Annotated in this window: 49 protein-coding genes and 4 pseudogenes (2 of these 53 only partly in view); 19 read left to right on the top strand and 34 right to left on the bottom strand. The window is 58.4% G+C overall.

What is annotated here, in order from left to right; all coding sequences use genetic code 11:
- The 3 genes from M5G20_RS14750 to M5G20_RS14740 all read left to right on the top strand — a co-directional run.
- A protein-coding gene (locus M5G20_RS14750; protein WP_273919663.1) for an Ig-like domain-containing protein crosses the window boundary here: on the top strand, nucleotides 1–204 show its final stretch. Its footprint begins 2,046 nt before the window's first position; the window shows 204 of its 2,250 coding nt (coding positions 2,047–2,250); its start codon lies beyond the left edge, outside the window; its stop codon occupies nucleotides 202–204.
- A gap of 61 nt (nucleotides 205–265) precedes the next feature.
- On the top strand, nucleotides 266–727 hold the full coding sequence (locus M5G20_RS14745; RefSeq protein ID WP_273919662.1) for a curlin: 462 nt from the start codon (nucleotides 266–268) through the stop codon (nucleotides 725–727).
- A 27-nt stretch (nucleotides 728–754) separates the two neighbouring features.
- Nucleotides 755–2,203, top strand: a complete 1,449-nt coding sequence (locus M5G20_RS14740; RefSeq protein WP_273919661.1) for a curlin — start codon at nucleotides 755–757, stop codon at nucleotides 2,201–2,203.
- Between the two features lie 65 nt (nucleotides 2,204–2,268).
- Here M5G20_RS14740 and M5G20_RS14735 read toward each other — a convergent pair whose 3' ends face one another.
- Nucleotides 2,269–3,195, bottom strand: coding sequence for a LysR family transcriptional regulator (locus M5G20_RS14735; RefSeq protein WP_273919660.1), 927 nt, complete (start codon nucleotides 3,193–3,195; stop codon nucleotides 2,269–2,271).
- 162 nt (nucleotides 3,196–3,357) lie between these two features.
- On the opposite strand from M5G20_RS14735, the pseudogene M5G20_RS14730 reads away from it, so the two are divergent.
- Nucleotides 3,358–3,762: pseudogene (locus M5G20_RS14730) on the top strand (helix-turn-helix domain-containing protein); the annotation flags it as partial.
- Between the two features lie 329 nt (nucleotides 3,763–4,091).
- Here M5G20_RS14730 and M5G20_RS14725 read toward each other — a convergent pair.
- From M5G20_RS14725 to M5G20_RS14710, 4 genes are read right to left on the bottom strand one after another with little or no spacing between them, the layout of a single operon-like run.
- Nucleotides 4,092–5,123, bottom strand: a complete 1,032-nt coding sequence (locus M5G20_RS14725; RefSeq protein ID WP_273919659.1) for an NAD(P)H-dependent flavin oxidoreductase — start codon at nucleotides 5,121–5,123, stop codon at nucleotides 4,092–4,094.
- Between the two features lie 3 nt (nucleotides 5,124–5,126).
- Nucleotides 5,127–5,681 carry a cytochrome b gene (locus M5G20_RS14720; protein WP_273919658.1) on the bottom strand — a complete coding sequence of 185 codons (555 nt, stop codon included), beginning with the start codon at nucleotides 5,679–5,681 and terminating at the stop codon, nucleotides 5,127–5,129.
- A 54-nt stretch (nucleotides 5,682–5,735) separates the two neighbouring features.
- Nucleotides 5,736–7,409, bottom strand: coding sequence for a cation acetate symporter (locus tag M5G20_RS14715; RefSeq protein ID WP_273919656.1), 1,674 nt, complete (start codon nucleotides 7,407–7,409; stop codon nucleotides 5,736–5,738).
- Nucleotides 7,406–7,720, bottom strand: a complete 315-nt coding sequence (locus M5G20_RS14710) for a DUF485 domain-containing protein (RefSeq protein ID WP_075949463.1) — start codon at nucleotides 7,718–7,720, stop codon at nucleotides 7,406–7,408. Before M5G20_RS14710 ends, M5G20_RS14715 begins: the two co-directional genes overlap by 4 nt.
- 260 nt (nucleotides 7,721–7,980) lie before the next feature.
- Here M5G20_RS14710 and M5G20_RS14705 point away from each other — a divergent pair, with 260 nt between their 5' ends.
- Nucleotides 7,981–8,862, top strand: a complete 882-nt coding sequence (locus tag M5G20_RS14705; protein ID WP_273919655.1) for a LysR substrate-binding domain-containing protein — start codon at nucleotides 7,981–7,983, stop codon at nucleotides 8,860–8,862.
- Between the two features lie 26 nt (nucleotides 8,863–8,888).
- On the opposite strand, the gene M5G20_RS14700 is transcribed toward M5G20_RS14705, so the two are convergent.
- On the bottom strand, nucleotides 8,889–10,109 hold the full coding sequence (locus M5G20_RS14700) for a YbfB/YjiJ family MFS transporter (protein WP_273919654.1): 1,221 nt from the start codon (nucleotides 10,107–10,109) through the stop codon (nucleotides 8,889–8,891).
- Nucleotides 10,110–10,355: 246 nt separating this feature from the next.
- Here M5G20_RS14700 and M5G20_RS14695 point away from each other — a divergent pair, with 246 nt between their 5' ends.
- On the top strand, nucleotides 10,356–11,384 hold the full coding sequence (locus M5G20_RS14695; protein ID WP_273919653.1) for a D-cysteine desulfhydrase family protein: 1,029 nt from the start codon (nucleotides 10,356–10,358) through the stop codon (nucleotides 11,382–11,384).
- Nucleotides 11,385–11,461: 77 nt separating this feature from the next.
- Here M5G20_RS14695 and M5G20_RS14690 read toward each other — a convergent pair whose 3' ends face one another.
- Both M5G20_RS14690 and M5G20_RS14685 read right to left on the bottom strand, forming a co-directional pair.
- A complete protein-coding gene (locus M5G20_RS14690; RefSeq protein ID WP_273919652.1) occupies nucleotides 11,462–11,923 on the bottom strand; it encodes an HvfA family oxazolone/thioamide-modified RiPP metallophore in 462 nt (153 codons plus the stop codon).
- Nucleotides 11,924–12,135: 212 nt separating this feature from the next.
- Nucleotides 12,136–13,092, bottom strand: a complete 957-nt coding sequence (locus M5G20_RS14685) for a threonine dehydratase (RefSeq protein WP_273919650.1) — start codon at nucleotides 13,090–13,092, stop codon at nucleotides 12,136–12,138.
- 95 nt (nucleotides 13,093–13,187) lie between these two features.
- Between M5G20_RS14685 and M5G20_RS14680 the strand changes: the two genes are divergently transcribed.
- Together M5G20_RS14680 and M5G20_RS14675 are read left to right on the top strand one after the other, a co-directional pair.
- Entirely contained in the window at nucleotides 13,188–14,015 is an 828-nt protein-coding gene (locus tag M5G20_RS14680) for a helix-turn-helix transcriptional regulator (protein WP_273919694.1), read from the top strand.
- Nucleotides 14,016–14,182: 167 nt separating this feature from the next.
- A complete protein-coding gene (locus M5G20_RS14675) occupies nucleotides 14,183–14,623 on the top strand; it encodes a DUF6130 family protein (RefSeq protein WP_273919649.1) in 441 nt (146 codons plus the stop codon).
- A gap of 29 nt (nucleotides 14,624–14,652) precedes the next feature.
- Here M5G20_RS14675 and M5G20_RS14670 read toward each other — a convergent pair whose 3' ends face one another.
- From M5G20_RS14670 to M5G20_RS14650, 5 genes are all read right to left on the bottom strand, one after another.
- A complete protein-coding gene (locus tag M5G20_RS14670; protein WP_273919648.1) occupies nucleotides 14,653–15,651 on the bottom strand; it encodes a 3-hydroxybutyryl-CoA dehydrogenase in 999 nt (332 codons plus the stop codon).
- The gene (locus M5G20_RS14665; RefSeq protein WP_273919647.1) at nucleotides 15,651–16,757 is read right to left on the bottom strand and encodes an NAD/NADP-dependent octopine/nopaline dehydrogenase family protein; all 1,107 of its coding nucleotides are present in this window, start codon (nucleotides 16,755–16,757) and stop codon (nucleotides 15,651–15,653) included. Before M5G20_RS14665 ends, M5G20_RS14670 begins: the two co-directional genes overlap by 1 nt.
- A 95-nt stretch (nucleotides 16,758–16,852) precedes the next feature.
- Nucleotides 16,853–17,827 (bottom strand): AraC family transcriptional regulator, encoded by a 975-nt coding sequence (locus M5G20_RS14660; protein WP_273919646.1) that lies wholly within the window; start codon nucleotides 17,825–17,827, stop codon nucleotides 16,853–16,855.
- 85 nt (nucleotides 17,828–17,912) lie between these two features.
- The gene (locus tag M5G20_RS14655) at nucleotides 17,913–19,271 is read right to left on the bottom strand and encodes a spinster family MFS transporter (protein ID WP_273919645.1); all 1,359 of its coding nucleotides are present in this window, start codon (nucleotides 19,269–19,271) and stop codon (nucleotides 17,913–17,915) included.
- Between the two features lie 147 nt (nucleotides 19,272–19,418).
- Nucleotides 19,419–20,669, bottom strand: a complete 1,251-nt coding sequence (locus M5G20_RS14650) for an OprD family outer membrane porin (protein WP_273919644.1) — start codon at nucleotides 20,667–20,669, stop codon at nucleotides 19,419–19,421.
- A 397-nt stretch (nucleotides 20,670–21,066) separates the two neighbouring features.
- On the opposite strand from M5G20_RS14650, the gene M5G20_RS14645 reads away from it, so the two are divergent.
- Together M5G20_RS14645 and M5G20_RS14640 are read left to right on the top strand one after the other, a co-directional pair.
- Complete coding sequence (locus M5G20_RS14645; protein WP_273919643.1) at nucleotides 21,067–22,788, top strand: response regulator; 1,722 nt, start codon at nucleotides 21,067–21,069, stop codon at nucleotides 22,786–22,788.
- Nucleotides 22,789–23,045: 257 nt separating this feature from the next.
- Nucleotides 23,046–23,270 (top strand): hypothetical protein, encoded by a 225-nt coding sequence (locus M5G20_RS14640; RefSeq protein WP_273919642.1) that lies wholly within the window; start codon nucleotides 23,046–23,048, stop codon nucleotides 23,268–23,270.
- A 144-nt stretch (nucleotides 23,271–23,414) separates the two neighbouring features.
- Here the strand turns inward: M5G20_RS14640 and M5G20_RS14635 are convergent, their stop codons facing one another.
- The 4 genes from M5G20_RS14635 to M5G20_RS14620 form a co-directional block, all read right to left on the bottom strand.
- Nucleotides 23,415–25,619, bottom strand: a complete 2,205-nt coding sequence (locus M5G20_RS14635; protein WP_273919641.1) for an OsmC domain/YcaO domain-containing protein — start codon at nucleotides 25,617–25,619, stop codon at nucleotides 23,415–23,417.
- 119 nt (nucleotides 25,620–25,738) lie between these two features.
- Nucleotides 25,739–26,974 (bottom strand): nucleoside permease, encoded by a 1,236-nt coding sequence (locus M5G20_RS14630; protein WP_273919640.1) that lies wholly within the window; start codon nucleotides 26,972–26,974, stop codon nucleotides 25,739–25,741.
- Nucleotides 26,975–27,020: 46 nt separating this feature from the next.
- On the bottom strand, nucleotides 27,021–28,121 hold the full coding sequence (locus tag M5G20_RS14625; protein WP_273919639.1) for a sugar phosphate isomerase/epimerase family protein: 1,101 nt from the start codon (nucleotides 28,119–28,121) through the stop codon (nucleotides 27,021–27,023).
- Nucleotides 28,118–29,284, bottom strand: a complete 1,167-nt coding sequence (locus M5G20_RS14620; RefSeq protein WP_273919638.1) for a Gfo/Idh/MocA family protein — start codon at nucleotides 29,282–29,284, stop codon at nucleotides 28,118–28,120. The genes M5G20_RS14625 and M5G20_RS14620 overlap by 4 nt, the downstream gene beginning before the upstream one ends.
- A 189-nt stretch (nucleotides 29,285–29,473) precedes the next feature.
- Here M5G20_RS14620 and M5G20_RS14615 point away from each other — a divergent pair, with 189 nt between their 5' ends.
- On the top strand, nucleotides 29,474–30,484 hold the full coding sequence (locus tag M5G20_RS14615) for a LacI family DNA-binding transcriptional regulator (protein WP_273919637.1): 1,011 nt from the start codon (nucleotides 29,474–29,476) through the stop codon (nucleotides 30,482–30,484).
- A 99-nt stretch (nucleotides 30,485–30,583) separates the two neighbouring features.
- On the opposite strand, the pseudogene M5G20_RS30300 reads toward M5G20_RS14615, so the two are convergent.
- The 4 genes and pseudogenes from M5G20_RS30300 to M5G20_RS14600 form a co-directional block, all read right to left on the bottom strand.
- A pseudogene (locus M5G20_RS30300) lies at nucleotides 30,584–31,120 on the bottom strand (methyl-accepting chemotaxis protein); the annotation flags it as partial.
- A 324-nt stretch (nucleotides 31,121–31,444) separates the two neighbouring features.
- Nucleotides 31,445–32,299, bottom strand: a pseudogene (locus M5G20_RS30295) (PDC sensor domain-containing protein); the annotation flags it as partial.
- A gap of 520 nt (nucleotides 32,300–32,819) precedes the next feature.
- On the bottom strand, nucleotides 32,820–33,146 hold the full coding sequence (locus M5G20_RS14605; protein ID WP_150736328.1) for a hypothetical protein: 327 nt from the start codon (nucleotides 33,144–33,146) through the stop codon (nucleotides 32,820–32,822).
- Between the two features lie 147 nt (nucleotides 33,147–33,293).
- A complete protein-coding gene (locus M5G20_RS14600; RefSeq protein WP_273919635.1) occupies nucleotides 33,294–33,821 on the bottom strand; it encodes a winged helix-turn-helix transcriptional regulator in 528 nt (175 codons plus the stop codon).
- A gap of 99 nt (nucleotides 33,822–33,920) precedes the next feature.
- On the opposite strand from M5G20_RS14600, the gene M5G20_RS14595 reads away from it, so the two are divergent.
- Together M5G20_RS14595 and M5G20_RS14590 are read left to right on the top strand one after the other, a co-directional pair.
- On the top strand, nucleotides 33,921–34,544 hold the full coding sequence (locus M5G20_RS14595; RefSeq protein WP_273919634.1) for an isochorismatase family cysteine hydrolase: 624 nt from the start codon (nucleotides 33,921–33,923) through the stop codon (nucleotides 34,542–34,544).
- A 7-nt stretch (nucleotides 34,545–34,551) separates the two neighbouring features.
- The gene (locus M5G20_RS14590; protein ID WP_273919633.1) at nucleotides 34,552–36,117 is read left to right on the top strand and encodes an aldehyde dehydrogenase (NADP(+)); all 1,566 of its coding nucleotides are present in this window, start codon (nucleotides 34,552–34,554) and stop codon (nucleotides 36,115–36,117) included.
- A 36-nt stretch (nucleotides 36,118–36,153) separates the two neighbouring features.
- Here M5G20_RS14590 and M5G20_RS14585 read toward each other — a convergent pair whose 3' ends face one another.
- On the bottom strand, nucleotides 36,154–37,212 hold the full coding sequence (locus tag M5G20_RS14585; protein WP_273919632.1) for a GGDEF domain-containing protein: 1,059 nt from the start codon (nucleotides 37,210–37,212) through the stop codon (nucleotides 36,154–36,156).
- 242 nt (nucleotides 37,213–37,454) lie between these two features.
- On the opposite strand from M5G20_RS14585, the gene M5G20_RS14580 reads away from it, so the two are divergent.
- Nucleotides 37,455–37,652 carry a hypothetical protein gene (locus M5G20_RS14580; protein ID WP_273919631.1) on the top strand — a complete coding sequence of 66 codons (198 nt, stop codon included), beginning with the start codon at nucleotides 37,455–37,457 and terminating at the stop codon, nucleotides 37,650–37,652.
- Between the two features lie 65 nt (nucleotides 37,653–37,717).
- On the opposite strand, the gene M5G20_RS14575 is transcribed toward M5G20_RS14580, so the two are convergent.
- Both M5G20_RS14575 and M5G20_RS14570 read right to left on the bottom strand, forming a co-directional pair.
- Nucleotides 37,718–37,915 (bottom strand): YbdD/YjiX family protein, encoded by a 198-nt coding sequence (locus tag M5G20_RS14575; protein ID WP_034150399.1) that lies wholly within the window; start codon nucleotides 37,913–37,915, stop codon nucleotides 37,718–37,720.
- Between the two features lie 2 nt (nucleotides 37,916–37,917).
- Nucleotides 37,918–39,975, bottom strand: coding sequence for a carbon starvation CstA family protein (locus M5G20_RS14570; protein WP_075949493.1), 2,058 nt, complete (start codon nucleotides 39,973–39,975; stop codon nucleotides 37,918–37,920).
- A gap of 275 nt (nucleotides 39,976–40,250) precedes the next feature.
- Between M5G20_RS14570 and M5G20_RS14565 the strand changes: the two genes are divergently transcribed.
- Nucleotides 40,251–41,618 (top strand): cache domain-containing protein, encoded by a 1,368-nt coding sequence (locus M5G20_RS14565; protein ID WP_273919630.1) that lies wholly within the window; start codon nucleotides 40,251–40,253, stop codon nucleotides 41,616–41,618.
- Nucleotides 41,619–41,647: 29 nt separating this feature from the next.
- Complete coding sequence (locus M5G20_RS14560) at nucleotides 41,648–42,280, top strand: response regulator (RefSeq protein WP_075949495.1); 633 nt, start codon at nucleotides 41,648–41,650, stop codon at nucleotides 42,278–42,280.
- Between the two features lie 50 nt (nucleotides 42,281–42,330).
- On the opposite strand, the pseudogene M5G20_RS14555 reads toward M5G20_RS14560, so the two are convergent.
- From M5G20_RS14555 to M5G20_RS14520, 8 genes and pseudogenes are all read right to left on the bottom strand, one after another.
- A pseudogene (locus M5G20_RS14555) lies at nucleotides 42,331–42,975 on the bottom strand (RHS repeat domain-containing protein); the annotation flags it as partial.
- Between the two features lie 118 nt (nucleotides 42,976–43,093).
- A complete protein-coding gene (locus M5G20_RS14550; RefSeq protein WP_150736163.1) occupies nucleotides 43,094–43,564 on the bottom strand; it encodes an SMI1/KNR4 family protein in 471 nt (156 codons plus the stop codon).
- A gap of 3 nt (nucleotides 43,565–43,567) precedes the next feature.
- Complete coding sequence (locus tag M5G20_RS14545; RefSeq protein WP_273919629.1) at nucleotides 43,568–47,779, bottom strand: RHS repeat-associated core domain-containing protein; 4,212 nt, start codon at nucleotides 47,777–47,779, stop codon at nucleotides 43,568–43,570.
- A gap of 5 nt (nucleotides 47,780–47,784) precedes the next feature.
- On the bottom strand, nucleotides 47,785–48,252 hold the full coding sequence (locus M5G20_RS14540; RefSeq protein ID WP_273919628.1) for a DUF1795 domain-containing protein: 468 nt from the start codon (nucleotides 48,250–48,252) through the stop codon (nucleotides 47,785–47,787).
- A 35-nt stretch (nucleotides 48,253–48,287) separates the two neighbouring features.
- Nucleotides 48,288–48,869 (bottom strand): hypothetical protein, encoded by a 582-nt coding sequence (locus tag M5G20_RS14535; protein WP_273919627.1) that lies wholly within the window; start codon nucleotides 48,867–48,869, stop codon nucleotides 48,288–48,290.
- A gap of 12 nt (nucleotides 48,870–48,881) precedes the next feature.
- On the bottom strand, nucleotides 48,882–50,738 hold the full coding sequence (locus M5G20_RS14530; RefSeq protein ID WP_273919626.1) for a type VI secretion system Vgr family protein: 1,857 nt from the start codon (nucleotides 50,736–50,738) through the stop codon (nucleotides 48,882–48,884).
- Nucleotides 50,739–50,771: 33 nt separating this feature from the next.
- Nucleotides 50,772–51,476, bottom strand: coding sequence for a hypothetical protein (locus tag M5G20_RS14525; protein WP_150705102.1), 705 nt, complete (start codon nucleotides 51,474–51,476; stop codon nucleotides 50,772–50,774).
- Nucleotides 51,477–51,478: 2 nt separating this feature from the next.
- Complete coding sequence (locus M5G20_RS14520; RefSeq protein WP_273919625.1) at nucleotides 51,479–52,498, bottom strand: hypothetical protein; 1,020 nt, start codon at nucleotides 52,496–52,498, stop codon at nucleotides 51,479–51,481.
- A 426-nt stretch (nucleotides 52,499–52,924) separates the two neighbouring features.
- Between M5G20_RS14520 and M5G20_RS14515 the strand changes: the two genes are divergently transcribed.
- Nucleotides 52,925–53,710, top strand: a complete 786-nt coding sequence (locus tag M5G20_RS14515; protein ID WP_273919624.1) for a hypothetical protein — start codon at nucleotides 52,925–52,927, stop codon at nucleotides 53,708–53,710.
- Here the strand turns inward: M5G20_RS14515 and M5G20_RS14510 are convergent.
- On the bottom strand, nucleotides 53,670–54,392 hold the full coding sequence (locus tag M5G20_RS14510) for a hypothetical protein (RefSeq protein ID WP_273919623.1): 723 nt from the start codon (nucleotides 54,390–54,392) through the stop codon (nucleotides 53,670–53,672). The genes M5G20_RS14515 and M5G20_RS14510 overlap by 41 nt on opposite strands.
- Nucleotides 54,393–54,401: 9 nt before the next feature.
- Entirely contained in the window at nucleotides 54,402–55,433 is a 1,032-nt protein-coding gene (locus tag M5G20_RS14505; RefSeq protein ID WP_273919622.1) for a hypothetical protein, read from the bottom strand.
- Between the two features lie 786 nt (nucleotides 55,434–56,219).
- Here M5G20_RS14505 and M5G20_RS14500 point away from each other — a divergent pair.
- Nucleotides 56,220–56,972, top strand: a complete 753-nt coding sequence (locus M5G20_RS14500) for a hypothetical protein (protein WP_075949407.1) — start codon at nucleotides 56,220–56,222, stop codon at nucleotides 56,970–56,972.
- A gap of 68 nt (nucleotides 56,973–57,040) precedes the next feature.
- A protein-coding gene (gene tssB / locus M5G20_RS14495; protein WP_273919621.1) for a type VI secretion system contractile sheath small subunit crosses the window boundary here: on the top strand, nucleotides 57,041–57,257 show its 5' portion. The gene runs 317 nt beyond the window's last position; only the first 217 of its 534 coding nucleotides appear in the window; it begins with the start codon at nucleotides 57,041–57,043; its stop codon lies beyond the right edge, outside the window.

Genomic DNA, 57,257 nt, shown 5'->3' with positions numbered 1-57,257 from the left:
TCGGTAACCACCGGCAACACCATCACCGTCCAGGTGACCACGCCGACCGGGCTGGTAACGCTCGGTAGCACCACGGTGCCGCTGACCGGACGCTGGAGGCTGACCGTGAGCAACAGCACAACGGTGATTCCGTCGACGAACCCGACAGCCACCATCACTTCGTCCCAAGGCACCGTGCGTACCGTCAACGTCAACGTGCAGTAAACGCTCGCCCCACCGGCCGACCCGGCTGGTGGGGCAAGCCCTCAACCAAAGGACCACGTCCATGAATACGCCGACCGCCGCCCTGCTCTGCCTGCTTCTGCTTTGCAGCAGTGCCGGGGTGCGCGCCGACGACTTGATGGAGAACGACGACCTGGCACCCGGTGCCGATCTCGGCGAGCTGCCACCCCCTGTGGGCCAGCAAGCCTTGATCGACCAGAACGGCCAGGCCAACGTCGCGCTGTTGCAACAGAACGGCCAGTCGCTGCTCGGCCAGATCGTGCAGTCAGGCAGTAATCAGGAAGCTTTCATCCTGCAACAAGGCAGCGACCTGATGGCCTTGATCAACCAGCAAGGTTCCGGCAACGCCGCGTCGATTACCCAGACCGGCAGCCACAACCGTGCGCAGATTTCCCAGAACGGCAATAACAACGACGCCAACATCGTCCAGGCCGGCACGGGGCAGCAAAGTGCTGTAACCCAGGCAGGCAATGGCATGAGCGTATCGGTCACTCAATATCGCTAAAGCACTACACCACCTGGAGGTTTCATCATGTTCAAACTGACGCCCCTCACAGCCGCCATCCTGGTCATAGTCAGTGCCCAGGCAATGGCCGATGACAGCGTGTCCACCCAAAACCAGTTCGGTACCGCCAACATCGCCGATGTGAAACAGAGCAGTGCTCCGTTCAGTACCGCCACCCAACAGCAACTCGGCGAGGGCAACGACGCGGCCGCCGTGCAAGACACGGCCACCAGTGTCATTACCCAGACCCAGACCGGGGACTTCAACGCCGGCTATGCCGAGCAACTGTTCGAGGACAACAGCACCATCACCCAGACCCAGACCGGCAGCTTCAACGTCGCCCACGCCAGCCAGTCGATTGGTCTTGGCAATAGCGAAGCATTGCAACAACAGGAAGGCACCGGCAACTTCTCGTTCGTCTATCAGGACAGTCAGGAAAACACGTCCGGGCAGACCTTCCAGTTCGGCGACGGCAACGAAGCCAACATCGAACAGATACAACCGGGCATGGCCAACAATGCCGTCATCATCCAGTACGGCACCACCAACTACGCGACCGCCGAACAGATCGGCCACATGAACGGCCAGATCAACATCAACCAGGCCGGCAGCACCAACTACGCCTATGGTGATCAGCGCTATGGTGAAGGTGGCACCCTGACTATCAATCAATATGGCGACGGTAACGGCACTGAAGTCTGGCAGGACACCCAGGTCAACGCCCAGGCCACCATCAACCAATACGGCGGTGCCAACGAAACCATCGTCGATCAGAGCTTTGGCCAGGACAACGTCGCCACCGTGCTGCAAGTCGGTGACCTCAACGCCATCTACGCTGACCAGTTCGAATCGCTCGGCTCCACCGTCGCGCTGTATCAACAGGGCACCGGCAACGTGCACTTCACCTACCAGACCGGCGACAGCCATGTGCTCAATGCCACGTCGGTGGGTGACGACAACAAGGTCTACGCCAGCAACTGGAAAGGCCCGCAAGCGGGCGGCCAGTTCGGCAGCAACCAGCGCGCCACCGTCAACCAGGCCGGCACCGGCAACGTCGCCAACTTCACCCAGGACGGCGTCGGCCACATCATGACCACCAACCAGACCGGTACCGGCAACAAAACCACGGTCAGCCAGAGCAACTCGTACAACGAGCTGTACTTCGACCAGAATGGCAGCGACAACATCCTGATCTCCGATCAGCGCGGCGTCGCCAACCTGGCCCAGGGCAGCACCTCCGGCAGCGGCAACAGCACCGAGTTCAACCAGGACGGCCTCGGCAACCAGGCCTACACCGCTCAGCTGTACGGCGACGACAACATGATCACCATCAAACAGGCTGACACCATGAACGTGGCGTACGTCACCCAGGGCGGCACCGGCAACATCGCCAGTGTCGACCAGAGTGGCATGACTCAAACCGCCAACGTGCAGCAGTTTGGTTCGGCCAACCAGGCAACAGTGTTGCAGCAATAATCGCGCAGCGTAAAAAACCGCGGCCCTCGGGGGAGGGTCGCGGTTTTTTTATTGGGCGGGGCGAGTCAGGCAGGTTCCGGAATGTCCAGTGACACCGACATGAACTGGTTGATGCGCGAGCGCAGCCAGCGTTCCGCCGGGTCGTTGTCGTGTACCCCGCTCCAGGCCATCGACAACTGTGCCGCTTCGATCTCGAACGGTGGGTCCTCGGCGCGCAAGCCGCAGCCTTCGACCAGCGCACAGGCTGCGTAATCCGGCACCGTGGCAATCATCTCGGTGCCCGCGAGCAACGCCCGCAACCCACTGAACTGCGGCACGCCGAGCACCACTTTGCGGCAGCGTCCGACCTTGGCCAGGTCCAGATCGATATTGCCGCTCAGGTCACCGGAAAACGACACCATCGCATGGGGCCGTGCGCAGTACTCGTCCAGCGTCAACGGGCCGGGCCGGTCGTCTCCGCGCAGCACCTTGCAAGGAATATCACGCAATTTCTTGCGCTTGGCATTGGCCGGCAGGTCGGTGGTGTAACTGACCCCGACGGAAATTTCCCCGGACGCCAGCAACGCCGGCATCAACAGATAATTGGCGCGCCGCACCACCACGACGATACCCGGCGCCTCTTCCTGCAACTGGCGCAACAACGGTGGAAACAGGCCGAACTCGGCATCGTCCGAGAGCCCGATGCGGAACACATCGCAACTGGTCGTCGGGTCGAACTCCTTGGCCCGGCTGACCGCTCCGGAAATCACGTCCATCGCCGGCTGCAACTCCTTGAGAATCGCCAGCGCCCGCCCTGTCGGCTCCATGCCGCGACCATTGCGCAACAGCAACGGATCGTCGAACAGATCGCGCAACCGACCGAGCGCCGCACTCACCGCGGGTTGGCCCATGAACAGCTTTTCTGCAACGCGGGTCAGGTTCTTTTCGAACATCAGCGCTTCGAAAATCACCAACAGGTTCATGTCGACGCGGCGCAGATCGTTTCGGTTCATAGACACGGGTTCCTTGTGAGTGAATTCAGACAGGTGCGAGTGTGCCGATTGTGTCTGACTTTACTCAAGACTTCCCGTTGCGCAGAAGGAATTAACAACGTTTAACTCGCAAGCCAGAGCGCCTGGATCAAAGAATGAAGCCTACTGACACGGACATTCGCCATGGCTCACTTCCAGCAAACCGCCGCCCGCGCGACCGTCACAGAGGCGCCAAAGAAAAGCGCAGGCGGTCTCAGCCCCCAGCGCGAACGGTTGGTGAAACAACTGATCCTCGAACGCCTCGGTGAAACCCTCGAGGTCACCGAACTGGCCCAGGCCTGTGCCTTGTCACGCAGCCATTTCTCCCGTGCCTTCAAAACCAGCACCGGCTGCTCGCCTCAAGAGTGGATTCGCCAGCAACGCATCGCCCGCGCCAAGCTGCTGATCCAGCACACTGACCTGAGCCTGACGCAAATCAGCCTGGAGTGCGGCTTCTGCGATCAGGCGCACTTCTGCCACATGTTCACCCGCAGTGAGGGGATCAATCCGTTTGCCTGGCGCTGCCGGGTCATGCGCGACATCAGAAGCTCGTGTGGGAGCGAGCCTGCTCGCGAAGGCGGCCGGGCCGGCGACATCCATGTTGGAAGTGCCGGCCCCCTCGCGAGCAGGCTCGCCCACAGGGGATCTGCAGTGAACACAAGATCTGTGCCTGGCAAACATTCATTGTAGGAGCCGGCTTGCTGGCGATAGCGGTGCAGCAGTCAACGGTGATGTTGAATGCGCCACCGTCATCGCGAGCAAGCTGGCTCCTACCGTTGATTGGTGTCGTATACGAGATTGACGTACGCCGCCGATCCCTTGTGGGAGCGAGCCTGCTCGCGATGGCTTTGCGTCAGGCAGCGTAGATATTGAATCTGCTATTGCCAGCCAAGCGTCCGTCTCTGTTCCCGCAAGAACCGTCCTGTCGCGGTATAGTCGCCGACGGTCGTCTCTGCGACCGACAGCCGATCCGGCACAGCGGCCAAACCACTGGCCAACTCCGCGACTCGCTCTGCCGCCGGAATAACGCTATGGATCTTGCCGACGCCCTGCCCCGCATACAGCGATAATTTCTCGGCCATCCGCGGTTTGTCGATCGCCCGGGCGCCGCCGCCAATGAAGCGCAGCAGGTTCCATTTATCCCGATTGGGAATCACGCGATGCGGCGTGCCGTAGGTCCAGCCAAACGAATAGCCGGTGCGGTACTCGGTGTCGTCCGTGGTCGCTTCGACGATCTTCTGTTTGTACAACGGATGGGCATTGGACTCATCAGTGGCGATGAACGCCGTGCCCACCACCACCCCGCAAGCACCCAGTGACATAAGCGCCCGCACATCGTCGCCCTGGGTGATGCCGCCCGCCGCCAGTACCGGCCGGCCTTCGGCGATCGCAAGGATCGACGTCAGTAGCGGCATGATGCCGATCGTGCCTCGATTGAGATGCCCGCCGCTCTCACTGCCTTGGGCGATGATGATGTCGGCGCCCTGGGCAATGGCGATGTTGGCCAGTTCCACCGACCCCGCTTGCACCATCACGATCAGCCCGGCGTCCTTGGCCCGGGGGATCATGTCGGCGGCATATTTTTCGGCGTAAAACAGCGACAGCAGCTTGGGCTTTTCCTTGAGAATCACCTGAAACTGCGCCTCGAACACATCCGGGCCACCGAACTGCGGCACCAGGTTCACACCGAACGGCTGATCCGTCAGTGCGCGGGTTTCCTGTAGCCAGCGGCGCAAGGCCAAGGGCGGCAGTCGCAAGCCACCGAGGACGCCCATGCCCCCGGCATTGGCCACAGCGCCGACCAATTGCGGCCCGGAAATCGCCGCCATGCCGCCGAGAAAAATCGGATATTTCACGCCGCAGAGCCGGGTAACGGCGTTACCGGCAAAATCAAATCTGTCCTGGTTCATGACTCACAGCTCCACATGTTTGCCCAGCATCCGCTTGAGCGTGTTGTTCTTCAGGAGAAAGTGATTTTTGACCGCGCCGAAAATGTGCAGCGCCAGGCCCGCGAGGAACGCCGAAGCGCCGATATTGAACAGCACGTCGACCACATGCCGCAGTGACTCATTGACCGGCAGGAGGCTCGGAATCCACCACCCTCCCGGCAACTCCACCACTTGCCCGGCGGCGCAGCGTGAAGCCCACACCGCGATCGGCAATAGCACCATCGCCAAGGCGAGCGACACCGCCACCGAGCGGCTGATGATCACTTCGATCGGGTTCGGCGTGCCCACCGGCAGCGGATGATAGGAGGTGATCCGCGCCCAGAACCGATAGCTCGAAACGAGAAACAGAATCAGGCCCAGCAGGTTTTGCAGCCTGCCGAGCGCCAGTTGCAGTGCGTCGCTGGAGGCATGGTCGATCAACAGTTGCAGGCCGAAAATCGCCAGCAGGGAGAACGCCACGACCCAGTGCAGGGCAACTGTGATGGGGGAAAATCTCAAGCCATTGTCTCTAAGTTGCATGGCTGACTCCTTTTGCAGTGGTCGCAAATCAGGAAAGGATTGACCGCGAAAGTCTTAGTGGTTGACCGCCTGCGCGGCGCCGAGCCCGGTCTGGGCACGGATCAACTGATCATCGAAACGCTCGCGCTCAAGCACTGCGCCATGGCTACGATCGGTGACCGAGCCCAACCAGGTGAAGAGAAACGCCACGTTCATCGAAATGATCGCCGGATAGTCATACGGGAAGATCGCCTCGGCATTGCCCAGCACCTTGACCCACACTGCCGGCGAGAGAATCACCAGCCCCACCGCACTCACCAGACCCGCGACACCGCCGATCAACGCACCGCGCGTGGTCAAGCCTTTCCAGTACATCGAGAGCACCAGAATCGGGAAGTTGACCGACGCGGCCACGCCAAAGGTCAGCGCCACCAGGAAAGCGATGTTCTGGTCCTTGAACAGAATGCCCAGCACCACCGCGACGATGCCGATGCCCACCGACGCGATGCGCGATACGCGACGCTCGTCCCTGGCATCGGCTTTGCCCTTGCGGACCACCATCACATACAGGTCATGGGAAATCGCCGACGTGCCCGCCATGGTCAGCCCGGACACCACCGCCAGAATCGTCGCGAACGCCACGGCGGAAATGAAGCCGAGCAGCAGATCGCCGCCCACGGCTTTGGCCAGGTGCATCACCGGCATGTTGCCGCCGCCGATCAACTTGCCCGCCAGATTGCCGCCCTCGAAGAAGGCCGGGTCCTGCCCGACGATCACGATGGCGGCCAGCCCCAGCACCGCCACGATCAGGTAGAAAAAGCCAATGAAACCCGTGGCGACGAACACCGATTTGCGCGCCTGTTTGGCGTCCGGCACGGTAAAGAAGCGCATGAGAATGTGCGGCAGCCCCGCCGTGCCGAACACCAGCCCCAGCGACAACGAGATCAGCGACAGCGGGTCGGCCACCAATTTGCTCGGCAGCAGAATCCGCTCGCCGTCACGGTGCGCGGCCACGGCTTTTTCGAACAACAGATCGAAGGAAAAACCGAACTTGCTCAGCGCCAGGAACGCCAGCAGCGTCCCGCCCACCAGCAACAACCCGGCCTTGATGATCTGCACCCACGTGGTCGCGACCATGCCGCCGAAGGTCACGTAGACTGCCATCAACAGGCCCACGGCAATCACCGCATAGTTGTAAGGCAGGCCGAACAGCAGCTGAATCAACTGCCCCGCCCCCACCATCTGCACCACCAGATAAAAGCACACCACCGTCAGCGAACCGAACGCCGTCAGCGTGCGGATGCGGTTTTGGTCGAGGCGAAAAGAGGCGATGTCCGAGATGGTAATGCGCCCCAGATTGCGGATGCGCTCGGCGAACAGAAACAACAGCAGCGGCCAGGCAACGAAGAAGCTGATCGAGTACAGCACGCCGTCGAAGCCGTTGAAGAAGATCATGCTGGTGACCCCCAGCAGCGCCGCCGCCGACATGTAGTCACCGGCCAGTGCCAGACCGTTCTGAAAGCCGCTGATGCCACCGCCTGCCGTGTAGAAATCGTCCATGGATCTGGTCTTGGAGGCAGCCCAGTAGGTGATGCCCAAGGTGGTCACGACGAAGACCAGGAACATGCTGATCGCGGTGATGTTGATCGGCTGTTTTTCGACGTTCTGGATGACATCGCCGGCCATGGCGTGCGCCGCGAATACACACAGCAGAACGGGAAGGATGAGGTTGCCGAGGATGCGTTTCATACGATGGCCCCCGCGCGGATTTCTGCGGTCAGGTCATCGAACTCACCATTGGCGCGATGGATGTAGAGACCGGTAAACAACCAGGCCCCGACAATGAACACCGCCCCTAAAGGCCACCCGATGCTGATGACGCTGGTGGCGGAAATCTTCGTCGCTAAAAGGTGGGGCGCGAAGGCGGCGACGAGGATGAACGCGAAGTAAGGGACAAGGGTGGCGGCGGTAAGACTGGCGACGAAACGTCGTTGCCGTGAGACCAAGTCCTTGTACCGGGGATGATTACGGATTCTGGCTGACTCAGTTGCATGATTCACGTTGACTCCGTGTAGCAGTGGTTGCGTTATTGTTGTTCCACAGCCTCAGATTCAGACTCGATCCGCCACTGGCTGCGGTATCTGTGCCCCTTCAACCTATGCCTGCCACATGATCATGTAAAATGATCAATAATGATTCCGTTGATCGTTTTTGGTGAATCGAAACCGCCGTGCTACTTGTCATCTCCGCGACGCGAATCTAATCTCCATCAAGCTTTAGCCATGGCAATGGCTATTACTTTTTGAGATAGGTGATTGTGATGGATGTAGCGGATCTCAAGGTGGTGGACGCCGTGGCGCGCCACGGCAGCATGAACAAGGCCGCCAGCGAGCTGAACACCGTGCAGTCGAACGTTTCGGCGCGGATTCGCTCGCTTGAGGATGAGCTCGGCGTTGCGTTGTTTCAGCGCAGCGCCAAAGGGGTGCAAGTGACGCCCGCCGGTCGCCGTATCCTGCCCTTCGCCGCCCGCTTATCGAAACTGCTGCTCGATGCTTCAAGCGCTGCCCGCGATGACGGCCACCCCAAAGGCGTGATGGAAATCGGCACGCTGGAAACCACCCTCGCCCTGCGCCTGCCCCAGCTGATTGCCCGGTTTGCCAAGGCTTATCCCGAGGTTCGTCCGGTGGTGCGCACCGGCACCACGTGCAGCCTGATCCAGGATGTCATCGACTGTAAGCTGGAGGGTGCATTCGTGGTCGGTCCGGTCAATCATCCGGAGCTGCATACGCAAGCCGCGTTTCGCGAGGAGCTGGTGTTGATCACCTCACCGGCGGTGCTGCGGTTGGACGATATCGCCGGTATCGAGAATCTCAAGACCGTGGTGTTTCGCCTCGGCTGCTCCTATCGCCAACGCCTGGATACGCTGATGACCCAACTCGGCGTCCTGGCTCCCGAGCCGCTGGAATTCGGCTCGATCGAAGCCATCATCGCCTGCGTGTCCGCCGGCGTCGGCATCACGCTTTTGCCCAGAGGCGTCATCGCCGATGCGGCACGTGCGGGGTTGGTGACGGTGCATGAACTGCCCCCGGAACTGGCCCACGTGGAAACCGTGTTCGTGCGCCGCATTGACGGTTACTTTTCCAGTGCGCTGGCGACCTTTCTGCACAGCGTGCGTGTGGAGGGTGTCACTGCCCCGCTGTAACAAACGGCATCGGCGATCAGCGTAATTCACTTCAACAGATGCTCCGGTGTCGAACGTTGAACCACCGCCACTACATCGATCACGAAGGCGAGCAACATGGCCGATGTGCCGATGAGAAACAGCAGACTGTAATTGCCACCGCTATAGGAAAACAGGAACGACAGGCCATAGGCGGCGACCGCCTGGAACAGCGCAAATCCGACCGTGGCGGTCTGCCAGGCCGACGTCTGTCGAGCCGGATGATGGGCGAGGATTTCATGAACCCGGCCCAGTACCAGCGGCACGGTGCCGGTGACAAACGCACCGACGATCACACTGGAGATCATCAGCCAGACACTGCCAAGCCCGAACGCCGGCACTGCAACGCAAATGGCCTCGATGATGAACGACACCCGCAATGCACGACCGAAGCCGATACGGTCCGCCAGCAGCCCGGCCAACAACGGCCCGACGGTGGCGCCAATGCCGAACAGCACCCAATATTGCGCCCCGGTTTGCAGCCCCTGCCCCAAGCCGCGGGCGACGAAATCCACCAGGAAAATCATGTGTGGCACCCAACCGGCCGCGTTGAGTGCGTATTCGACATACAGCGCCTTGAGGGTGCCGCTGGGAGCAGCGTGACGGTGATGAGAGGGGGTGGCTACCGGGGCATCCGCTGTGGGCCAGCCCCACCAGGCAAGTAGCGTCAACGCCAGGGAGATCAGGCCGAGGCCAAGCCAGGTTTGTTCAAGCCCCTGTTGCAACAGCATCGGTACCAGTGTCCCCGACGCAGCGATCCCGACGCCCACCCCCATGAAAATCAAACCGCCGACCAAGCCCCGGCGGGAGGGCGGAACGTGCGCCAGCACCGTTGGCGCGGCCAGGACCATCAAGGCGCCACCGGCAACGCCCGAGAGGAATCGCCAGGCAAAAAACCAGGCAAAAGACACCGGCCACGCACAGGCGAAAAACGCGATGCTCGCCAGCAGCATCATCGCCCGCAGGGTAAACCGGGTTGAGGTTTTCGACGCCAGTGAGCGGCCGAAAAGGGCTCCGGCCAGATACCCGGCAAGGTTTGCCGCCCCCAGGTAGGCCGACCTGGAAGCATCGAACCAATGCGCCCCGACAAGGGCCGGCAGCAACGGCGTATAGGCAAACCGCGCCAGACCAATCCCCACAAGACTCGCCGAAAACCCGGCCACGGTCCCTCGCCAGGGGCTGGCCGTTTGTAGCGCAGTACCGGCTGTTGTTGGCTTCACAGTGTTCATTGTCTGCCCTTTCATTCATCAGTCGGGGTCGACTGTACGCGCGAGCAAGGTATCTCAAGAAGCGAATTTAATAGACAGCTGTTATCTGGATTAATGATATGCAGCTCGGCTCCTGCACGGGATTGGCCGGGAGCGTTAGTTACACGGTGTATCAACAGTAATTCCGAAACGACCGTATACCTTCACCCCAGGGCTTTTTTACAGTGACCGATGCACTGCGTTCTATCACTCCACGAGCGAACCTCCATGCCCCACAACGTGAATCATCTTGATGCTGCACTGACTGCCTATCCACGGGCGGCCCTGCTTGAAGGCCCGACACCGATCCAGAAACTGACCCGCCTGAGCCAGTTGCCAGAACTCAATGGTTGCAACCTCTATGTCAAACGCGATGACCTCACCGGGCTCGGTGGTGGTGGCAACAAGTTGCGCAAACTGGAGTTTCTGCTGGGTGAAGCACTGGCCGAAGGCGCCGACACGCTGGTGACCTGGGGTGGTTTTCAATCCAATCATGCGCGGCTGACCGCAGCGGTGGCCGCGCGCCAAGGCCTGGCGTGCGAACTGATTCTGACGCCATCAGCCGTGCGTACCGATAACGATTTTTGCCACAACGGCAATGTCCTGCTGGACGATCTGTTCGGCGCGAAGGTACACCGGCTACCGCGGGGCGTGACACCGAACACTTACGCTGACGAATTAGTCGCGAAGCTCAAAGATCAGGGCAAAAAACCTTTCGTCATGCCCTTGGGCGGCTCCAGTCCCCGGGGCAGCCTCGGTTACGCCGCCTGCGCCGCTGAAATCCTGCACCAGGCTGACGCGCTGGGCCTGCAGTTCGATCAGATCATCGTGCCCAACGGCAGTGCCGGCACCCACTCGGGATTGCTCGCCGGTGTGACCCTCGCCCGCTCGGCAACGCAGATTCTCGGCTACTCGGTATTGGCAGACGAAGACCAGGCACAGGCCACCACCCAGGAAAAAACCCGGCAGACACTGCACCTGCTTAATCCCCAAGCAGCGGTGGGCGAAAGCGCAATCAACGTCGACGGCATTCAACGCGGTGAGGCCTACGGCGCACCCACCGAAGCGATGCTTGAAGCCGTGCGCCTGCTGGCTTCCCAAGAAGGCTTGCTGATCGATCCCGTCTACGGCGGCAAAGCGTTCGCCGGAATGCTCGCCGCCGTGCGCCGAGGCGATTTCCCGGCCGGCAGCAATCTGCTGTTTGTCATGACCGGTGGCTTGCCCGGCCTGTTTGCCTACCGCAGCGCTTTTGCCTGACAGGCCACTCCAACCACAATAAAAAAACCTCCCCGGGCGCGAACCCGGGGAGGTTTTTTTACATCGGCATCAAGCGATCAGTTTTGCGCTTTGCTCATCTTGGTAAACAGTTCGGTTGGCACTTTCTTGCCGTTGGAAGTGAACTGGTTGGTGCGGAATTTGTACACCTCGCCTTCGGAGAGGAAACCATCGCCGTTGGTGTCCATCGCTTTGAATTCTTCACCGCCTTGCGGGGCTACGGTCAGCAGTTCCTTGAGCGAAACGCGGCCGTCGTGGTCAGTGTCGGTACGAGCGAACGAAGCATCACCGCATTTACCTTCACCGCACTTGCCTTCGCCGGCCTTGGTCACCTTGGCGCCGGCTTCGTCAGCACCGCACTTGCCTTCACCACATTTGCCTTCGCTGGTTTTTTCCGCGGCGGCAAGTTGGTAGCCCTGAGGCAGAGCGTCTGCAGCAAAAGCGGTCGAAGCGAGGTTCATGCTGCCGGCCAGTGCAACAGCGATCAGGCCAATACGGGATTTGTTCGACATACGGGACATGGTGATTCTCCGGATACGGTGTGCGGCCAGGCCGCTAAGGTCATTGCCACTAAGGGCGATAAGCCGTGGTGCGAGGCGCATCTGCTTTCTCGCTAAGGCAGGGCTATTTGACTGCAACCGTGTATCCCGGATGTATCCGGTTCGAGGGCATTTGTAAGCCAGTCTCCGTACAGCGGGTTCGGATACACAGCGATACACACGCCCCTCTGCCTTCACGCAATCACTTTCGCAAACACCGATTTGTCGACGTTGGCACCGGATAGAATCACGCCCACCTTTTTCCCCCGCATGGCCTCACGCTCCTGCATGAGCGCCGCCAGGGCAGAGGCGCCCGCACCTTCGGCGAGGTTGTGGGTGTCGGTGTAATACACGTCCATGGCCTCGGCAATCTGCTCGTCGCTGACCGATACGATCCGCGCTGCACCCTGCGCGTAAACGGCAAAGGCTTCAGCAATGGGTTTGCGCACCGCCAGGCCATCGGCAAAGGTATTGGCCGTGGCGGTTTCGCAGATGACTCCGGCTTCGAACGACAACTTTGCGGCGGCCGCTTCGCTGGAAACCACGCCCACCACTTGAGTCTTCAGGCCCAGCGCGTCGCGGGCGGCGATCACCCCGCAAATCCCCGATCCACAGCCAATCGGCACATACACCGTATCCAGGTCCGGCGCTGCTTTGAAAAGCTCCAGCGCGTAAGTGGCCACGCCTTTGACCAGCTCGGGATGGAACGGCGGAACCAGAAAGAGGCCATGGGCTTGTGCCAGGCGTGCGGCCTCTTCCCGGGCCTCGTCGAAATCGCGGCCGTATTCCACCACTTCACCGCCGAAGCCGCGCATGGCGTTGTTCTTTTCCAGCGAATTGCCTTGCGGCACAACAATCAAGGCCCGCAAACCCACCGCGCCTGCCGCCAGCGCCAGACTCTGTCCATGATTGCCACGGGTGGCACTGACGATGCCCTTCACTTCGGGGTGCGCACGTTTGAGCCAATGCATGAAGGTAATGCCACCGCGCACCTTGAAAGCACCCGTCGGCGTGTGGTTCTCGTGTTTGACCCACACCGTGCAACCCAGCCGTTGCGCCAGCAACGGCCAAGCGTATTGGGCGGTCGCAGGCATGACCTGATAAACACGTTGGGCTGCTTGTTCGATGTCGTCGCGTGTCAGTCTTTGCATGAGCTGTTCCCCTTAGGTTTTGCCCAGTCTAGACACGGCCCCCGCTGCCGGCTTTCAGAAAACTGACCTGACTTTTGCGCCCGCTCTTGTTTAGTATGGTTTTCATGAGCCATCGAACCCGACTGCCGTCACCCCCCCCGTCTGAACCGGTCCGCCGGGTCGAAGCCGGGCCTTGGCTGATCGAATTGCTGCCTGGCTGCGCCTACGCTACCCGTTATGTGGCGGCGCAATCGGCGATTGGTTTCGCCTTCGACAGCCAGCGCGGCCTGCACGCCATCGGCAGCGACCGGGTACTGCCCTTCGATGCGATACCTGACGGCCTGGCGTTTGTGCCGGTCGGCTGCGACGTCTTGTCCGAATCGCCCAAGGGCGGTGAATACCTGCGCGTGCTGCGCACTGACGGTATTGCCTTGGCGGGAGACCGTGCCTTCAACAACCGCATCGACCCACACGCCACGATCCTTGCCCGGCGGATGCGCAGCGCCTTGTTGCGGGGGTCCGTTGAGGACGACTGGGAGGCCTGGGCACTGGCCCTGGCTGAACGAACGACGCAAACCGCTACGAGCTTATCGCCGCATCCAGGCTCGATAACCGGCAGCCGGATGCGCTTGCTCGATGAGTTTATCGACGCAGGCCTGGAGGGCCCGCTGGCTGTACCGGCAATGGCGCAGTTACTGGGATTGTCCGAAGGTTACTTCATGCGGGCATTCAAAAGCGCCACCGGCAAAAGCCCCCATAGTTACCTGATCGACCGACGCCTCGCCAAAGCCCGCGCCCTGATGCGCGACTCGACAGCGACCCTGACAGAAATCGCCTACCGCTGCGGTTTCAACTCCCAGGCGCACATGACGACCGTGTTCAGGCAACGCCTGGGAGTGAGTCCGGCGCAGTTGCGGGGTAGTTTGTGGGCTATTGATGGCTGACGTTTGTAATGGCACTGCAATCGGCCAAAAGCTGGCTCGTTAATCTGAATCTCGAACCGTCCTGCCCCTAGCAGATGTACGCAGGCAAACGATTCCGAGCACAATCAACCCCCGCGCAACACGTAGCTTGATCTAGGCTTAGATGACATCCCGCGGGAGTACCCCTCATGTCCCTCGCTCTCGGAAATCTGACGGCCATTACGTTGGCTGCGTTTTTTTGCTCAGCCGCGTCTGCTCAAGCAGCCGACACCCACCCGCCGCCGGCGATTCTGCCTCTGGAATCCGAATCGGTGCCAAGCCTCATGGCCTATCCGCCGCTTGCCGAGCCGCTCGCGCGCGGGGTTGTCATCATCCAGTATCGAACGGAACACGCCAGGATCATGCCGGTATTCGGTAAAGCGGCGGCTGATGTATCACCTCGTCTGAGCCATCTTCACGTGACTGTCGACGACTGGAAAGGTACATGGGCGCACACCAGTGAAGACCCGATTATCCTGGTCGGACTGACACCCGGCCCTCACAACGTGCTGCTTGAGATCGCCGACCCGACTCATAAAGTCCTCACCAGTACCACCGTGAGTTTTATCGTTCCGCCGAAGAAACCCTAACGGTCAGGGCCGGGTTCCCGGCCCTGAATTCACGCCTGCTTCAACGCGCTATCGAACGTCGGCGTCAACCCCGACAACTCCAGCTTGCGGACAAAGTCGCCGAGACGCTGTTGTTTGTAGGCGTCCACGTCGAGGTCGCGGTAGTCGTAGAAACCCTGGCCATCGCGCAGGCCGTTGCGGCCGTTTTGCATGTTGTCGGCAATGATCTGCGGCGACTCGAAGCGCGGCGACAGCGCGCCACTGAGGTAGCGCGAGGCGTAATGGAGGATGTCGCCGCCGCCCCAGTCGATGAACTCCAGCAGGCCCAGCACCGAAAAACGCAAACCGAAGCCGACGCGCACGGCGGTGTCGATGTCTTCTGCGCTGGCCACGCCCTCTTCCACCATTCGTGCGGCTTCGTTCATTGCCAGTGCCTGGATGCGCGGGACGATGTAGCCGGCCACGGCGTTGCACACCACAGGCACCTTGCCGATGCGCTTGAGCAGTTGCAGCAAGCGTTCGACCACCTGAGGGCAGGTCGCTTCGCCGCGGCTGACTTCCACCAGCGGCATCAAATACGCCGGATTCAGCCAGTGGGCGTTCACGAAGCGCTTCGGCTCACTGACCATTTCGCTCAACTCGGTGACCAGAAAGGTCGACGTGGTCGACGCGATGATGGTCGACGCCGGCACGTGCTCGCTGACCCAGGCGAAGGTCTCTTGCTTGACCGCAATGACTTCCGGCACGGCTTCAAACACCAGCTCGCATCGGCGCAATGCCTCTGCACCCTGGGATCGGGATTGCAGCGTCAGTCGCGATAACGCGATGTCAGCCTGTTCCGGCTGAAGCATGCCGAGCCGCACCAGCATCTGCAGTTCGCTGTGGATGTTGTGGCGCACACGCTCGAAGTAACCGTGGCGCTCGGCCTCGGCGCGATCCTTGATGTCGATGAGGGTCACCGGCAGACCGGCATGGATGAATGCCAGGGCAATGCCCTCGCCCATCCGCCCGGCACCGACCACGCTGACGTGGGGCAGCGCGGCGTTCATCAGTTGAAACCCTTGGTCAGCAGTTCGGTCATTTGCACCCGGTCGAGCCTGGCCAGGCCGAGGTTTTCCAGGGTACGGCCTTCGGCGTAGAGATCACGTTCAGCGACAACCGAGGCAATGCTCAGCAAGCCCTGCGCCACCGGAGTCGGCACACCGGCCCAGCGGCCGACGGACACCAGGAAGGACAGGCCCAGGCGGGTGTCTTCGAGCATGTAGCGATGCGTTTGCAGATCGATATCTTCGCGCCAGTCGCCGCTGTCGGTCAGCTTGCCGTGGGCGCCGCGACCGTACATCCACTCATCGCCTTCGCGGGTGTTGTAGTGGTCAGCCAAGGGGAAATGCGGCGCGCCGTAGGTCAGCGCCTCGCGCACGGCCATGCGCTCGGCGTCGAGCTGGTTGGTTACGCGGCGAATCGACGGCTGGGTGCCTTCGTTGTGAATGTCCCAGGATTCGAAGTGTTCCAGGGGACCGGCGTTCATCATGATCAGCGGTGGGTGGATGATGGGGCCTGCGTTCATCAACGCGCCGCTCAGGGCGTCTTCGATCGGCTCAACGCTTGGGTACGCCTCGCGCAACACCGCGAAGGCGTGCTCAGACAGGTTGCTGGGGAACACGCCGGTCGGCAGGCGGGTGGCGTAGCCACTGATCACCAGGTCGCTGGCGCCATGCTTGCGCACCAGATACGGCAGCGTGCCGGTTTCGGCGAAGGCGACTTTGCTGCGGTTGCCCGCATCGGCCATGGCTTTGGCGAACACGTAGCTGCCGAACGTGCCCGGTGGCAGGAACACCACTTGGCCGTCGCGCAGGTGCGGCGCCACGTCTTTGGCCAGGTCTTCATGGGAGGTCGACGGCAGCGGAATGATCACCAGTTGCGCGTCGCCCAAGGCTTCGGCCAGGTCATCGGTCAACGACAGGTTGTCGCCTGGTTTGCCGACGGACATTTGCCGAGTGCCCTTGTAGTCCTTGATGTTCAGGCTACCGATGTCCAGCAGCATCTTGAGCGCGGCGGAATCACGCCGCCACAGGCGGGTTTGATGCCCCTTTTCAGCCATTTCGACAGCAGCGGCATAACAGCCGTGTCCACCACCCAACACTGTAATTTTCATGGAGTCACTCCTCTTGTAAGTGACTCGATGCTATCGAGCTGGACGGCTGCGCACTCACCCGATTGCGCAGCCGGATGACGGATTGCGCAGCCGTCTCAGTGTTTCTGTCGCCGCAGGGTGTCCGACGGCAAGCAGCCATAGCGCTGCCGGTACGCGCTGGAAAAATGCCCGAAGCTGTTGATGCCGTGACGCAGCAGGATATCGGTGACGGTTTCACCGTCCCGGCCCTGCTTCAGTGATTCGTGGATCACCGCCAGCCGTCGGTCGCGAATGAACTCCACCGGCGCTTGCTGGAGGAATTGCTTGAAGCCGCTCTGCAAGGTGCGCACTGAAACGCCACACAGCTCGCTCAGGGTCGTCAGGCTGATCGGTTGGTCGAGGTGCGCCTCAATGTAGTCGCGGGCCTTCTTCACGTGGTGCGGCAGCGGTGCGCGCGAATCGATCAACAGATCTGCCGAGTAGTTGTGCGGCAACTGGGTGAGCAGCAATTGCATCAGGTATTCGGACAGGCCACTGGCGAGGCGCGAACCGTCGACGCCATCGCCGTAAAGCCGGCAGATGTAGTCCAGGGTGTGATAGAGGCTGACGACGCCGGCGCCGAGGTGGTCGACGCTGACATCAAAGATCACCGACTGCCGCAGGCTGCGACCGAGCAGGCGTTGCAGTTGCGCCTCCAGGGCATCGCGGTCGACACGCAGGATCAGGTTGCGGCATTGCCCATCGGTCACGATGCGGCTTTGCGCGAAGGGCGAGGAAACGCTCAGGCAGCCCGACTGCATCGCCGCGCTGCGCCGGCCGTGGGCCACTTCGCAATGCCCCTGCAAGGTGATGCGAAACAGGTATTGATCGGCAATGTCGCCGATGGTGATTTCCACCGGCGCGCCGTAGCGCAAGTCGAGCAGCGCCGAATCGCCGAAAAACACGCCGTTGAGCCGGGTGTGAATCGGCTCGTCACGCAGCACGTTGAAGCTGTGCGGGCACAGGTAGTGGCTGACCTTGTCCTTGATCTCACGGTAATCGGCCGAGCTCAGCAGACTGTGCCGTTCCAGCAGGTGTACGTCATTCAGCATCAAGGGTTCTCCTGGCCTGGAGCGCCAAGGCCTCGCTCCCTTCGAAAGGAGCGAGGCCGAGGCGCCGATCATGGACTATGCCCGATCAAGCGAGCGTCGGGTATTCCCGCGCATAGCTTTCGCGGAAGCGCCGGCAACCCCGCCACAGTAGCAGCACGGTCAGCGCCGACGCACCGGCGATCACCAGCGACATCGACGACCCCACCGCCGCTGGCGTCCCGAAGTAACGGTCGGTCAACAGCGCCACCAGCGTGGTGCCCAGGCCCAATCCCAACAGGTTGCTGATCAACAGGAACACCGCCGAGACCTGGGCGCGCACCTGATTCGGCGCGAGGATTTGCATCGCCGCCGTGGACGCCGGCATCGGGAACGAGGCGAAGAACATCGCCGGCACCAACAGCGTCACCGACAGCCACAGCTGATCGACTTGCGAGAACATCACGGCCGGAACCGCCATGCCGAGGGCACCGATGACGCCGGTGCGCATGGCGGCGTCCTGATGACCTTTTTTCGCCAGATAATCGGTGAGCCAGCCACCGAACAGCACGCCGGTGGTGTTGGCCACCAACAGCACGGTGCCGAGCATGTAGCCCGCCTCCATCGGCGACAGGCCGAACTTGCGGATGTACAACGCCGGGCTCCAGCTCATCAGGCAGAACAGGGCCATCGCATAAAACGAAAAGCCCAGGTAATGACAAGTAAAGGTGGCACGGTGGCGACCGAGAAAACGCAAGCCATCGCTCAACCCGACCTTCTTCGCCCGCCCCTGTGCATCGACCTGCAGGCCTTTGCGCGCCGGGTCACGTACGGTCAGCCAGATCAGCAAACCGACCACGATGCCGGGCAGTCCGACAATGAAGAACGCCAGCTGCCAGGCTTTCATCGCACCAAAAAACGCCACCTCGATGGTGTTCATGTCCTTGAGCATCGCAATCACATAGCCGCCCACCAGGAAGGCCAGGCCACCCCCGACGAAGGAGCCGATCGAGTAGATACCCACGGCGCGGCCGAGTTTTTCCTTGGGGAACATATCGCTGAACATCGAGTAGGCCGACGGCGACAGGGCCGCTTCGCCGACGCCCACGCCAATGCGCGCGAGGAACATGTGCAGGAAATTCTTGCTCAGGCCGCAGGCCGCTGTCGCCAGGCTCCAGAACACCACACCGACGGCGATGATCTTCGGCCGGGAGAAGCGGTCGGCCAGGTAAGCGATGGGCATGCCCATGAACGCGTAGAACAACGAAAAGGCCAGCCCGTGCAGCAAGCTGAACTGGGTGTCGCTGATCTGCAGGTCGGCTTTGATCGGTTCGATCATCAGCGCCAGGATCTGCCGATCCACGAAGGAAAAGATGTAGGCGATCATGCACAGACCCACCACGTACCACTCGTAAAGGTAAGTCTTCTTCTGTTGCTGCAGGACCGCGTTATCGACCTGGATATTCACTAGTGTTTGCTCCTTTTGGAATCCGCTCATGCGCGCAGCGCACCGGGTGACGGTGCACTGGACACCGACTGGGAAGTTGCGGGGCAGATGTAAAGGATGATGGGTTCGATCATGGTCAGGCCTCTTATTGTTATGGTGTAAGCACGCTTACCAGAACTTCCAGGTGTAGGTCGTGGCGACGCGGAATTCGTTGTAGTCGTAGCCGAATTTCTGTTTTACATCGATGTTGCGCAGGTCCAGCCCGAGGCCTTGCAGCGGTCCACTCTGCACCACGTAGTTGAGCCCCAGGAAGCGTTCGCTTTCTTCGTTGTCGCTCAGGTTGCCGCCACGGTCCCAGTTGGTGCCCTTGGTGTAGCGGGTGAAGAACTTCAGCCCCGGCATGCCCATCCCGGCAAAGTCATAGCTGTAGCGCGCCGACCAGGACTTTTCATCCGGACGGACAAAGGCCAGAGACGACCAGTGCACCAGGTATGGCTGCGGAATATAACCATTCATGGTCGGGAACACGCTGTCACCGAGCATGCGCTGGTAACTGACGCCAAACATGTGAGCACCCTTGAGCAAGCTGAACAAGGCACCGTAGGCGCGGTTGTCGATCTCGCCGTTTAGAGCGCTGCCGTCTTCATTGTTATTGAAGTAGCGCAAGTCGGTTTTGAGTTTGTAGCCGTTGCCCAGGTCAGCCATATGCATCAGGCCGAAATAATGCTGCTGATAGATATCGTGCAGCACGCCGTAGAAATAACTGGCTTGCAGGTTTTTGCTGATGTCGTAAGTCGCGCCGCCAAAATCCAGACCGTCACTGTCGAGATTATCGGTAGAGCCATATTTGTAGAGCTTTTCGTGGTTGGAAGACTCTCGCGTCACGGCCGACCAGAAACGGCCCCCGGTCAGCGTCAAACCGTCGACTTCCCTGGACTCGACCACAGCCCCTTGATAGATGGTATCCAACTGCCGGCTGGTGTCATCGAACGCCACCGGCAATTGCGGGCGAAGATCACCGACCTTCAACTCGGTCTTGCTGTAGCGCATCTTCAAGGTGGCACCGGCGCGGCTGTAGTCATCGGCCGCCTGCTGGTCGCTCACGCTGTACGGCAGCGAACCATCGTTGCCCGACGAATCCAGGCGCAGGGCGTATTGGGCATCGACATCCAGGCCGATGGCCAACGCCGTGTCGGTGTAGCCGGAGGTGAATTGCGCATCGAAACCCTGGGACCAACTGTGCACTTCGGAATCCGGTGCATTGGTATTGGTGTAGTTACGGTGCAAGTAGAAGTTACGGGTATCCACTTTGAAGTGACTGTCATCAATGACATCGGCCTGTGCCGCCAAAGGCGAACAGATCATCCCCAGCACGCCGGCCAGTCCCAGCCCGCGGCAAGATTGCTTTACCTGTTGCATCTAACATCTCCACATCTGTATGTGCCTGGGCACTGTTTTTATAGGAGCAGATTTGAACTAAGGACAAAACATGCCTGCAGCCGAACACCGAGTCCTCCCGCGCGGGGAGCAGACTGCATGAGGGATCCAGAAGAGGATGGGTTCGAGCATGGTCAGGCCTATTGTTGTTATGGGGTAAAACGCCGGGCGGACCCATTGCAGCTGTTCACCAGGACGACACGCCTCTTGTCCATGCAAGGTAAGTCAGTCGACGCCGCGCCGGTATTAAGACGAACAGCATCCATAAGGGGGAAATCTCCCGCCCGGCTAAAGGTTTCCCTTAGTTGACACAGAGGCAGAACGGCCAAGAGAGCAGATCCGACTAAACTGATCGGACCGCCTGCCAGGACCGCCGGGAATGAGCAAAATACTGATTGCAGATGAGCAACCTCTGTTTCGTCATGGGATACGTCAGGCACTCGAGGCACAGGGTCATTCGCTTGTCGCTGAACTGGATAACGGCACCGATGCCTTGCGCCAGACGTTGCAGCTCAAACCATCATTGCTGATTCTTGATTTGGCCCTACCACGCCTTGGCGGTCTGGAAGTCATCCGCCGCTTGCGCAAGCAAGCGTGCAAGGTCCCGATCCTGGTACTGACTGCACAAAGCAGTGAGCACTTTGCCGGTCTGAGCCTGCAAGCGGGCAGCACAGGCTTCATCAGCAAGCAGGATGACTTGCACCAACTCGGCGAGGCGGTACGCACGTTGCTGCACGGCCACAGTTACTTTCCCAGCCATCTGGTAGGCAATGTCGCGCCCCAGATCGGTTTGAAGGCCGAAGAGGCACAACTCGACAGCCTGTCCGCGCGCGAGTTGACGGTGTTGCGCTACCTCGCCAACGGCCGTAGCAACAAAGACATTGCCCAAGAGCTGGCCCTGAGCGACCGTACGGTCAGCACCTACAAGGCACGGCTGCAACGCAAACTCAACGTCGACTCGTTGGCGCAGTTGCTGGAAATCGCCTGGCGCCAGGGTTTATTGGGGGGTATCGAGCCTGTCGCCGGGTCAGCCCGTATCGGTGAAATCGAACAGGAACAGTTTCAGCGGATATTCGATGCGATGCCCATGCCGGTGGCGTTGCGTGACCAGCAAGGCCACCTGCTGGCCTGTAATCGCCAACACCTGGACTTTCATGGCGTCACGGAAGAACAAGCCATGGGCATGCGTATTATCGACAGCAGCGTGCTGATGCCAGAGGAAGCGTTGAAGCTGCATCAGGGCTACTTGCAGGCGGTGGCGCTCGGTCAGCCATTCAGTGATGAGTTGATCTTGCGTTACCGAGACCGGCGCAAGGCCGTACGCAGTTGGGGGGTGCCGTTTCATGACAGTCAGGGAAACCTGATTGGCATGCTCTGCTCGACAGTGGATATCACCGAACAGGATCAACAGATTGCTGCCCTGAACCAGGCCAAGGAGCAGTGGCAATCAATCCGCCGTACGCGCACGCAATTTCTGCACGATGCCGGCGAACAGCTGATAGCGCAGCTGGATGGCATCATCAAGTCAGTCCGCAGAGCCTGTCGCCAATCCCCGGACAACGCACTCTTGAGCAACATACTGCCTGGCGTTCTGGCGTTACAGGATCAGATTACAGTGCTGGTGGATGTCGTGCGGATTGAACGTGGCACCCTCATATTGATGCCACGTGCCGCAGAATTGAACGAACTCACCCGCCTGGAAATCACGGATTTCAACGACAGGCATACCGACACACAACCCGTCGTAGTGGCGCACGGCTGCGACGAGCCCGCCAATGTCTGGGTCGACCCCGATCGATACCGCCAGATGCTTCGGGCGATGTTTGAGTATTGTCATTACCTGGAGCTGCCGGACATTACAGTGGAGTGCCGGTTGACCCCCGCCCCCCAAGCCGAACTGCTCTGGCAATTGAGTATCGAACCCGGCCCGATGGCCCGTGCTGACGGTCTCTTCGAGGACCTCGCGCACAATCAAATCAATCCGCAACTGGCGCTGTGCACTCACCTGATCGCCTTGATGAACGGTGAGCTGTCGCTTGAGTCGCCCCGTCCTGACGGCCCACTTGCCGTCCTCACTGTAAGGTTTGCCCAGGCCCTCTGAGCACCGCCATCCACTTTCGTTGCACACAGCTGTAATGCACGCACCGCTCTCTTATCGCCGAGGTGTGTAGTGATCGCACTACACGATTCTCATGATTCCCCGATACCGCGGCACCATCGCCCGGCGCGATCATGAGCCAAAGGATCGTTCCGCGAGGCATTGAAATGATGAGGCCATGAGCTGCAGTTCATGCGGCTGAAAACTGAATGAAAAAACGAAAGAACCTTTCCACGTATCTTTTAACGAGGCCGTGACCGATGGACTCTCTGTACCGTATTCAACAACTCCAGCTAAAACTCATTGAGTCAGCTTCTGTGAACGAAAGCTGCGCAATCGATCTGTTGGACATCCTGTGCACGGAGCCCGTTGCGGAGTATGAAAACGTCCTCGGCATCGTCGCTCTGTTATTGAATGAAGCCGAACTGTTGAGGGACATTTCAAAAGACATCACGGCGGGACATCTTTTCCAGCTGTCTCTTTAGTCTCCCGTTTGGCTGACCTCAAAACCGGCGAGGACTGCGTTCTCGAAGGCAGGCTGCTACAGGATCATCCTGCCCCTGTAGCAGCTGTCGAGCGTAGCGAGGCTGCGTTCGGCTGCGCCGCAGACGCCTACCCCACCCGCGTGTCTACTTGGACAACGCCGTCACATTGGCCCGCGCCGCGTGCAGCTTTTTGTAGCTGTCGATCAGCCGCTGGTGTCGGTCGAGCCCCTCGAGCTTCATGCTGGTAGGCGTCAATCCGTGGAAGCGTACAGTGCCCTCCACCGAGCCGATGGCGGCGTCCATCCGCTCGTTGCCGAACATCCGGCGGAAGTTGGCTTCGTAGTCTTCCAGTTCCAGGTCTTCGTCCAGCTTCATCTCCAGCAGCACATTCACCGCCTGGTAGAACAAGCCGCGTTCGACGGTGTTGTCGTTGTACTGCAGGAACATTTCCACCGCCTCTTTCGCCTCTTCAAATTTTTGCAGGGCGAGATAAATCAGCAGTTTCAGTTCCAGGATCGTCAACTGACCCCAAGCGGTGTTGTCGTCGAATTCGATGCCGATCAGCGTGGTGATGTCGGTGTAGTCATCCAGTTCACTGTCTTCCAGACGCTTGACCAGTGCTTTGAGGCCGGCCTTGTCCAGGCTGTGCAGGTTCAGAATGTCAGCGCGGAAAAACAGGGCTTTATTGGTGTTATCCCAAATCAGATCGTCGTGCGGGTAAATTTCCGAATAATCCGGCACCAGGATGCGGCAGGCGGTGGCGCCGATGTGTTCATACACCGCCATGTACACTTCCTTGCCCATATTTTCGAGAATGCCGAACAGGGTTGCGGCTTCCTCGGCATTGGAGTTTTCACCCTGACCGGAGAAGTCCCACTCGACGAATTCGTAGTCGGAGCTGGCACTGAAGAAGCGCCATGACACCACGCCGCTGGAGTCGATGAAGTGCTCGACGAAATTGTTCGGCTCGGTCACCGCGTGGCCTTCAAACGTCGGCTGAGGCAAGTCGTTCAGGCCTTCGAAGCTGCGGCCCTGGAGCAGCTCTGTCAGGCTGCGTTCCAGCGCCACTTCCAGGCTCGGGTGGGCGCCAAACGAGGCGAACACGCCACCGGTACGCGGGTTCATCAAGGTGACGCACATTACCGGGAATTCACCCCCCAGGGACGCATCCTTGACCAGCACCGGGAAGCCTTGCTCCTCCAGCGCCTGAATCCCGGCGAGGATCCCCGGGTACTTCGCCAGCACGTCGGCCGGTACATCCGGCAGGGCGAACTCGCCTTCGATGATTTCGCGTTTCACCGCGCGCTCGAAGATTTCCGACAGGCACTGCACCTGCGCTTCGGCCAGGGTATTGCCGGCACTCATGCCGTTGCTCAGGAACAGGTTTTCGATCAGGTTGGACGGAAAGTACACCACCTCACCGTCCGACTGGCGCACAAACGGCAGCGAAACAATGCCGCGCTCTTCATTGCCCGAGTTGGTGTCGTACAGGTGCGAGCCACGCAACTCGCCATCGCGGTTGTAAATCTTCAGGCAATAGTCATCGAGGATTTCGGTCGGCAGCTCATCTTTCGGGCCAGGCTGGAACCAGCGCTCGTCCGGGTAATGCACGAACGCCGCGTTGGCGAGGTCCTCTCCCCAGAACTGATCGTTGTAGAAGAAATTGCAGTTCAACCGTTCGATGAATTCGCCCAGCGCCGACGCCAACGCGCCTTCTTTGGTCGCGCCCTTGCCATTGGTAAAACACATCGGCGAGTGCGCATCGCGGATATGCAGCGACCACACATTGGGAACGATGTTGCGCCACGAAGCGATTTCGATCTTCATGCCCAGGCCGGCGAGAATGCCCGACATGTTGGCGATGGTCTGCTCCAGCGGCAGATCCTTGCCGGCGATGTAAGTGCCCGCCTCTGACATCGAAGCAGGCATCAACAATGCCTGGGCATCGGCGTCGAGGTTTTCCACCTCTTCAATCACGAACTCAGGCCCCGCCTGCACCACCTTCTTCACCGTGCAACGGTCGATGGAACGCAAGATGCCCTGGCGGTCCTTGTCGGAGATATCCGCCGGCAACTCGACCTGAATCTTGAAAATCTGGTTGTAGCGGTTTTCCGGGTCAACGATGTTGTTCTGCGACAGACGGATATTGTCGGTGGGAATGTTGCGGGTCTGGCAGTACAACTTCACAAAGTAAGCCGCACACAACGCCGACGAAGCCAGGAAGTAGTCGAATGGACCCGGTGCCGAACCATCGCCCTTGTAGCGGATGGGTTGATCGGCCACCACGGTGAAGTCATCGAACTTGGCTTCAAGTCGAAGGTTGTCGAGAAAATTGACCTTGATTTCCATGCGGGATTACCAGAATACGAGCTAAACGAATGGCCGCCATTATCCGGCTTTTCCGCCGCAAGTCTTGTGCTTTTCGGTAATGGCCGCAGCGCGCTGCGAAAGCGCTGCGGCGAGGGGCATCAACCCGACGTTTGCACCACCGTCGCTTCCCGGCCCTTGAACGCCAGGGAGAAACAGAAAAAGATCGCCAGGGCAAAACCTGCCGGGAACAGCCAGATGTGCTTCCAGTCGTGGCTGCCTGCGGTGGTCGCATAGTGATCGGTCACCTGCCCCGCCACCCAGAAACCGATCAGCATGCCCAGGCCGTATGTGGCCAACGTGATCAAGCCCTGGGCCGAACTTCTGAACCGTTCCGAGGCTTTGGCGTCGGTGTAGATCTGTCCCGAGACGAAGAAGAAGTCGTAGCAGATGCCATGCAAAGCGATGCCGGTGAACAGCATGAAGGCCAGGTCGCCGTTATTGCCGTAGGCAAACAACAGGTAGCGCAACGCCCACGCCAACATGCCCACCAACAGCGCAAGCTTGATGCCAAAGCGATGAATGAACAGCGGCAGAAGCAGCATGAACAGCACTTCGGACACTTGCCCGATGGCCATCTTCGCCGTGGGGTTGGTCACGCCGATTTCCGCGAGGAACGGGTTGGCATTCTGGTAGTAAAAAGCCAGTGGGATGCAGATCAGAATCGAGGCAATGAAGAACACCAGATAGCTGCGATCCTTGAGCAGACCCAGCGCGTCCAGCCCGAGCATCTGCTTGAGCCCGCCACGCCCCGCTTCCGGCTTCAAGGGCGCAGTGCGCGGCAAGGTGAAGCTGTAGAGCCCCAACAGCAGCGAGGCGATGGCCGACATCAGGAACGTATTGCGCAACCCTCCAGAAGAAATCGCCGTTTGCGAATCCCAGGCGAACACAAAACTGATCACCACACCGGCCACGATCCAGCCGATCGTGCCCCACACGCGTATGCGCGAAAACTCCAGGGCCGGGTCGCTCATCTGGCGGAATGCGACCGAGTTCACCAGGGCCAGGGTCGGCATGTAGATCATCATGTAGGCCAGCACATACGGGTAAAACGTGCTGAAGTCCGGCGCGCGATACAGCTGAAACAGCAACACCGCGCCGATCAGATGCAGCACCGCGAGGATGCGCTCGGCATTGAAGAAACGGTCGGCAATCAGCCCAATCACAAAGGGTGCGATGATCGCCCCCCAGGACTGGGTCGAAAACGCCATGCCGATCTGCCCGCCCGTGGCGCCCAGATTGCTGGCAAGGAACGTACCGAGGGTGACGAACCAGCCACCCCAGATAAAGAACTGCAGGAACATCATTGCGCTGAGTCGCGCATTCATCAAAGTCATAACAGTCACCGTCTTATTGTTGTTTTTTAGCAGCAAGGGACCCGCATCAGGCGTCGGGCAACCCCAGCAATCGCCGGTTGAAACGTTCATCAGCCGACACACCGGCGAAATCGTCGAACGCCTTGCGCGTCTTGGTGATCATGTGTCGCTCGATGAACGCCGCACCTTGCGCAGCACCCTGCGCGGAATCCTTCAGGCAGCATTCCCACTCGAGCACGGCCCAACCGGAAAAGTCGTATTGGGTCAGTTTGCTGAAGATCGATTTGAAATCGATCTGGCCGTCGCCCAACGAGCGGAAGCGCCCTGGCCGCTCGACCCAGCCTTGATAACCGCCGTAGACACCGGAACGGGCATCGGGGCGGAACTCGGCGTCCTTGACGTGGAACATACGGATGCGGTCGTGGTAACGGTCGATGAACCCCAGATAATCCATTTGCTGCAACAGCAGGTGGCTCGGGTCGTAAAGGATCGCGGCGCGGGGATGGTGATTGACCGCCTCGAGAAAACGCTCGAACGATGCGCCGTCATGCAGGTCTTCGCCGGGGTGAATCTCGTAGCACAGGTCGACACCCGCGGCTTCGAAGCAGTCGAGGATCGGCAACCAGCGCTTGGCCAGTTCGGCGAAACCTTGCTCGACCAGACCAGCCGGACGCTGCGGCCACGGGTACATGTACGGCCAGAGCAGTGCGCCGGAAAACGTCGCGTGCGCCTTCAAGCCCAGGCGCTGACTGGCGCGTGCAGCCAGTTTCAACTGATCGATGGCCCAGGCGGTGCGCGCCTCGGGCTGGCCGCGCAGATGCTCCGGCGCGAAGTCATCGAACAGCGTGTCGAACGCCGGGTGCACCGCCACCAGTTGGCCTTGCAGGTGAGTCGACAGTTCACTGATCTCGACCCCCGCCGCGGCGCAGACCGCTTTCAATTCGTCGCAGTAACTCTGGCTTTCGGCGGCACGTGCGAGGTCGATGAACTGCGTTCCCGACGTCGGCAACTGGATGCCCTTGTAACCCTGGGAGGCCGCCCATTGGGCGATGTTGGCCAAAGTATCGAACGGGGCCTCGGCAGACATGAACTGCGCGAGGAAAATCCCCGGGCCGCGCAGGCCGGCCGAGATTTCTGAGGGAGTGGTCACGGAAGTCTCCAGGGTCATGGGGTGCAGACCAGCTCGGTCCACTTGGTGTCGCCGCGATGGTTGGCGATAACGGTTTCGATGAACGCCATGCCACGCAAGCCGATGTTGATGCCGGGCACACCGGGGGCATCATGGCCGGCCACCTCGCCACGAATCGCCGTGGCAAAGTCGCCATAAAGATTGGCCATGGCTTCGAGATACCCTTCGGGGTGCCCGGCGGGCAGGCGCATGCGCTGGCTGGCGGCTTCGCACAACCACGGCTGGCCGACGCCGGAACGCAGGATGCGCAACGGCTGATCAAGGGCGCGATGGACCAGGCTGGCGGGTTCTTCCTGCCGCCACTCCAGACCGCCGTTGTCGCCGTAGACCCGGATTTTCAGCGCGTTCTCTTCACCCGCGCAGACTTGGCTGGCGATCAGCACACCACTGGCGCCATCGGCCATCTTGAACAGCATCGAGGCGTCATCGTCCAACTGCCGGCCTTCGATGTGCACGCCCAGCATCGCGCACAGGTGCTGGATCGGTTGGTCGGCGACAAACTCGGCCAGGGAAAAGGCGTGGGTGCCGATATCGCCGATGCATCCGCCCAACCCGGACTGTTCCGGCAGATCACGCCAGGCAGCCTGCTTGTTGCCCTGCCCGGCCACGTCCTGGCTCAGCCAGCCTTGGGGGTACTCGACAATCACCTTGCGCACCGCACCGATCACTCCGTCGCGCACCATCTCCCGCGCTTGCCAGACCATCGGATAGCCCAGGTAAGTGTGGGCCAGGCCATAGAGACGATTGCTGCGCGTGACGACGTCCTTGAGCGCCAGCAGTTCGGCCAGATTCAATGCCGCAGGTTTTTCGCTGAACACGTGAAACCCTGCACTCAGGGCCTGGCTGGCCACCGGTGCATGCAGGTGATTGGGGGTGACGATGACCACCAGTTCCATGCGCTGCCCAGCGGGCAAGGCGCGCTCGGATTCGATCATATGCCGCCAGTCGCTGTAGCAGCGTGACGCCGACAGGCCCAGTGCCGCGCCAGTACTTTGGTTGTTTTCGGCATCGCGGCTGAACGCACCGCACACCAGTTCAAAGCGCCCATCGAGCCCGGCGGCCTGACGATGAGCCTTGGCGATAAAGGCCCCCTCACCGCCCCCGACAAATCCCATTCTTATTTTTGGCACGGCAGCGTTCATTGCAATTGTTCCCTGATTAAAGCGGATTTCAGGTTGGAATCCGGCCATGATGTAACCGGTTACATCATGGCGGAAATTTAGGCGCTGTTGGGTGACGTGTCAAACCCCGGTTTAACGTCCACGAACATTTCAGCCCATGGCCGACCTGCGGTAAGCTCGCCGGCCGCGCTGTTTGAAAACGAGGTGGTCTTGTCCAATATCCGCGAAGTAGCCCGGCTGGCCGGTGTCTCGGTGGCCACGGTGTCCCGAACATTGAAGTCGCCTGAGCGTGTGCTCCCCGAAACCCGGGACAAGGTCAACGCCGCCGTGGAACAGGCCGGTTATCGACCGAACCTGATGGCGGTGCAGTTTCGTTCGCGCCGGACCGGCAACCTGGTGATTCTGGTGCCGGCCATCGCCAACACTTTTTTCGCCCGGGTCATCAGCGGTGCGCAACAAGCCGCGCAGGCGGCCAACTATCGTTTATTGCTGTGCGACACCCAGGGTCGCGAGGAAATCGAACGGGAGTTCGCCGAGCTGGTGTACAACCATCAAGCCGACGGCGTGATCCAGTTGCGCGCCTACGACCCGTTCCAGGCACCCTTCCCCAGCGCCGAGCTGCCGCCCATCGTCAACGCCTGCGAAGTCATTCAGGGCGGTCGCCATCCGACCATCAGCCTAGACAACCGCGCCGCCGCCAAGGCCATGACCGAACATCTGATCGGGCTCGGCCACCGCCGCATCGGCCTGATCAAAGGCCCGAAAAGCAGCCCTCTGACCCGCGATCGCGTGGCGGGTTATCAGGATGCCTTGCAGCACGCCGGCATTGCCTGCGACCCGGAATTGATCTGTCACGGTGATTTCAGCCTCAAGGCCGGATATGACGGCGCGGCAGCGATGCTGAAACTGCCTGATCGTCCCACTGCGTTGTTTTGCGAAAACGACGAAATGGCCATCGGCGCGCTCAAGTACATCAAGCAACAGGGTCTGCGCGTTCCGCAGGATGTGTCGCTGGTGGGGTTCGACGATATCCCGTTCGCGGCCTATTGCGACCCGCCGCTGACGACCATCGCGCAACCGGCCGAAAGGTTTGGCCAGAAAGCCGTGGAGATGCTGATCGCGCTGATCGAGAAGAAGCCGCTGGCACAGCGGCATGTGGTGTTGCCGTTCGAGCTGACGTTGCGCCAGAGCACGGCCGCACTCAAAAAATCCACCTTGTAGGAGCCGGCTTGTGGGCGATAGCTGACCGCCATTCAACAGTGATGCCGACTGATTAGCCGCCATCGTCAGCAAGCCGGCTCCTACGGGATTTGTCGAGTATTAGTCGCGAAATTGCGTCAGTTGCTGATTCAAGGAACCGGCCTGGTCGCGCAGTTGCCGGGACTGATCGAGCAGGCTGCGAATCGCCTGGTCGTTTTGTTCGGAGATTCGACTGACGCCCTGGATCGCTACCGACAATTGCTCGCCGGTTGCAGCCTGGCTCTGAGTCTGGCGCGCCACTTCGCTGATGCGCGCGAGGATATCCTGGGCATGCTGGCGAATCTGATCCACGCCCTGGGCAGACGTGGTCAGTTGCACCACGCCCTGGCGCACCGCTTCGCCGACCTGCTGCACATTGGCCACGGTGTTGCGCACGTCCGAACCGATGGCGCCGATCATCTCGCCGATTTCACCCGTCGAGCGGCTGGTACGTTCCGCCAGTTGCCGCACTTCGTCCGCCACTACAGCGAACCCTCGACCCTGCTCCCCTGCCCGCGCCGCTTCGATCGCGGCGTTGAGGGCCAGCAGATTGGTCTGATCGGCGATGCTGCGGATCACCGCAATGATCCCGGCAATCTGTTGCGAGCGTTTTTCCAGGTCACCCACCGCGCCCGCCACCACGTCCATGGTCTGGTCGATGTGGGTGATGCCGGCCAGGGTCTGGCTCATGTCGCCGGAAATGTGGGTGGTCAATGCTTCAGTGTTGCGCGCCAGTTGTTCCACGTCTTCGGCTTGCTGGGACATCTCGGTCACCGAGTGCGCCAGCGCCGTGACGCCGCTGGCCATTTCTTCGGTGGCCGTATGTTGCGAAGTCGCACGTTCGGCCACCGCTTGCGTGGTGTTGCCCAGATGATTGGAGATCTGCATCAGTGCCGTGCTGCTCTGTCGAATCGAGCCCACAAAATTCCCCAGACGCTGAATGAATTGGTTGAACGCCCCGGCCAGTTTTCCGGTTTCATCGCCGCTGCGCTGTTCGAAACGCAGCCCCAGTTCTCCACCCCAAGCCTGGATACCGACCGTGAGGCCCGACAACGGACGAATCTGCCACGCCAGCAAATGCCACAGCACAATGGCCAGCAGCAGCAACGCCACCAGGCCAATGATGACCGCGGTGTAAAGGAATTGATTGATCCCGGCCATGGCTTCGGCCAGCGGATAAGCGACCATCAGGGCCCAGTTGTTTGGCGACTTGCCGATGTGCACCGGTTGCAGCACATAGCCCCAGCCATCGTGCTCGAAGCTGTACGACCGGCCGGCCTTGATCGCGTCTTTGGCGGCTGCTGGCAACTCGTCGGCAGGTTGACTCAAACGCTTGGCATCGGGATGGCTGGCGTACAGGCCGTCGCTGGAAATCAGCGCGCCATAGCCTTTGTACGCATCGATGGTCGAGAGCTGGCGGGTGATGCTTTCAAGCGGGATATCGACCCCGGCCACACCCATCGCTTTGCCACCTTGCAACAGCGGCACCATGATCGACACCAACATCACTTTCTGTCCGCTGCCGATGCTGTAGGCATAGGGTTCGGAGGCCCACGGCTGGCGTGAGCGCAGCGGGCGGTAGTAATACTGGTTGTCGGCATTTTCCGGCACGTAACCGCTCAATACCTCGGACTTCACGCCGCCACTGGCACGGTTCCAGTAGGTCAGGTAGCGGCCCGTGGCATCGTGATTCCGCTGGTTAACAAATTCACTGTCCTTGCCGTCGAACGCGTTCGGCTCCCAGTATTGACCCAGCCCCAACAGCGTGGGATTGGCTTCAAACAACTGGCGAGTCATTGCATCGGCGGTTTTGCGATCGACCTGCTGTTGCTGCATCGCGATGGCGACACTGGCCAGGGATTCGGCCACGGTAAAACCGACACCCAGTTCAACTTCAACTTCTTTGGCATTGGCCTTGACGATGGTATCGACCAGGGCAAAAGTTTCTTTTACGGATGAGCCATAGGCGATGTAAGCGATGGAGCCCAGCAGCAGTGCCATAACGGCAACGGCACCAATCAGCGCCGTCCAGAACAGTTTGAAGTGCAGAGAGCGATTAGACATGAACATTCTCGAATGAGCGATTCGTCAACCAGCAAACAGACCGCGCAAAAACGAGGGTGCCGCAGCCCTGCTGGCAGGTAGTTTATAGTTGATATTATTTTGCCACTATATCGAGGCAAACACCTCCTGCGCAACACAATTGAACACTTGATCAATATTAAAAACGGCGAAGAAAAACCGGGGCGATAAACAGCTTCGACACGTTCATCACAAACGTGTCAATGCGAAGGAAACAGGCGGGGTAGACGGTTGCTTAAAGGCATTCCTGTGCGGCGCGTTCAAGCCGCGAAGGGCCGAAGGTCGACGCCAGCAAGGTACGTTCATACAAGAACACCTTGCCCTTGTACGCCTCCAGAACATCGTTGGCCGCGACCTTGCTCGAAACCACGATCCGGTAGCTGCGCGGGGTTTCCGAGACGGTGGCGTGCAACGCGCCTTCATGCAGTTTTGGCAGCACACACTGAGCGTAATCCTCAGGTGCTTTTTTCGTCTGCAAGGTCAGCGTCGGGTCGTTTGGCGTTGAGGCACAACCTGCCAACAGCAAGGGGGCGAAAAGCGCCAGTCGAGTCAATTTTTTCATCGCGCCGGTTCCGGTAGAAGCGTTTCAGATGGGCGCGATTTTCCTTGTTTGCCGCCAGCAACAGAACTTGTGATCGGTGATGGTCACTATTATTCGAACGAATAGTTGGCGTGAACGCATCAATGATCCGAAGCCTGCGGCGGCGTCTCACTGTTCGAGTTTGTCGGCCACCGCCCCGCGCTTGCCCTTGAAGGCTTCGCGCCGTGCCGCGCGCTCTTCGACGTAGGCGGGCGCAGGTTCGCTGATCAGCGTTTCGCGGCTCAGCAACTCACCACAATGTCCGCACAACGGCCCCAGCCCTGCAGGCTGGCCGCAGGTCTTGTGGGTGTAACGCACGGCCAGGCCCTCATCCGCGGATTTGCACCACGTCTCACCCCAGGCACGCAGCGCTAATACCACCGAGTAAAACGCCTCACCCTTGGCGCTGAGGTGGTACTCGTAGCGCGGGGGCCGCTCGCTGTAGGCGCGGCGCTCGACCATGCCGTCAGCCTCCAGGCTTTTAAGACGTGCCGCGACCATTTGCGGGGTGCCGCCCGTCTGCGCCTGAATCTCGTCATAACGATGATTGCGCATGAACAATTCGCGTAAAACCAGCACGGTCCAGCGATCGCCGACGATGTCCTCGGCCCGCGCAATCGGGCACAACGTTTCAGGACTATTCTTCTTTACCGCCATACGGGCTTGCCTCTTTCCTAGTTGCTATGATTATCATATTAACACCATGCCAAGGCAATCCCATGGCATGGGTCAGTCTAAATCCCTGGAGAATCAGTCATGTCCAACGCAGCCTACCCGCTTGACCGGACCGCTTACCTGCTGGTCGATCCCTACAACGATTTCCTGTCCGAAGGCGGCAAGATCTTCCCCCTGCTCGAACCCATCGCCAACCAGGTCGGCCTGCTCGATAACCTGCGCAGCCTCGACCGCACCGTCCGCGCCCTCGACATCCAGGTGGTCATCGTACCGCACCGTCGCTGGGAGCAAGGCGACTACGAAACCTGGGATCACCCCAGCCCCACCCAATGCAAGATCCAGCACATGCACCACTTCGCACGTGGCGAATGGGGCGGCGAATGGCATCCCGATTTTGCGCCGCAGGACGGCGACATCATCGTTCAGGAGCATTGGGGTTCCAGCGGCTTTGCCAATACCGACCTGGATTTCCGCCTCAAGCAGCAAGGCATTACCCACGTGATCATCGTCGGATTGCTCGCCAACACCTGCATCGAAGCCACCGCTCGTTACGCACAGGAGCTCGGCTACCACGTCACCCTGGTGCGCGACGCCACGGCCGCTTTCAAGCCGGAAATGATGCACGCCGCCCATGAACTCAACGGCCCGACGTACGCCCATTCGATCGTGACGACCGAGCAACTGATCGCCACCCTCAAGTCGTGAGCTGAAAATGAAACTGACCGGAAACCTGTTAATCGGCGCCAACGAAGTCCCCGCCAGTGCCGGGACCATGAAAGCGCTTAATCCCTCGACCAATCAGCTCATCGAGCCGGACTTCGCCTTCGGCGGCGTGGTGGAAGTGGACATGGCGGCGAACCTCGCCGACGAAGCGTTCGACCATTACAGCCATACCTCGCTGACTGAACGGGCGGCGTTCCTCGAGCGCATCGCCGATAACCTCGATGCGGTCACCCTGCCCTTGGCAGCACGGGCCGCGCTGGAAACCGGCCTGCCCGAGGCGCAACTTCAGGGCGAAGCGGCGAAGGCCGCGACCCAGTTCCGCCAGTTTGCCGAAGTGGTGCGCAAAGGCCGCTTCCTGCAACTGGCCATCGATCCAGCCCAGCCCGATCGCCAGCCACGACCGCGCATGGATCACCGCTTGCAGAAAATCGCCCTCGGCCCGGTGGCCATTTTCGGCGCAAGCAACTTCCCCATCAGTTACTCGGTGGCCGGTGGCGATACCGCCTCGGCACTGGCGGCCGGCGCGACGGTGATCGTCAAAGCGCACAACGCCCACCCTGGCGCTTCGGAGATTCAGGCAAAGGCCATTCGCAAAGCCGTGCAGGACAGCGGATTGCCTGAAGGCGTGTTCTCCATGGTGCGGGGCGGCGGCAATGCCATCGGCGAGGCGTTGGTTGACCATCCGCTGATCAAGGCCGTGACGTTCACCGGTTCCGAACAGGGCGGCATGGCGCTCTATCGCCGCGCTCAACGGCGGCCTGAGCCGATCCCGGTGTTCACCGAGATGACCAGCGTCAACCCGACATTCATTCTGCCCCAGGCAATGACCGCTCGCGGCGCGCAGATCGGTGACGGATTCGTCGAGCGCATGTTGGTCAACGTCGGGCAAGCCTGCCTCAAGCCGGCGATCCTGATTGCAATCGAGGGCGACGGCTTCGACGCCATGCGCGCGGCCATGATCAAACGCGTGGCAGATGCACCGGCGCGCCCTATGTTGACGCCGGGCATTCACGCGTCCTACCTCAACGGTCTGGACCAACTGCAAAGCGCTGGCGCCCGATCGGTGGTTGAAGGCTCGGCAGCGGTGGCGGACCTGGACGGCCAGTCAGCCTTGCTGGAAGTGGACGGCGAACGCTTCCTCAGTGAAGCGGCCCTGGCACACGAAGTCTTTGGTCCGGCAGCGTTGCTGGTGAAGGTAACGGATCAAGCGCAAATGCTCGCGGTGGCTCGTGCACTGCGCGGTCAATTGAGCGCGGCCATGCATCTGGAAGAGGACGATTTTGAGCTGGCCCGCCGATTACTGCCGATTCTGGAACGGCGGACCGGACGTATCGTGGTCAACGCGTTTGCCCATCCGCAGGAAGTGTCATACGCGACCATTCACGGCGGACCGTTTCCAGCATCGTCAGACAGCCGCTTCACCTCTGTGGGCATGACGTCGATAGAACGCTTTTTGCGTCCGTTGTCCTATCAGGGCTTCCCTGATGCGTTGTTGCCGGAGGTCTTGCGTGACAGCAACCCCTTCGGTGTGCCGCGCAGCGTGGACGGTCAGTAAGCCCATACAGAAATCCGGCGCAACGCAACCGTAGCGTTACGCCGGGCGTTTGTACATGCCATGCACCTGATTGCGACCGTTGCGCTTGGCTTCATACAGTCCGTCATCGGCGCGGGTCACCAGGCTTTCCAGACTTTCACCGGGCTCAGCGAAAGCGACACCAAAAGACGCGGTGATGGTATCCAGCACGGTATCGGTGCCACGCGCCTTGATCCGCAACGATTGCACTTTCAGGCGCAGTTGCTCGGCGAACGCAAGGGCGCTGGCCAGATCGGCGCAGCCTTCCAGCACGACGCAGAACTCCTCGCCGCCGTAACGTCCGGCGAACGCATTGGCGGGCAGCGCGCCGCGCAACACCTGCCCGACATGCTGCAAAACGCGGTCGCCCAAGGGGTGGCCGTATTGATCGTTGAATTGCTTGAAATGGTCGATGTCGAGCATGACCAGTGCCACGCCCCGGGAGGCCTTGCTCAACGCCTTTTCCAGCAAACGCGTAAACGCCGTGCGATTGAGCAGTTCGGTCAGGCCATCGAGGGTCGCCGCCCGTTGGGCGCGCTCCAGCTTGTCGCGCAGGGTCTTGATTTCGTTTTGCGCCGACTGCAACTGGCCGAGGAAATGTTCCTGCTGGCTCTGCATCACGCGGGTACTTTGCTGCAGCTCAATGAGAATGCCCGGCAAGCGGTCACTGGCCGGTTCGTCGAGCATTTCAAGACACTGCCCCAAACGATTCTGGAAGGTCTGGCTGCCCATCACACTGCGCGAAACGTCGCGCTCCATACCATCAACCAGACTGAAGACCTGTTGCTGCTCGGCGCGAACGTCTTCGAGTTCGTCACGAATGATGTATTCGCGAAACAGCCGGGACGCGGACTCCGGCGGGCATCCGTCGAAGTCGCGGAGAACCCTGTCCAAGTGCCGGTTGAGCTCCGGATCCTGACCTTTGCTGTAGGTGTACCAGAGCGCGTAATGCACAGGATTGGGTGGAATGTTATGGCGAACCATCAAGGGGACGGCTTGCTTGAGCAACGCCGCTGCCTCGCGGGAGTCTTCCGGATACAGCGCTAGAACATTCGCACGCGATTCTGATTGGCTCATGGCATCACTGTAGTTATTAATCGATGGCATTCAGACGACGCGCAGAGCATACCGATACCCCCGACAAACGGCTATCCCGCTTTGGTTTGGGAAGTCATGGGCAAATGGCAGTTCCTACAGAATTTTCATGTTGAAGCACAACAATCAACATTATTTGTCATAAAAAGATGTCACAATGACACTACACCACTGCCGTAAAGATTCGGCGGTCACGAAAAACGTCGGCAGCGTGAGAAAACGCCATGTCCCTGAAAGCGCTGTTCATTTACTGGCCACTGTTGTCCATCGCCACTGCCGCCGTGCTGTGTCGCCTGATTCACAAAGCCAAACTGGCTGATCGTGCACTGCAAGCACAACAGCGGGACTCCGCGCCTCGCGAATGCAGGGTCGGGGTTCAGCGTTCGCACAGTGATGATGAGTCGGATCGCCTTGCGGCGTGATCCGAGGGTTTTACAACATCGCGCATAAAAAAACCGGCCTGTTCAAGGCCGGTTTTTTTATTCACTCAACAACACTTCGGTCCAGCCTTGCTGCCGTAACGGGCCTCCTGGCGTTCACGAAAGAACGCCTCGTAGTCCATCAGCGGCTTGTCCGGGTGTTTGGTCTGCATGTGCTCGACGTAGTTGTCGTAGTCGGGCATGCCGACCATCAGGCGCGCGGCCTGACCGAGGTATTTACCGAGGCGACTCAGGTCATTGAACATGATCAGGCATCCGGCAGCGCTTGGTAGGGCGCTTCTTTATCCGTGCGTTCCTTGGTGCCCCAGGCGGCGATGCCGACCTTGAGCGCAAAGAACAGGATGCTGAACACCACGAACAGGAACAAAGCGGTCAGCGTTGCATTGGTGTAGGCGTTGAAGATCACGTGCTGCATCTGGTCAACGCTCTTCGCCGGGGCCAGCACCTGACCATTGGCCAGCGCATCGCTGTACTTCTTGGCCAGGGCCAGGAAGCCGATTGCCGGATTGGCGTCGAACAGCTTGATGAAGCCTGCGGTGGTGGTGCAGATCAGCAGCCAAACCGCCGGCAGCAACGTCACCCAGACATAACGCTGGCGTTTCATCTTGATCAGCACGACGGTGCCGAGCATCAGCGCGATACCAGCCAGCATCTGGTTAGAGATACCGAACAGCGGCCACAGGGTATTGATGCCGCCCAGTGGGTCGATCACGCCTTGGTACAGCAGATATCCCCACATCGCCACGCAACCGGCGGTCGCCACCAGGTTGGCGGTCCAGGACTCGGTGCGTTTCAGCGCCGGTACGAACGAGCCGAGCAAGTCCTGCAGCATGAAGCGACCGGCACGGGTACCGGCGTCCACAGCGGTGAGAATGAACAGCGCTTCGAACAGGATCGCGAAGTGGTACCAGAACGCCATGGTGTTTTCACCCGGCAGCACACTGTGCAGGATCTGCGCGATACCGACCGCCAGGGTCGGTGCACCACCGGCACGGGCCAGGATCGTGGTTTCACCGATGTCATGGGCGACCGCTTGCAGCGCTTCCGGAGTGATGGCAAAGCCCCAGCTGCTGACGGTTTGCGCGACGGTAACAGCATCGGCACCGACGACGGCGGCCGGACTGTTCATGGCGAAGTACACACCCGGATCGATCACCGAGGCAGCCACCATGGCCATGATCGCCACAAACGACTCCATCAGCATGCCGCCGTAACCGATGTAGCGGGCATGACCTTCACTGGCCAGCAACTTCGGCGTGGTGCCGGAAGCAATCAGCGAGTGGAAACCGGAGACCGCGCCACAGGCGATGGTGATGAACAGGAACGGGAACAGACCGCCCTTCCATACCGGTCCGGTGCCGTCGACGAACTGGGTCAGCGCCGGCATTCTCAGCTCAGGCATGGTCACCAGAATACCGATGGCCAGGGCAACGATGGTGCCGATTTTCAGGAACGTCGAGAGGTAGTCTCGCGGTGCCAGGATCAGCCACACCGGCAGAACCGCAGCGACAAACCCGTAGCCAATCAGCATCCAGGTAATTTGCACGCCGGTGAAGCTGAAGGCCTTGGCCCACACTGGATCGGCAGCAATCTGCCCGCCCAGCCAGATCGAACCCAGCAGCAGCAATACGCCGATGACGGAAATTTCACCGATACGGCCCGGACGGATGTAGCGCATGTAGATGCCCATGAACATCGCGATCGGGATAGTCGCCATGACGGTGAACATGCCCCACGGGCTTTCAGCCAGGGCTTTCACCACGATCAACGCCAGCACCGCAAGGATGATGATCATGATCAGGAAGCAGCCAAACAGCGCGATGGTGCCGGGAATGCGGCCCATTTCTTCGCGGACCATGTCGCCCAAAGAGCGACCGTTGCGGCGGGTGGACATGAACAGGACCATGAAGTCCTGAACGGCACCGGCCAGCACCACGCCGGCGATCAGCCACAGCGTGCCAGGCAGATAGCCCATTTGCGCCGCCAGAACCGGACCCACCAGTGGCCCGGCACCGGCAATGGCCGCAAAGTGGTGACCAAAAAGCACGTGCTTGTTGGTCGGGACATAGTCCAGACCATCATTATTGAGTACGGCGGGGGTGGCGCGATTGGGATCCAGTTGCATCACTTTATTGGCGATGAACAGGCTGTAATAGCGGTAGGCGACAAGGTAGATGGCAACAGCTGCGACGACGATCCACAGGGCGTTGATCGCTTCGCCGCGGCGCAAGGCCACGACACTCAGCGCAATCGCTCCCAGGACAGCCACGGCAAACCAGCCGAGGTGTTTAGCCAGACGGGGCATAGAGGGTCTCCTGCCGACAGCTCGTGACTGCGGCGGTAATTTTTATAATTGTGTCCGCTGTGCGGAGCTGGCCCAATATCCGCGCATGCCGTCCACAAATAAATCCGCGTTACTACGTACGCGCTCTCTACGTAGTTCTACGTAGACGGAGGTTGGTCTTTCCACTCAATGACATCCCGCTCACCGGTCATTCCGTCCAGCCGCGCTACTGGCCCGCCCTCGCTTTGGCATATGATGCCGAGCCTTCGCCCTCCCCGGCCCCGCCAGGATTAGAGATGCAGCTCAAACACAAGATCGTCGCCCTCGGGATTCTGCCGCTGGTGCTGGCCATTGCCGTCATCTGCGCGCTGGTGATTTCCCTGAATCGCCAACTCGGTGATCAGCAGGCTCAGTTGATCGAAGACAGCATTCTGGCGAGCAAACGCGCGGAACTGAAAAACTACGTCGAAATGGCGCAAAGCCTGATCGAGCCGCTTTACGACGACGGTCACGGTGACGTCCACGCCCAGCAAAAAGTGCTCGAAGAGTTGCGCAAACTCAGTTTCGGTATCAACGGCTACTTCTTCGTGTACGACCACGAGGGCCGCAGCCTGATGCACGCGCGGCAGTCGGAACTGGTGGGCAAATACCTCTGGGACATGAAAGACCCCCATGGCCTTCCGGTCATCCAGGCCTTGCTCAAAAGCGCGCAGTCGGGTGAAGGCTTTCAACGCTATGCCTGGAACAAGCCGTCCTCCGGTCAAGTGACCGACAAGCTAGCCTACGTGGTGATGCTCGATCGCTGGGGCTGGATGCTCGGCACCGGCATCTACCTCGAAGACGTCGAGCGCGCCACCCAACAGGCCCGAGACGAAGTGGCGATGGGCATCCGCAAGACCATGATGGCGATTGCCGTGGTCGCCCTCGTCGCGGTGCTGTTCGTGTTCGCCACCGGCATGACCCTCAACGTCAGTGAGCACCGTCTGGCGGACAAAAAACTGCAGCGCCTGACCCAGCGTATCGTCAGCCTCCAGGAGGAAGAACGCTCACGGGTATCCCGCGAGCTGCATGACGGCATCAGCCAGGTGCTGGTCTCGATCAAGTTTCAGTTCGAACTGGCCAGCCATCTGCTGGAAAACGGTCAGGCCCAGGACAAAGGCCTGGGCACGTTAAGAGACGCCACCGAACGGCTGGGCGAAGCGATTGGCGAGGTGCGCAGCCTTTCTCACGACCTGCGCTCATCCTTGCTCGACACCCTTGGCCTGTCGGCCGCGATCGGCCAATTGGCCGCGGAATTCGAACAGCGCAGCGGACTCACGGTGACCTATGACGACAATGAGTTCGACTGTCAGCTGGTGGATGGCGCCGCTGTTGCATTGTTCCGCATCGTGCAGGAAGGCCTGACCAATATCGAACGTCATGCCGGGGCAAAAAACGTTTCCATTACCCTGCGCGGCTGTGAACAATCCGTGCGGCTGACCGTGGTCGACGACGGTGTGGGTTTCAACGTCGCCCAGGTCGAACGGCGTCACGCCGGCATCGGCCTGCGCAATATCCGCGAACGTGTCGAGCATTTTGGTGGCCGCTTCGAACTGATTTCGATGGCGGGACGCAGCGAGCTGGATGTTCTGCTTCCGATGCAACTGCCCCCCCGCCAACGCTGATACCCCTGAATAACAAGAGTGAAGCCTGCATGAACCTGCCCTCCCCGATCCGCGTTGCCCTGGTCGACGATCACTCCCTGGTCCGCGATGGCATCAAGGCGCTGCTGGCCGTCATGTCGCCACTGGAAATGGTCGGCGAAGCGGAAAACGGCGCACAGGCCATCGAGATGGTTGGGCGCTGTAAGCCGGACCTGCTGCTGGTGGACATCAGCCTGCCGGACATGAACGGCCTGGAGCTGACCCGCGTGCTGCGCAGTCAGTACCCGTCGCTCAAGGTGCTGATGCTGAGCATGTACGACAATTACGAATACGTCAGTGAGTCGGTGCGTTCCGGCGCCAGTGGCTACGTATTGAAGAACGCCCCGTCACGGGAAATCATCGCCGCCATCGAAGCCATCACCAGCGGCGGAACCTTCTACAGCGCCGAAATCGCCCAACGCTTGATCGCCGACAGGAACACTGACAACGAGCTGACCCCAAGGGAAAGCCAGGTACTCGCCAAAATGGCGCAAGGCTTGAACAACAAGGAAATGGCCCGGGAACTGGACATCAGCGTCCGTACGGTGGAAACCCATCGCCTGAGCATCCGGCGCAAACTCAACATCGACAAACCGGCGGCGCTGGTCAAATACGCCCTCGATCACGGGCTTATTTCTCGCTAACCCAAAGAACCCCGCAGGCGCGGGCTTGCTCGAGGCATCGAAATCGACTGGCCTTGCCACAAGAAGTGTTTCTGCTCGATCACGCCATTAACAACGGACTGCTTACCGACCCGCCGTCCCAGGCTGTCGTATCGATAAAAACCGCTGCTTTCCAGCTTGCCGTTAACCAGCGTCTCGGCCTTGACCAAGCGGTTTTCGCAGTCATAAACAAACGTCTGCAGTTTGCCTATGCCACTGCGCTTTTCAATCAGGTTGCCCCACGCATCGTAGGCATATTCCTGATCCCGCCAGCGTTTGAGACGGTTATCTTTGACGTGATCGAACTGGCTGGTGTTGAAATTCAGCCGGTTCGCTGCGGCGTCGTAGCGGAATTCTTCGCTGTCGACAAGCTTGCCGGTGTCGCGGCTGTGCAGCTGGCCGTTGGCTTCGTATTCGTACTTGATCTCGCCGCGCAGTTTGTCGAGGGTGCGGATCAGTTCGCCGGCCGGGTCGTACTGGTGACGGCGGTGGATCGGGTTGTAGGCGTGCTCCACCAGCAGGTCGGGCTGGATGCCAGGGTTGTGAATTTTTGAGAGCTTTTCCGCTGGCAGGCGCGAGGCGAACTGCCAACTCTTGCGGCCCAAGGCGTCGTAGCCGAAGCAGCTGGTGAGTGCGTCTTGGGTACGCAGGACTTCGCGGTGCAGGTCGTCGCGCTCCTGCGAATCGTGGCAATCATTTGGTTCCTTATCAACTTGATATGCAACCTCACCACGCGTCTAATTTCGCTTGAATTCTACTAGAAGCCGGTGAGGTACACGTCACTCGTCCGCAGCATTAAAGATCTTTAATAGCCTGCCTGACAGAGTCACAAAAAAAATCTTCAAAACTTTTGAAAATGACATTTTTATCACCATCTCTTTTAAATGAAAGCTCCGTCTCCACCACTACAGGCTCTCCTGCCTCTCCAATTATAGAAGTATCAATTGAATATATAGGACCATACCCTGAAGACTTAATAACAATCATTCCATTATCGGCATCACCAAGAGATCGTGCGTTTTTTGTAGCAAATAAAACGCTAGGAATTGCGGTTGCGGCCAACCCGCTCTTAGTAACCCCATAGTACGTCTCACCGGCAAATGACAGAGCACCAAACTTCTGAAGAAACAGCTTGTACGAATTCGGAAAACTAACTCCCAGTTCTTTTTCGAACTCAGATATCATGGAGTCACTAGCGCCACCTGCATATGCAGGATCTTCACCAGACGCATTAATCTCAGCCTCAATCATATCAATATAGCTCATACTTCAGACTCCGAAATCCAATGATCTTTCCTTCCAGTAACTTTTTTTCCATGTATTAAACGGCCCACGATTCATACTCTTGGGGGCGCTATTATAAAGCCGCCTAACACCATCCGACCCAACCCAACTTTTATCCCACTGATTAGAGTACATATGCAGCACTCGATCATTTTTTGAGTGAAAACTGCTGAGAATTTCTGCCATTGAGCCAGGCTCGTCCTGGGTAAGGTGGTGGAGATTCACTTCGCTTCCGTCTTTTCCTATTGGCGCATCCCCTTTGCTCATCCTTTGAACGTTTGTCCTTCCCAAATCATCAACGTAGTTCGGATCAAAAATATCATTTCTTTGGTACACCTTTCGACCGGCTACGTTTTTAGCAGCCCAGCAGCTCCACCCCAATGGATCGGTCCAACTACCTGTGTTCGGAGCATAGCGATACAGGTTAAACCCGCCAGATAACCCAATCGGATCCTGCGTAACAAACCGCCCCACCTCCGGATCGTAATACCGAAACGTGTTGTAGTGCAGCCCCGTCTCATCGTCAAAATACTGCCCCTGAAACCTCAGGTTCTGCTCGACGTCATTAACCGTCAGCTTCTCAACCGACCCCCACGCTTTGTACGTCGCCTGCCAGACAATCTGCCCTTCTCGGTCCGTCATCTCCAGCGGCGTACCAATCTGGTCGGTATGGAAGTAATAAAGCTTTTGCTCCTCACCTTCCGCCTGGTCGACGCGAGCCAGAGGCGCATAACTACCCGGCTCATACAGATACAGACTGCTCTGCCCCGGACTTTCCTCCCGCAGCATCCGCAGGCCTTGCCACAAGAAGTGTTTCTGCTCGGTCACGCCATTAACAACGGACTGCTTACCGACCCGCCGTCCCAGGCTGTCGTATCGATAAAAACCGCTGCTTTCCAGCTTGCCGTTAACCAGCGTCTCGGCCTTGACCAAGCGGTTTTCGCAGTCATAAACAAACGTCTGCAGTTTGCCCATGCCACTGCGTTTTTCGATCAGGTTGCCCCACGCATCGTAGGCATATTCCTGATCCCGCCAGCGTTTGAGACGGTTATCTTTGACGTGGTCAAACTGGCTGGTGTTGAAGTTCAGCCGGTTCGCTGCGGCGTCGTAGCGGAATTCTTCGCTGTCGACAAGCTTGCCGGTGTCGCGGCTGTGCAACTGGCCGTTGGCTTCGTATTCGTACTTGATCTCGCCGCGCAGCTTGTCGAGGGTGCGGGTCAACTCGCCGGCCGGGTCGTACTGGTGACGGCGGTGGATCGGGTTGTAGGCGTGCTCCACCAGCAGGTCGGGCTGGATGCCAGGGTTGTGAATTTTTGAGAGTTTTTCCGCTGGCAGACGCGAGGCGAACTGCCAGCTCTTGCGGCCCATGGCGTCGTAGCCGAAGCAGCTGGTGAGTGCGCCTTGGGTGCGCAGGACTTCGCGGTGCAGGTCGTCGCGCTCGATGTCGCTGATCAGCTGACCGTCGAGGTTGAGTTGGTGCAGGTGGCCGCTGCCGTAGTACAGGTGATTAAGGTGTTGGCCGGTGGGCAACGTCAGGGTGGTGAGGTTGCTCAATGGATCGTATTCGTAGGACAAGGCGCCTTGCGCCGTGGTCTCCTGGATCAGACGGCCGAGCAGGTCGTAGGAGAATTCGAGCGTTTCCTCACTGACGCCGATTTGCTTGCCTTGCGCGGTCGGGAGGCGCTGGATCGACAGCAATCGATCGCCGTCGTCATACGCATAATCCTGACGGGCGTCGGCATTGAGCTTGGCCAGCAGCCGGCCAATGCTGTCGCGCTCGAACTCGGTACGGCGTTGTGGCCGTTCACCGCGTTCGCCGTAGCCCGTTTCATCCACTTGCGTCAGATGCCCGCCGAGGTTGTAGCTGAAGCGCCGGGTCAGGTTGTCGATGCGTTTTTCTTCGACCAACCGGTCGGACGCATCGTAGGCAAACTGGTACGCCGCGTTGTTTTCGTTGACCAGTGCAGTCAGGCGAATCGCCGGGTCGTATTCGTAGCGGATGCGCTGGCCCTTCGCATCCTGCCGGCTGCTCGGCAAGCCACGGGCGGTGCGCAGCAGGCGCGTGGTCTGGCCTTTGCCGTCAGTGTGCGTCAGCACCTGGCCGAGGGCGTTGTAGGTGAACGATTCGGCGCTGCCGTCCGGGTGCTGGATGCGCAGCACTTCGCCGTCGGGTTTGCGTTCCAGTGTGGTGGTCTGCCCCAACGCGTCGGTGACAGCGACCAGGTGCTGGCGTTCGTCGAAGCGATAGGTGGTGGTTTTACCCGAGCAATCCTGAAAGCGCTCGACTTGGGCCAGAGTGTTCCACCACAGGTATTTGGATTTGCCGGTCGCATCGATGATGGTGTGTGGCAGGCCGTCGTCACCGTTCAGGTACTCGGTGGTGTGACCGAGGGCGTCGATTTCGGCGATGAGGTTGCCCTTGTCGTCGTAGCGGGCCTGCCAGGTGCTGCCGTCCGGGTAGTCGACCTGCGTGACCAGCGTAGTCAGGTGGTGATAGCGGTATTTGATCGCGCGCCCGAGCGGATCGGTCTCTTCGAGCAGGCGTGAGTATTCGTCGTACTTGAGGGTGAGCCGGTTGCCATCAGGCAATGTCAGGCCCGTCATGTTGCCGCTGTCATCAATGTCGATGACGTAGTGCTCGCCACCGAAATCGCGACTGGAGGTGACGCGATGATCGGCGTTGTAATGAATCTCCGCTTCGCGCCCGAGCACATCGGTGATCCGCGTGGTTCGGGCCTTGATGTCGTAGCGGAACTGGTAACGTTCGCCATCGCTGGTCCAGTGCTCCACCACGCGTGGCTGGCCGCCAATCTGTTCCCAACGATAGTTACAGGTCAGGCCCAAGGCATTGCTATGACTGGCCATCACGCCATCGACATAGCTGAAACGGCGTACCGAATCGCCGTTGCGGTTGATTACTTCATTGAGCTGGCCATGGTCGTCGTAGCGGTACTGCACCAGGGTTTCAACGGCCTGGTTGTCGACCACGCGTCTGACGTCGGTCAGGCGACCCAGCGGGTTGTCGTAATGCAGGTGCACCCGCACGCCACCGGTGGCGCTGATATCGGTAAGCGTGCCCTCGGCGGTGCGGGTGAAATGCAGGAAATGGCCCAGTGCATTTTCGATGCGTTGCAGCGGCACGGGGATGTTGTCGTCCGCCACTTCACCGAAGTAGAAGAAGGTGTTGTCGAGGGTTTGCAGCAGGTAATGGCCACCTTCGGTGCGGACCAGATGCACCTGCTCGTGGGGGTTGTAGATGCGTTCCCCCGGTTGCACGTCGACGAATGGAACACCGCGGCCCTGATTGTCGGTGAGATAAACGAAAGCACCACTGCGACGCAGGCTCTGCTCCCAGGGCAAGACCCAACCCTTGCCAAGCACGCTGTCGACGCTCAGGTCGCTGGCATAGAAACGCGACCATTGAATGGGCATCAGGCCCGGGAGGCTGAAGTCGGTTTCGTCGGTGATGACCTTGCGGCCGGTGGTGGCGTCGACCGGATTACCGACCAGGCCACCCACCGCACGCTCGATCGCAGGCCCCACGACGTAACGCGAAGCGACCTCGCCGGCGACGAACCCGGCGGTGAATTTCAGCACGCAGGGCATGACCGCTTTCATGCCGGCCTGGGTTCCGGCCTTGATCAACTGGGCAATACCACCCGCCGCACCCGCGACCGCCATCAGAATGTCGACCGTGGTCCGCAGCCAACCGGGAATTTCGTCGTCCACCGGCAGGTAGCGATAGGTTCCGCCACCGATGAAGACATTGTCCGAACCGCTCGAGAGCGTTGCGCCGCAGGTCAGCTTGTCACCCTTGCGGGCGGCCGCAGTGCCGTTGATGAAGACGTTGGTCGAACCCTCGGCGACCTTCACCGGGCCGGGATGCTTGTCGCAGGCGCCGGTGCTTTTCTCCACATGAGCCGCTTTGCGACTGTTGATGAAGACATTGGGCGACGCGGTGACGATGGTCCCCGCGGGCGAAGAAAACATGCTGCCTATCTTCTCTCCGGCCGCGGTGAGCAGGCTACCTCCGACGCCTGCAAGTAAACCCGCCAACAATGCCACACCAAACCCACAGGTGAACGTCGCGATCGCCACCGTGGCGATCAGCGCGATACCCAGTGCTGCACCGATGAGAAACCCGCCCAACGCACTGGTGTGCGACAGTTCATCACCAAACCTTGCGGCTTCAAACATGACCGTTACTCCTGGGGGCTGGAGTCGGTCATCGGGGCGCCCGGCTGGCGAGGTTGAAAGCTCGCCAGCAGGTCCATCCAGTTCTGGTTCTGCTCGCTGCTGAAGTCAGCCTGGGCGGTGGTGGAGAAAATGATCGCGCGATCAGGGGCAATCAGAAACGCTGCCTGACGCTGGTAGAACGGTCGGCCATCGGTCATGTAATACGCATCGATCTGCACGCCGTCGATTGGCGCGGTGGTCGACAGCGCTACGGCTTTTTTGCCCAGTAGCGTGTAGCCGCGCAGCTTGGATGCGAGCATTTTGATCTGACGCTCGACGTAGGCTTTGAGCGCCTCGCCGGGCAGCAATGTGTCCCGGGAAATGGTGATGCTCAACGGCGCGGGAATGCTTGCCCCCAGCACAAACATGTTAACGGTTCGATCCTGGAAACCCTGTGGCAACACAATGCTGCCTTCCTGCAACTCATAATCCATGTGATGTAAATTCCTGAATTCAAAAAATGGGCATTTCAGCGGGCCGCGAGGCCATCGAGCATGCCGTCAAAATCAACCAGCCAGAGACTGAGCGCGGGTCTGGCCGGATCAATCTCGCAACCGATGCTCAGCCATTGCATATCTTCACGTCCGGCGACCGGCACAAGCGCCCCGACCAGACGCGCGTGTCGATCGGCATGGCCGCTCTTGAAATGCAGATCCGCCGACTTCGCCGCACTGCCGGCCACGTTGACATCGCGCTGGCGGATGATGCGCACGTCCGGATGATCCTCGCGAAACGCCTGCAACGCGGCCTCGAAAAGCTGCTCCAGTGTCTGCCCCTGTTGCACATCGCGTCGCTTGATCGTCAGGCTGACCGGCTCGCCTTCGTGCTCGACGGTGGTCTGGATCTCACGGAAATGGAACCCCGCCGGGAATGCCAGATTGAAACCCGCGAAGGTGAAATGGCTGGGCGTGTCTTGCAGCGCCACAACAGGCGCGGGTTCCGGCTCGGGCTCAGGCTGGGCGAGAACCGCGTTCTGTTGGGCAAGGCGTTCAGCCTCCTCCTGCGCAATACGCTTTTCGGAAATGCGATCGTAGAGACTGACTCTGGTCATGGCGCCGTTACCTCAATCATTGACCCTGACCTCGGAGCCGGTGATCTGGGTCGTGCCGGTGCTCGTCGTAGTGATCGCCTTGCCTTTGATCTCGATGCCGTCCGGCGTGAGGATGATGCTGCTCTCCCCTACCTGAAGAATGATGTGTTGCTTGGCGTTGACCTGAATGAACTGGTTGTCGACCTGAATTGTCAGCGACCCTTCCTGGACGTTCATCACCGTGTCTTTCTTGATCGTTTCAGTGTGCGTGCCACCCACCGTGATCGTGCGGTTGCTGCCGACACTGTGGCTCTCGTCGACCTCGATCTCGGTGTCCATGTTGCGCTCGGCATGCATGATGATCTGCTCGGCACCGGCCTTGTCTTCGAAGCGGAAGAAGTTCGCCGTACCGCCGTCGCCTTTCATCGACCGGGTCAGGAAACCACTTTGCGTCTTGTTGGCCGGCAACGACCAAGGCGGCGTGTTCTGGCTGTTGTAGAGGCTGCCCATGACCAGCGGGCGATCTGGATCACCATCAAGGAAAGACACGACTACCTCGTCGCCAACCCGAGGAATCAAGACACTGCCGAAACCGCCACTGGCTCCGGATTGTGCGACACGGACCCAACAGGAACTCTTGTCGTTGAACTCCCCGTAGCGATCCCAGTGAAACTGCACTTTTACCCGGCCCAGTTCATCGGTGTAGATTTCTTCACCCGGTGGGCCGACGACGATCGCGGTTTGTGGGCCATTAATAGATGGTTTACGCGTGGTCAGTTGGGGACGGTAGGTGATCTTACTACGCACGCAAACAAATTTGTTCAGATAACCAGCTTGATCGCCGGTCATATAATTATTGCTACCGCTGTGTTCAACGCTGATGAGCAAAAACTGTCGATTCTCAGCAGAGCCCAGATCGTGTTCGTAGTGCTGCGTCAACTCAAAGGTGAAACCCGGCTTCATGGCGCGACAGTTGCTGTCGCCATAAAACGTTTTTCCGAGTAACTCCAACGCCTCGACCCGATTTCGCACAAATGCTTCACCGTCTTCATAGGAGCCGTGAGTGTACTGTCCGGGAAAGTCGTAGACTTCAAATTTTTCAACATTCCCTTGTTGATTGAGGCTCTGCATGGTGACAGGTAAGAAGTTCCGCGGCTGTCGGTAATCAAAAGTACGCACAGCGATCTTGCCTGACTGCAACTGACGAGTTGCGCTCCAACGAGTGATCGAGTCTGCCGTTTCTGTCACCGATGCGCTGTGAAAACGAATCTGTGGTTGCTCGGGTAATGGATCTAAAGTTCTGGAGTTATCCGCGATAACCATTAGGTGCGAGTCAGCAGTATGTTCAAAATAGTAAAACAACCCCTCGCTCTCAAGCAGTCGCTGTACAAAATTGAAGTCACTTTCGCGATACTGAGTAATGAAACTGCGCTGCTTGAGTGTTTTGCTCAGGCGAAACTCAAATTTCGGCAAAGTACCAAAATTACCAAAAACGTCGACGAGCACGTCTTGTACCGTCTTGTCCTGAAAAATCCGTGAATCAAATCGGCAGGTAAGCATCCACAACCATGGTCCCAGCACCGCACCGTAGCGAATGACTCCACCATCGCTGCCTTTACTACTGAAACGATTGATGTATCCGTTTAAATAACGTGTAGAACCATCCGCGAGCTCAATTTCAACCGTTGCGAGACGGCCGATCAAAGATTTTAGCTTTACATCCGCCCGGTGGCTTAACAGACCTAGATCAAACTGGAAAGGCTTCGATAATGCTTCAGTTCCGGAGAAGTATTCCAGCAGCAGTTCTTCGTCTCCGGGCTGGGCAAACGTGTTGAGTTTGAAGAGCCGTTTATTTTGCGGGCTCATCATCGCAAGCAAGTCCATTAACATTTCACTCTCCTTGAAACTGAAGTCTGATAAATCTCAACGATCAATATTTGCAGTGAACATCCGACCAATCAAAGAGGAAGCGCGCTTTTTACGAATCTCTTCAATATTCATAAATGTAAAACAAGAACCTTCTCGCGCCTCCTGCTCCTTCAGGGTTCTTAACGCAGATATACTGGAACGGTGATAAAACAGCATAAACAACGATATGACAATAAAAAGAAACACCAGCATTGAAGTCGACGACTTATATGCGTAAAAAACTGGATAGGTTAAAGAGCCCAAAGCAGCGCCAACCACACCTAATAACCAATGATTTTCCTGGATAGCCCCTATCACCTCGACCCGCTGCCCTCGAACGACTAAAGGGCTATGACCTCCACGCCACCGGTATAGGAAGCCATAGACAATCAAGGACAAGAATACGGGAACGAAACTTATAAAAACAGCTAACGGAGCATTCAACTTTAATTGCTTATAGCAAGTCACCAACGCAGCGACAAATGCAAAACCAGGCGCAATGGCAAGATTGGTAAATAGCCGAAGGCTAGCGTATTTGGTGAACCTTTCCGTCCGATAAGCACAATTTATGCACCAATACGTTAACCATAGGACAGCAAAAACTGCAGGCAAAGTCATAATTTCCGGCAGAATCCCAATCGAGAATGCAGCCAGCAAAGAAAACAAAAACCAAGTACCGAACACCGTGGACAAAAACCGCTGAGACTCAACACTAAACATAGTCAATCCTTCCCCAAAAGAACATCTCCGAAAGAAGTCCCCCAACCTGTAACTTCATCACTCATGACCACCTGTATCAACAAGCCTGCTCCAATACCCAACGCAATCACCACAACTGCAGGGGCACTAACGGTTGCACCAATAATTACACCACTGGCAAAAACCAAACCATTGGTAGGCTGACTGTAAGCAGTTTTTTCAAGGAATTCATCGGTACTCTCTGAACTTCTAATATCCATGACGAGTTGGGGACCAAATGCAAGCAGCGGCCCAGCTGCATTGCCAACAAGTACGCGACCCACGCCCCTTTGACCATACGCAGCGGCATCAACATGACTTGTCGCCCGCAACGCCTTGGCTGCGTTATGAGTAGGTATATGAATGGCATCACCCACTACTTTGCCAGCGACTCTATAGATACTGGCTTTAGCTGATGCCGGTATTTCGAGATAAAGCGCACCCGCTATTCGAACAACTTTAATTCGCCCACGAAATGTTTTCTTTGCTGAGACACTACCAGATTTGCCACGCGAGGCAATCCATTTTTTAAGTTGCTTCCTAGTTGATTTATCAATATCAAGAAGGTCTTCAACCTTGGCTGCTCGCGAGCCAGCATGAATAAGCCCCCCAACACTTGCCAAGGTACCGGGCAGGTTCGCCGGTGAAAACAGCAATGGTCCAACTACAGGAATTGAAACTGCCTTTTTCTGTATCTTTGCAAATTGCTCTGCCGTGACATTTACAGCCTTTTTCAGTTTAGCAATAAGGGAGATCAGCAGTATCCAGTATTCCTCATATTCGTCTTCACTCAACTCTGCCTCAGGTGAACTCAATTCCTTTATGAGGAACTCAGCAGCACTCAGATCATCGGTAGAGTAGAGCCCTCCGATAGCCAATGAAGAAGGAAACGCTCGGGAAGCAATTTCACTTGGCCATGGTAGTGCCCCCTCACCTAACAACCCATCGTGGGGGCCAACACCCATTGGATCGGCGGCCGTACAGGGATAAAGTCCATTATTCATGCAACAGCTCCTTTAAAAAGTGAAAATCCCTGGATCCTGCGCGGTCGCACATCTGATTATTTCGCTTTTGAAATACTTTCAAACCCTGTCATGGCTCAGCTTGCCGCAATGACAATCGCAAAAATCTCAAGCCCCTCCTGACCGCCAAAGATCACCAGAATCGGTTATTGTTCGGTAGGTAGCGGGGGAATCGAAGGCGGTTAGCTGATTTTTCTGGGCGGTCAACTGCCCGCTATCATTCGTTGCATCCTGCAAAAATTGGCCTCAAGTCAGCGATGGAAACCTCTTGAAAGTTCTTTGTCAAGGTAACGAAACACTTCTCAGTGATGGCAATTTGCCTGTTTTATTTTAATTTTCGGTCAGTGCACCCTGCACTTCAGACGCTTGCCACGTAAGGCGAGTAGACAGGCTTACAGGGAGTTCGTCATGAGTTTGAGTGATACACAACTCGATCAGCTGGGCCGTGACATGGACAGCAATCAACATGAAATGGTCGTTCTGAACATGGATGACGCAAACGCGTTGATAGCACAACGAAACGGCACCGCAGATACTGGCACCCAGCCACCAACCATGTGCTCCAGGACCCAACCGGAAATGCTGGATGGTCTTTGGGGCAACACGCAATCAATCTACAACGCGACCGTACATTCTTTCGTCAATACGAACTGGGGAGTACCGGCAGCGTTGGGCGCCTATGATGCGTACAACGTTGGCCGCTTGCTCAGTGACATTGGCGGAATTGGAACCAAGATTCGCGTCTTAATTAAAAACGGAAAGCGATATGTCGTTTTAACTGGATATCCGGGGTTGCGGAACCGCTTGAAAGGAACTCGTTACGGGATTCGAAATGCTCAGTTAGTTGAGGTTGGAATAGGCAAATATGGGATTCGAGGATCTTCAGTAAAAGGCTTTAAACTTTCTTGCTATGTCGCGGTTGGCATTGAAGTATTGGAATGGGTATTTAATGACGAGGCTGTACTTTCTGATCTTTTTGCAGGCGTTGGCGTTGAGTTAATTAAAGCAGGGATAGCGACTGCGATTGGGTATGCGGCTGCAATGGCGGCAGGGGCGCTTTTTACCGCCGCCGCATTTCCGGTCGCAGTTGGAGCGGTGGTGTGTAACTCCTGGAATCAATGTTCGGGCAACCACCGCGTTAACGCTCTGGTAGTCAGGAACCTGTCGACTGGCGCAGGGACCCCATCCATTTAAACAACCGGCCTAGCCACCAGCGGCTGCGGGCTTCGCGTATTTCTTCAATCTTCATAAATGTATAAGGCACTGGCATATTACGTTCTTCGATATAGAGTGTACGCAGACCTCGAATAATGTGACGTGACAAAACCGAAATAGCCACTGAGCACCCAGTACATATTAATACTGCAAGTACATTGCTCGCCTGGGCATCTACCGACTTAAAAAAAACCCCACTTGCGAGCACTGAAACACCTACTATCAATCCGACGTTATAGCTTGTTTTTTTCTGCTGCCGCCCTCGCGTGATTACTCTATTCCCTTTACATTCGAAAGGAAAAAAAGCTGTTTCCCCAACAAGTATTATGACAACGGTTAAAACTACAGCTATCGCAGGAACCAAGCCTAGCAGCACAGCAAATACATTTCCTGCACCTAAGACTGCCGAAGCAGTAAAATAAGCTACCGTACAGGCTAAATAGGCAAACAGGCCCACTGCGAGCAGAAACAAGGAAGACATATACAATACAAATCGCTCACAACAGTAAATTAGATATAAAACAAAGCCTAGAAAAACAACAACAAAAATCAGATATACCCACCAAAAATAGCTTAAGCTTGACGGACCAAAGACACCAAACAGAGCGGCGGAAAAAAACATTATCCAGCCGCCTTTCTTTAAACTGTGAGAATCAATCATATTTAGTATTCATTTTGAAAAAATATCGCCAATTTTTTTATCAGCCCCTGTACTGCTCATAACCGCCAGCGTGGCAAGCCCAGCGCCCCAGCCAATCAAAACAATTAGCACTAAAGGAGCTGCACCTAGTGCGGCAGCTCCTAAATAAAAACTTACCGCCATGGTCGCCGCAGTACCAACTGCAAACGAAGCAACATTAGTAGGCTGGCTATATGCAGACTTTGTATAAAATTCACCCATAGATGCCGAACTTGTATAGTCAAAATAAGCCTGCGGCCCAACGGCCAAAGCAAAACCGACCGTATTACCCGTCATGAGCTTCAGCCCGCCTGCCGCTCCGCTGGAATGCAACATTGCACTCCTGTTCAATGCAGCCTTCGTTCCATAAACCGGAAGATGAGCAGCTTGCTGCCCTACCTGACCAAGTACCTTGTAACTCTGCGCTTGGGCGGTTATAGGCACTTCAAAATGCAATTGACCCGCAATCCGAATCAGTTTTATCCGGCCCTTGAAGGCTTTTTTAGCTGAGGTTGAATTCGCTGTTCCACGACTATTGGCCCACTTGATGAGGTTTTTCTTGTCGGCAGCGGAGAGATCCAGCAAGTCTATAACCGACTTCGACTTGGAAAATGCAGCTACGCTGGTGCCTGCACTGGCCAACGTGCCCGGCAAGTTGGCCGGGGAGAACATCAAAGGACCTATCTCCGGGATGGCCTCTGCAGTTCTCTGTAATTCTTTCAGAGCTTCAACAGTAATGTCCATTGCAACCGACAGCTTCCTGATTAGCGAGCGCAGCAGCTGCACGGACTCTTGTGTTTCACTGGGTGACATATCCGACTCAGGCGAAGCCAACTCATGCGCAAGAAACATCGCTGCGTTGTAATCGTTTGTCGCGTAATAACCGGCAAAATTTTGCGGCGCCGGGAAAGACCGCGAAGCGATCTCACTGGGAAATGAAAGACTGCCGCCACCAATCAATCCGGCTTGTTGACGCGTTCCGCGCGGGTTCGCAACTGTACAGGGTAAATACCTTTCGTCCATGTTCCCTCTCCTCTTACCGCCTTCCCGAAAAAAACTTTCGGCAGAACCCGCTACGCGCCACAACAACTGACCTGCACTTCATGAGCCATACTCATGCGGGCTGTATCTGCGTACTAACACAATCTATAAAACTGCATTCGCGCCCGCTGCCCTGAATGACGCTGCGGCTCCTACCCTGTCGGAAAGTGCCGTAGGAATTCAGAAAAATTGAACTACGTCACACTTTTTCAAGAGCGATCCGAGCACGTGCGAAAGGAAGCATCCATGCAATACACAGTGTCAAGCCGGTATTTTTTACTCCGGAAATTATTCGCCCAAGTGCTGGCACGTCAATCTTGCTTCGGTATCGCTTCTCCCTTGATCACTGCAAAGCGTCAAACTACTGACATCAGATGAACCGGTTCACCTTTTTTAAAATTATTTTCAGTTAAAAATTGGATCCATGGCCTCTCTGAAACCATTGAATTGACTGGCTTTCGGAACTGTCTGACAGACACATCCATCAAGTAGTGGCAAGCGGACATCATTGCGGCGTGTAACAAAAACGAGAAAAAATCCGCCGCCGAATGAACTTTTCGATACGACGTGTTGCCATACACGACGTTACTGGCAACTCAATATCCATATGCCAGCATCGCACTCCCGGTTATTCCCGGCAGTGTGTTTCCGTGATGACGAACATCAGTAATTAACCTCTCGTGGATCGATGTCCATGGAGAATCAAGTCACTCGACATGCTCCGGTTTTTATCCAGGAAGGCGTGGAGTGTTCAAGGACGATGTACCGATGACTCAAGCGTTTTTTGATGTTGAAGCATTGATCAAGCTGCGAAGCCAGACCCGGGCCATTTCCGATGCGCTGAAGGCGCAGGCCTCGGATTATCTGGCGACCCTGGCTTTGCTGATTCGTCCGCAGACGTTTTTCGGTGAGTACCTGCAGGGTGCGCAACGCAGCAGCGGGCGCGAGACCCAGCACCATTTCAAGGAGCTCAAGGAGCTCTACGACCGCATCGGCTCGACCGCTCCATTCCAGTTGGTCAATGAGCTCGAAGTGCCCCTCAACCTGCTCAGTACCACCCCGCAATTGTTTGCGCTGGAGTACGACAAGGTGCTGAGCGCAAGCGGTCAGACCATTCGCATCACCAGCCCCGTGCGCTGGGTGGTCGGGTTCAGTTCTTTCGACCTGGCCCGCTTCCGCGCCATCATCAAAGACCCCAATCGCAGCAGCGCCGAGTTGTACCGCTTCGTGGTGCATTACCTGGTGCTGTTCTACTGCCTGAGCAAATCGCCCGGCATCAGCCGCTTGCTCGAAGGCTTGCGTTTCCCCGTCAGTTTCGAACGCTTGAAGGAGTTCGGCGACCTGCCCTTCTGCGTCATCAGCTCGCCGGTTCGCTCGCAGTTGCCCGACGAGGCCGTGATCCGCAGCAGCACCCAGATTGCCGGCAACACCAGTTTCGAAGAGCTGGTGGGGCACGCCAACATCATGGAAATGAACGATGAAATCCGTCAGCGCCTGCTGCTGACGATCGAAGGAATGTAACGCGCTCGGCCAACCATTGAACCGACACGCAAACGACTTGCAGCGAATTGTTCGCACAGGAGATCACGATGGCGAAGAAGGAAAGTACCCAGCACAAACTCGACCGCGTTCGCGCGCCTCGGGTCCATATCACCTACGACGTGGATATCGGTGACGCTCAGGAAAAGAAAGAGCTGCCCTTTGTCGTCGGTGTGCTGGGCGATTTTTCCGGCAACCCGCTGGAGCCGCTGCCGAAGCTCAAGGAGCGCAAATTCATTTTCATCGACCGCGACAACTTCAACGGCG

The sequence above is a fragment of the Pseudomonas sp. TNT2022 ID1044 genome (assembly GCF_028656895.1).
Lineage (GTDB): Bacteria > Pseudomonadota > Gammaproteobacteria > Pseudomonadales > Pseudomonadaceae > Aquipseudomonas > Aquipseudomonas reinekei.
The sequence above is the reverse complement of the archived record's forward strand: the minus strand, read 5'-3'. Positions and strand labels throughout refer to the sequence as shown.

Bases quoted from the DNA above. Each gene is read 5' to 3' on its own strand.
- M5G20_RS14525 (WP_150705102.1), bottom strand. From the start codon at position 51,476: ATGTTTAGTGTTGAGTCTCAGCGGTTTTTGTCCACGGTGTTCGGTACT.
- M5G20_RS14540 (WP_273919628.1), bottom strand. From the start codon at position 48,252: ATGGATTATGAGTTGCAGGAAGGCAGCATTGTGTTGCCACAGGGTTTC.
- M5G20_RS14645 (WP_273919643.1), top strand. From the start codon at position 21,067: ATGAGCAAAATACTGATTGCAGATGAGCAACCTCTGTTTCGTCATGGG.
- M5G20_RS14625 (WP_273919639.1), bottom strand. From the start codon at position 28,121: ATGACCCTGGAGACTTCCGTGACCACTCCCTCAGAAATCTCGGCCGGC.
- M5G20_RS14675 (WP_273919649.1), top strand. From the start codon at position 14,183: ATGTCCCTCGCTCTCGGAAATCTGACGGCCATTACGTTGGCTGCGTTT.
- M5G20_RS14575 (WP_034150399.1), bottom strand. From the start codon at position 37,915: ATGTTCAATGACCTGAGTCGCCTCGGTAAATACCTCGGTCAGGCCGCG.
- M5G20_RS14530 (WP_273919626.1), bottom strand. From the start codon at position 50,738: ATGTTAATGGACTTGCTTGCGATGATGAGCCCGCAAAATAAACGGCTC.
- M5G20_RS14630 (WP_273919640.1), bottom strand. From the start codon at position 26,974: ATGACTTTGATGAATGCGCGACTCAGCGCAATGATGTTCCTGCAGTTC.
- M5G20_RS14595 (WP_273919634.1), top strand. From the start codon at position 33,921: ATGTCCAACGCAGCCTACCCGCTTGACCGGACCGCTTACCTGCTGGTC.
- M5G20_RS14520 (WP_273919625.1), bottom strand. From the start codon at position 52,498: ATGAATAATGGACTTTATCCCTGTACGGCCGCCGATCCAATGGGTGTT.
- M5G20_RS14600 (WP_273919635.1), bottom strand. From the start codon at position 33,821: ATGGCGGTAAAGAAGAATAGTCCTGAAACGTTGTGCCCGATTGCGCGG.
- M5G20_RS14570 (WP_075949493.1), bottom strand. From the start codon at position 39,975: ATGCCCCGTCTGGCTAAACACCTCGGCTGGTTTGCCGTGGCTGTCCTG.
- M5G20_RS14635 (WP_273919641.1), bottom strand. From the start codon at position 25,619: ATGGAAATCAAGGTCAATTTTCTCGACAACCTTCGACTTGAAGCCAAG.
- M5G20_RS14715 (WP_273919656.1), bottom strand. From the start codon at position 7,409: ATGAAACGCATCCTCGGCAACCTCATCCTTCCCGTTCTGCTGTGTGTA.
- M5G20_RS14650 (WP_273919644.1), bottom strand. From the start codon at position 20,669: ATGCAACAGGTAAAGCAATCTTGCCGCGGGCTGGGACTGGCCGGCGTG.
- M5G20_RS14590 (WP_273919633.1), top strand. From the start codon at position 34,552: ATGAAACTGACCGGAAACCTGTTAATCGGCGCCAACGAAGTCCCCGCC.
- M5G20_RS14560 (WP_075949495.1), top strand. From the start codon at position 41,648: ATGAACCTGCCCTCCCCGATCCGCGTTGCCCTGGTCGACGATCACTCC.
- M5G20_RS14580 (WP_273919631.1), top strand. From the start codon at position 37,455: ATGTCCCTGAAAGCGCTGTTCATTTACTGGCCACTGTTGTCCATCGCC.
- M5G20_RS14705 (WP_273919655.1), top strand. From the start codon at position 7,981: ATGGATGTAGCGGATCTCAAGGTGGTGGACGCCGTGGCGCGCCACGGC.
- M5G20_RS14735 (WP_273919660.1), bottom strand. From the start codon at position 3,195: ATGAACCGAAACGATCTGCGCCGCGTCGACATGAACCTGTTGGTGATT.
- M5G20_RS14665 (WP_273919647.1), bottom strand. From the start codon at position 16,757: ATGAAAATTACAGTGTTGGGTGGTGGACACGGCTGTTATGCCGCTGCT.
- M5G20_RS14585 (WP_273919632.1), bottom strand. From the start codon at position 37,212: ATGAGCCAATCAGAATCGCGTGCGAATGTTCTAGCGCTGTATCCGGAA.
- M5G20_RS14745 (WP_273919662.1), top strand. From the start codon at position 266: ATGAATACGCCGACCGCCGCCCTGCTCTGCCTGCTTCTGCTTTGCAGC.
- M5G20_RS14690 (WP_273919652.1), bottom strand. From the start codon at position 11,923: ATGTCCCGTATGTCGAACAAATCCCGTATTGGCCTGATCGCTGTTGCA.
- M5G20_RS14535 (WP_273919627.1), bottom strand. From the start codon at position 48,869: ATGACCAGAGTCAGTCTCTACGATCGCATTTCCGAAAAGCGTATTGCG.
- M5G20_RS14640 (WP_273919642.1), top strand. From the start codon at position 23,046: ATGGACTCTCTGTACCGTATTCAACAACTCCAGCTAAAACTCATTGAG.
- M5G20_RS14565 (WP_273919630.1), top strand. From the start codon at position 40,251: ATGCAGCTCAAACACAAGATCGTCGCCCTCGGGATTCTGCCGCTGGTG.
- M5G20_RS14740 (WP_273919661.1), top strand. From the start codon at position 755: ATGTTCAAACTGACGCCCCTCACAGCCGCCATCCTGGTCATAGTCAGT.
- M5G20_RS14500 (WP_075949407.1), top strand. From the start codon at position 56,220: ATGACTCAAGCGTTTTTTGATGTTGAAGCATTGATCAAGCTGCGAAGC.
- M5G20_RS14695 (WP_273919653.1), top strand. From the start codon at position 10,356: ATGCCCCACAACGTGAATCATCTTGATGCTGCACTGACTGCCTATCCA.
- M5G20_RS14510 (WP_273919623.1), bottom strand. From the start codon at position 54,392: ATGATTGATTCTCACAGTTTAAAGAAAGGCGGCTGGATAATGTTTTTT.
- M5G20_RS14660 (WP_273919646.1), bottom strand. From the start codon at position 17,827: ATGCTGAATGACGTACACCTGCTGGAACGGCACAGTCTGCTGAGCTCG.
- M5G20_RS14545 (WP_273919629.1), bottom strand. From the start codon at position 47,779: ATGTTTGAAGCCGCAAGGTTTGGTGATGAACTGTCGCACACCAGTGCG.
- M5G20_RS14725 (WP_273919659.1), bottom strand. From the start codon at position 5,123: ATGAACCAGGACAGATTTGATTTTGCCGGTAACGCCGTTACCCGGCTC.
- M5G20_RS14550 (WP_150736163.1), bottom strand. From the start codon at position 43,564: ATGAGCTATATTGATATGATTGAGGCTGAGATTAATGCGTCTGGTGAA.
- M5G20_RS14700 (WP_273919654.1), bottom strand. From the start codon at position 10,109: ATGAACACTGTGAAGCCAACAACAGCCGGTACTGCGCTACAAACGGCC.
- M5G20_RS14685 (WP_273919650.1), bottom strand. From the start codon at position 13,092: ATGCAAAGACTGACACGCGACGACATCGAACAAGCAGCCCAACGTGTT.
- M5G20_RS14680 (WP_273919694.1), top strand. From the start codon at position 13,188: ATGGTTTTCATGAGCCATCGAACCCGACTGCCGTCACCCCCCCCGTCT.
- M5G20_RS14620 (WP_273919638.1), bottom strand. From the start codon at position 29,284: ATGAACGCTGCCGTGCCAAAAATAAGAATGGGATTTGTCGGGGGCGGT.
- M5G20_RS14505 (WP_273919622.1), bottom strand. From the start codon at position 55,433: ATGGACGAAAGGTATTTACCCTGTACAGTTGCGAACCCGCGCGGAACG.
- M5G20_RS14720 (WP_273919658.1), bottom strand. From the start codon at position 5,681: ATGCAACTTAGAGACAATGGCTTGAGATTTTCCCCCATCACAGTTGCC.
- M5G20_RS14515 (WP_273919624.1), top strand. From the start codon at position 52,925: ATGAGTTTGAGTGATACACAACTCGATCAGCTGGGCCGTGACATGGAC.
- M5G20_RS14670 (WP_273919648.1), bottom strand. From the start codon at position 15,651: ATGAACGCCGCGCTGCCCCACGTCAGCGTGGTCGGTGCCGGGCGGATG.
- M5G20_RS14605 (WP_150736328.1), bottom strand. From the start codon at position 33,146: ATGAAAAAATTGACTCGACTGGCGCTTTTCGCCCCCTTGCTGTTGGCA.